We start from the raw sequence: 57,671 nt of genomic DNA on the forward strand, positions 1-57,671 counted from the left end.
ACAGGAATTACACAATCGTTTTTTAGATTGTAAAATTGTACTTCTTGAGTATTTGCTTCAATAAATGGTTTAGAAACAAACAAAGGTTTAGCTTCAATGTTGATTTTACTCGGAAATATTGCAGATGCTATTTCTACATTTTCAGAAAATGGCATATTTAGGATTGTTCTAGTTCCGTCAGGATTAACTCTTTTTAAAGTTAGCTTTTCATTTACTGAAAAATTATCCTGTTCAATTATGCTTGGACTTTGAAAAGTTCCAAATGCTTGTTCTAATGTAGCAGGTTTAATGATGGTTTGTGTGTCCATTTGTTGAGAAATTTTGAGGGTTAGTAAGTTTGAGTAAAAGTGATTTTTTAACTTCAAAATCAGGTTTTAAATTTTCTTGAAATTGTGGATATTGATTATACAATGCCAATAATTCAGCCATAGTATTACAATTTTGTACTTGTTGAAATACTTCTTGCTCTGTCAAAACAATTGGTTTATCAGTAGCATTGCCACTGTTGCACCAATCTAAAATCTTTTTGCCTGTATTTGATGTAATTTTAAACTCAGGTTTATCCATAAACAAGCCTGTTCTATCCTTGCTTGAAACTGCAAAATGCTTGATATCTACATCAAATACTATAGTAAATTCATAATCTAAATCATTTCTTTGAACTGCTTTAAGTCCAACTTTTTCAGGTGTAAACTTGCCATCTTTTTGATTCAAAACATAATCTTGTTTGGTTCTCATTGTAGCAATTACGTGAGCATCACATTGAAGTATTTTATCAATAAAAGCATTTTGTCTTGGTGTTACTTTAGCCCAATTAGTAAATGAATTACCTGCTAATGAACTATGATAATCCAATAATTCTTCCCAAGATTGAGAAATTGAATCCAAAACAATTACTTCCATACCCGCTTTTTCACATACTTCAATTGCCTTGATGTAGTTTTCTGGTGTAAATGGTGGTGCTAATGTGAGTACATTGTACTGTCCTAAATGAGCATACAAATCTGCACTTCCATTTTCTGTATCTATAACAGCAACTTTGCTAAAGTCTCCATTAGTTAAACCTTGTGCCAATAGTAAACTTGAATAAGTTTTACCACTGCCAGCACTTCCTTGTAAAGCAAGTTTTATCTTAGCTTTTTTCCTTTCTGATTGTCTTAATTGCATAAAATTTATTTTTAAAATGGTTAATATTAAAATGAAAAAACAATCATCACAGTGATAAAGTGACAATTGTTTTGAAAACTAAAGGGCAAAAAAATAAGCCATTCACATAAATATGAATGACTTTAAATGATAATCTGAATTGGCTTGAATTCAGAATCAACTTTGTGAAAATTTAATCACTTTGTCACTTTTTGAAGTAAAACTTCCATTGCATCGTCTATAACATCATTTTCCAATTCTTTCAAATAGGCTTGAGTAATTGATACATTTTGATGTCCCATTGCCTCTGAAATCAAATCTGTTGCGACTCCGCTTTGTTTTAAATTGGTTGCAAAACTATGACGAGCAACATAACTTGTAATTTTGTCCTCGATACCGCAAATTGTTGCTAATAATTTTAAATCCTTGTTGAATTTCTTCAAAGTCTTTTCTTTTCTGTTTTCCAATTGCATTGGTGTTGAATCTATTCTTAAAATTATAGGAAAAACATATTTTGTAGCTCTTTTTTGATTCTTATAATAACTTAAAATTTCAGTTATAGGTTCCAGTATTTTTATAACAAATCGACCTTTTGTTTTACCTCTAACGTAAGTAATCTTATCTTCTACAATATTGTCCCAAGTAAGCTTCATCATGTCATTAAAATTCATTCCACGGGTATAATAACTAAACACAAAATAATTTCTTGTATTAATTAAATGCGGATATTCTGCTAAGTTAAGATTAATTATTTTGTGCACGTTTTCGATGCTCAAAGCTCGTTTATTTGTAGTTCCTTTAAGTTTTGAAACTTTATAAATTATAAATGGATAGTACTCTTTACTTGCAGAACCTTTTTTGATTGCATCATTATATAAAGCACGAATTGCTCTCATTTTTACAGCAATTCCACTATCACTATTGCTATTTGAACGAAGAAAAACCTCATATTTATCAAGCAAAAGAGGAGTTATATCTTTAAAGTATATAGTCTTATTTCCTAAAAATTTAAAAAAACTATTTTTGGAATCTTTAAAGAATCGGGCATTTCCAGTTCTTCCTGATTTGTTCAAATCGCTTATGTGCTCAGTCCAAAATTCATTTACTGATATTTTTTTATCGAGTTTAAAATTTAAAAACAAAGCTTCAAATTCATCAAGCGTTATATCCTCACCCTTGCTAAGATAATCAGTAATTATGCTTTCTGCTCGATTTCTAATGTCAATCAATGCAGCATTTATTTGCTTATAGTTTGTGTAACTTTTTCTAAATTCTGACTTAATTTCATTCCATTGTGAAATTTCACATGATAATTTTAAAGATATAAACTTAGATTTTCTATCTTTGGTTGCTCGTAAAAAAATTGGGTATTCCCCATTTGATAGGGCTTTAGTTCTTTGAGTGATTTTTATAGTTGCCATATATAGTAAATTAGTTTGGGTACAACATAGGTACAACAAATGTATTGAAAATAGGTTAAAATATGAAAACAAATGAAAATGTAAATTCTGTTAGGCTACATTAATAAAGGGTTTACAAAGTATATGAAACAATATGAAAGTAATATTACTCTGACTGTTAATCAGAGGGTCCTTGGTTCGAGCCCAAGAGAGGGAGCTTTTTAAAAGTCTAACAGAAATGTTAGACTTTTTTTTGTTTAAAAAATTCCTATAATCTTTTCAGTATCTATTTTATTAAACTCAACACACTTTATAAAGGTTTTACCAAAATTTCTATTTAAGATTGTATTTCAATTTTATTCAGAAATCAGAAATTTTATAAATTATGTGACTCATAGACGCTCTTCGAAAAAATTGATTATGGCATAAGAAGTAGGTATTCTTGAAGGAAAGCATTCAAGAAAGGCAACATAAATTCATATTTAAAATCTATTGATAAAGCTTAAATTATTAGAATCATTATCTAGCATGCACAAAACTATTAATCAATGTTTTAAAAAAATTAGCATTGATTAGAACAAAATGTAATAATGAGTAAATAAATTTATTTGTTAAATACTTCAACTTTTATTTCTTTTAATTAAAGGCATTACTAGCTAATCTAATTTTATAATTTCACTTAGAGTCCAAAACCATTATTATTGAAAGCCACAATTTGAAAACAACATCTATCAACGACATCCATACTTGTTAAAAACATCATTTTTACTTTAAATCTTAATACTTCGGTAGAGTTTGCTCGCGTTGCGCCAAAATAAATAACACAGCTGTATAATGTCCTATTTTGAACCCATTTTATACACAAACTTCCTTGATCAACATACTTACTTGCTGGCATATAAAACAACTAAATTTTCAGCTTTTTTAGGATAGTCACCCATTCTATTTCGGAAAATTCAAAAATCCGTTTAAAGCAATCTTATCTGTGAGTGATTTTAGATTTTGAATTTTTAATTATCTAGCATCAATTGAAGGCATCAATTCGATAAAATCACATAAAGCATCTTTTTTATTTAAACTTAGTTCTACAAAAGTTAATGTTTTTTAGATCTGTAAATTAAAAATTTTACATTGATTTATAAAAAAACAATTGTATTTAAAAACAACAATTACAAAATTGGAAATTGGTCAATTTTAGTACTGCAAATTAATGATTTAAGAATTATAATTACCTTCTAATGACTTTAAAATTAGCCTCTTTATTATCTTCAAATTTTAATTTAAAGAAATATGTACCATTAGCGAATGATGAAATATCTACATTTGTATTTATATTTTTTATTTCATTATCAAGTAACAATTGACCTGTTATGTTGTAAACCTCAACTTTATTGATAATAGTTTTAGAGGTTATAGCAACTTTGCCACTCGTAGGATTGGGGAAATAACTAAAATCTATAAAACCATTATAATTATTAACGCTTAAATTAGGCACACAAGAAATATTAGCAATAAATCCTGGCGCTACAACGCCTTGATCCGAATAGAACTTAACAGTCAAAGAACCATCTGTTGCAGAGGAAGTAAAAGGACCAGGAATATCTGTTCCTGTAGAACCTCCAGGATTTAATAATGGCGCAGTTGTTGAATTTCCATTATAGACATACAAATAATCATAGTCTAATTCTAAAGAAAATGCACTGAATGATATGGCTATATTATTGCTAGCAACATTAGGTACAATTGTTCTAATTACCGTTTCTAAATTGGTATAATTTCCTGAGACACCACCAGAATCTGCAAATGTTATTCCGTCACAGAAACTAGTAGCAGTTACAAACATTAATTTTCTACCTATAATTTCTAAACCCATTGAACAATTTGGGCTAACATCAACAACATAATAAGTATTTGGTGTTAATCCAGAAACCGCATAACTGTTTGTAGTAACAACATTCCAATTTCCTGGAGTTGACCCAAAAGCAAATACGCGTACCTTCCATTCGGTAAAAAGCCCAGATTCTACCCAGTTTATTGTAGCAGAAGTAGTAGAAATAGCACTTACAGAAATTGAAGCAATGGTGTTAATGCAAGTTGCGATACAATCTGTACTCAAACAATTACTTGCGCTTATTCTACTCAGAATTAAATTAGCTGGTTGAGGACCGAATCCATTACTTAAGTTTATCCCAATTCCAGAAATTAAATGGCAATAACTCATTATTGTTCCTTTATCTGTAGTTGAAGGAATTGGACCAGTGGCACATGTTCCTTCATTATAGCCTGCTTGTTGGCCGCAACCATCAATTGATGTATTATTACCATTCCAAATGCAAGCGTGGGTATGAGGCGAACCAAGCAAGTGTCCTAGTTCATGAGTTATAACATTTATTGTCCAGGAATAAGTTGGAACTGTATTATAATCAAAAAAAACATCAGAATAACTAAAATTATTTTGAGAACACAGACCATTTATTCCAACCGCAACACCACCTAAACCGCCTGGATCTATACCTACTAATTGTCCTAAATCACCATCGAAAACAGGTCTTACTTCATTAAATTTATATAAATAATTTCCAGATGTAGTTCCTATTCCTTCATATGGATCTTGAGAAGTCCAGATGTAGAGTGACTTTAAACTTGTTGTTATTCCGTCATTTGTGAAAATTGTTTGTACATTATTAAATACAGATGTCATCCAGTTGGTAGTATCAATAGTACTATTATTATTGGCCATGTACAAATCATAATCAACTTCAAAATACATGGTGACGCACTTTACGCTTGAAGGACTTTTATTAGAACCATCCATTGTTGCGGTTTCGTCTACTTTTAAAGAACATTTGTAATCGTTTAATACTTTAAGTTTTGCATCAGAATAAATAATATAGTCGTCAGTATTATTAGTAAACTTTAATTTACCTACAACCAAATTATTTAATTCGGCACAAGAAATAACACCATTCATTTCTCCATTAAAAAAATTCATAGCAACAACAGAAGTATAATTTCCTTTAATGATTCCTCTGTAATAAACTCCTTTTTCATATATTACATTCTTACCTTTATCAGTATCAACATGAAAACCTTCAGAAAAAATAGTAACTTTATATAAATCTAAAACTACTGTTTTATTGTTGTAGGGAATTTCAATTTCTAAATATTCGGGCTTATTTTTTATCAACAGATTAACAGACTCCACATTTATCTTTGCAAAAGTAGCGTCGTCAACAGTCTTGAGAACAGCTTCATTTGTAGTTTTATTTGAAACGTTCAATACTTTATAAGAATTGAAAGTTACTGGTAATCGCTCTAGTTCTTGCATTTTTTTTGCCACTTCATGCTGAGCAAATAAAACTGCAAAACTAAAAAAAGAGACAATTGTTAAGAGTTTTTTCATGATATATTTGGAATTTTATTGGTAAAGTTAATCAAAATCAAACAGATAAATTAATTTTTAAAAATAGTAAAAAGCTTCTTCAATGTGCTCAATATTAAAAATTTTAGCATCTTTATGTATTGCAATTATATCAAATCTAACTTCGACATCCAATTCATTAGATACTACATATTCATTTACGGCTTTGAGCAAAAGCTGGATTTTCTTGGGTTTTACAAATTCTTGTGGCAAACCAAAATCAATTGATGAACGCGTTTTAACCTCAACAACAGCAAGAATAGTTCCTTTTTGTGCAATTATATCAATCTCGGCTTTTTGAAAAGTCCAGTTTTTTTCTAGAATTTCATAGCCATTTTGTTGCAGAAAATCTACAGCCAATTCTTCTCCTTGTTTGCCTAAATCGTTGTGCTCCGCCATGGAATTTTAGATTGTTGATTAACGATTGTTGATTTTAGAACTACTTCAAATAATCAACAATCGTTAATCTTAATTCGTTAATCAAATACAACTTTACTTTCAACATCATTCACCTCAATAGAAACTTGTTTTCCCATAATTAACGAATGATTGTCTGCCATGTGTCCAGCTGGAAAATTATAAATTATTGGAATGTTGTATTTTTTGGTGACATCATCTATAATTTCTAATACATTTTTTCCCCAAGGAATTTCATTATCATGCATTTTGGTCATACCGCCAACGATGATTCCTTTCAAACTTTCTAGACAACCATTGCGTTTTAAATTCATCATCATTCTGTCAATATGATATAAATATTCGTCTAAATCTTCTATAAAAAGAATTTTATCATGACAATCAATGGCAGATTCTGAACCTAACAAACTATATAAAATAGAAAGATTTCCTCCCACCAATTCTCCTTTAGCCGAACCAAATCTATTCATCTGATCGCAAGGAACGGTATATTCTAAATGTTCTCCAAACAATGCTTTGCGCAAACTCTCTTTGGCTTCTTCAGTTGCTTTAGAACTCACAGGCATAATTCCGTGAATAGATGCATATCCCATAGTATTTAAATGACTGTGTAAAACCGTTACATCACTAAAACCAATAACCCATTTTGGCGATTGTTTAAATTTTGTAAAATCTAAAAAATCTATCATTCGCACCGTTCCATATCCGCCACGAACACACCAAATTGCTTTAATATTTGGATTGTCAAGTTGCGTTTGAAAATCGGCTGCGCGTTGTTCATCTGTTCCTGCAAGTTGATTATTGTCTAATCCAATGGTGTTGCCAATAACTACCTCTAAACCCCAGTTTTTTAACCAAGAAATCGCTGGTTTTAAATTGTCATCAATGTTTTTACGTGCCGTTGCAACTATAGCAATCGTATCACCTTTTTTTAAATAAGGAGGAATTATCATCTTTTTTTGAGCTTGAATGTTTGAAACAAAAACTGTTGTAACTATACTTATAAGAATTATTTTCTTCATTTGATTGTTTAAAATCTAGTCACAAATCTAATAATTTTTATGCCAGCCTAAACCAAAAGTTATACCTAAACCAACAAAAGTTGTTTTGGAAATATCTCCATAGAATTTAAAACCAAGACTGTTTGCAAAACTTATAGGTTTACCAATAGGAAATAATTCATAAATACGATAACGTTCTTTTTCAGAATTGAACCATTTAATATTTAATTCGAACGGAAAACCAATACTTTGGGTACTATCGTATTTTAAAGTACCATTGGTATTATCTACTAAAAATTCTCTGTCAACATAAGCAATTCCTGCCGAATAACTGTAAGATGTAGTACCTTCGATAATTCTTTTGCCATACATCAATGCTTGTTCTCTTACATTTTCTACTTCGATATAAACTGGTAAAAAGAAAAAAGAACCTTCCTTTCTATTTTCGGATAACTCAAGATAACGATACGTAAACAAGTTATTTTTACTTTGATAATTCAATGTTGCGCCACCAGTAATTCCTTTAGAACTTCCGTTAGAATATCCCAAAACCATTTCTGCAAAAACTATTGGATTAGATTTATTTTGTGCATTGCAAATGTTGATTGAAAATAAAAATAAAACTAAAAATGTTGTAATTTTTCTCATTGTTATTTTTTATCAAATATAAATAAAAAGTTCTTTAGAATACGGTTGCTCTAAACCAGATTACTTCACATTGAGTTTATTAATATTTGAGTTCCTTGAACTTCGTTTGCAGCAGCATCCTTTTTATATCTGTCAGATTTTTTAGAAACGGGACAGGTATAAAAAAATATAGCGTGAAGCTGAAAAAGCTTCAAATAAAAAACTTATAAACTATAGATTCTATTGCTTATTTTTGCAAAATATATATACAGAATTTACAATGTTAGAAAATCCAAAAAGATATACAATTACTGCTGCGTTGCCTTACACAAATGGTCCAATTCACATTGGGCATTTGGCTGGCGTATATGTTCCAAGTGATATTTATGCGCGCTATTTGCGTTTGCAAGGAAAAGATGTTGCGTTTATGTGCGGAAGCGATGAACACGGTGTTGCCATATCGATGAAAGCCAAAAAAGAAGGCATTACGCCGCAAGAAGTGATTGATAAATACGATGCAATTATTAGAAAATCATTCATTGATTTCGGAATTTCGTTTGATAATTACTCACGAACTTCATCTAAAATTCATCACGATACAGCACAAGAATTTTTCAGGAAATTGTATGACAATAATGATTTTATTGAAGAAGTTACCGAACAATTATATGATGCCAAAGCTGATCAGTTTCTGGCAGATAGATTTGTGGTTGGAACTTGCCCAAAATGCGGAAACGAAGAAGCGTATGGCGATCAATGTGAAAAATGTGGTTCAACATTAAACGCTACCGATTTAATAAACCCAAAATCGACAATTACTGGTGAAACACCAATTTTGAAATCTACAAAACATTGGTTTTTACCTTTGGATAGATACCAAGATTTCTTGAAAGAATGGATTTTAGTTGGACACGCAAAAGATTGGAAAACTAATGTTTTAGGTCAAGTAAAATCGTGGTTGGACGACGGATTGAAACCTCGTGCAGTAACGCGTGACTTGGATTGGGGAATTGATGTTCCGGTTGATGGTGCTGAAGGAAAAAAACTTTACGTGTGGTTTGACGCACCAATTGGATACATTTCTGCAACCAAAGAATGGGCTGCAAGAGAAGGAAAAAACTGGGAAGATTACTGGAAAAAAGACGATTCACCAAATGGCGGAACAAGTACTAAACTGGTTCACTTTATAGGAAAAGATAATATTGTTTTTCATTGCATCATTTTTCCTGCGATGTTGAAAGCCGAAGGAACTTACATTTTACCAGATAATGTTCCAGCAAATGAATTTTTGAATTTGGAAGGAAATAAACTTTCGACTTCTAAAAACTGGGCAGTTTGGTTACACGAATATTTACAAGATTTTCCAGATAAGCAAGATTCTTTGCGTTACGCATTGACATCTAACGCTCCAGAAACTAAAGATAACGATTTTACTTGGAAGGATTTTCAGGCGAGAAACAATAACGAATTGGCTTCTATTTTTGGGAATTTCATTAATAGAGTGGTTGTTTTGACCAATAAATATTACGATGGAATTGTTCCTAGTTCAAATGATTTTAGTGTAGTTGACGAACAAACGTTGGCTGAATTAAAAGCATATCCAGCAGTTATTTCATCATCAATTGAGCGTTACAGATTTAGAGAAGCGCAAGGCGAAATGATGAATGTGGCTCGTTTAGGAAATAAATATTTAGCCGACGAAGAACCATGGAAAATGATAAAAACGGATCATGGTAGAGTTCAAACTCAAATGTATGTTGCCTTGCAAATTGCAGCTGCTTTACAAATTTTGTGTGAACCATTTTTGCCTTTTACATCAAATAAATTAGCTACAATTTTAAATTTAAAAGATTTAAAATGGAATACGGTTTCTGAAACTTTTGAGTTACTAAAACCTGGACACAAAATTGGACAAGCCGAAATATTGTTTTCTCAAATAGAAGATGCAGAAATTCAAAAACAAATAGACAAACTGGAAGCTACAAAAGCAGCCAATAAAGCAGAAAACGCCGTGATTGAACCACAAAAAGAAACGTCAACATTTGAAGATTTTTCAAAATTAGATTTACGTGTTGGAACTATTATTGAAGCTGAAAAAATGCCAAAAGCTAACAAACTTTTAGTTTTGAAAGTTGATACTGGAATGGATGTAAGAACTATAGTTTCCGGAATTGCAGAGCATTTTTCACCCGAAGAAGTGGTTGGAAAACGCGTTACGGTTTTAGTGAATTTGGCACCAAGAGCATTGCGCGGTGTTGAAAGTCAAGGAATGATTTTAATGACAAATTTACCTGATGGAAAATTGGTTTTTGTAAATCCAGATGCTGATGGAGTTTCAAATGGTGCTTTGATTAGTTAATTTTATCGAAAAAATCGTTGATTTTGTTTGATATAAAGAATTTAGTGCGTTTATTTGTTCTGTAATTTTATTTTTAACGAAAAAATCGCAAAATCATGTTAATTCGTTTTGTTGTTAGTAATTTCATGTCTTTTAAGGAAGAAACTGAATTCAATATGCTTAAAAGCAAAGGAAATGGCTCTAGGCAATTACCAAATCACATCATAAAAACAAATTCCGGAGTTGAAGTTTTAAAAACTGCTGCTATCTATGGAGCTAATGCTGCAGGAAAAAGCAATCTAATTAATGCAATATCATATTTAAAAGATATAGTTTTTGGAGAAGAAACACTTTTAATTCCTCAAAGTAAAAGATTTAGATTAGATGAATCTTACAAAAATAAATCGTCAATTTTTAGAATCGAATACGAGTTTGAAAAATTACATTTTGATTATGCTGTAGAAATTTACAAAGGTAAAATCAAAGAAGAATGGCTGTATTTGGTAAAATCCGTTTCTAAAGAAAAGGAAGAGTTGCTTTTCAAAAGAGAAGGCAAAGAAGTTATTTTTGGAGATTATTTTAAAAAATCTGGAGATTTAAATTACGTCGAAAAGTTCTTAAAAAAAGAACTAAAAGACACCCAAACAGTCTTAAATACTTGTTATAAAGTTTTCGATGAAAATGATATTCTAGATAAAGCACTTTTATCATTCGAAAAAATTAAAATTTTTAATCCAGACACAATTGATTCAGATTACACTTCAGACATATTAATGAATCAAAAGTCAAAATTATTTACAAAAGAATTATTATTAAATAGCAAAACAGGAATTGAAGATATTGTTTCAGAAAAGACTAAAGCAGAATTATTTTTTGGATATGATGATAATGATTTAAAAAATGAGTTAATAGATTTTCTAGAAAATAATGATACTGAAGATATTGACCCAGACAAAACTCCTGTAGTTCACTTTGTAAGAAAAGGAAGTTATAATGCATTTATAAAAGAAAATAATGAATATTATGTTGTGGTTTTAAAAACAAAACACTTTAATTCAGATAGTTTATTTAATTTCGATGAAGAATCAGACGGAACTAATCGCTTATTTGAACTTTCACCAGCATTTGAACAATTAATGTCAGATACAGAAATTGTATATATAATTGATGAATTAGAGAGAAGTATGCATCCTCTATTAGCTAGAGAACTTCTAAAAATGTATTCTTATAATTCAACTTCTAAAAGTCAATTAATTTTTACAACTCACGAAAGCCATTTACTTGATGATGATTTACTTAGAAGAGATGAAATTTGGTTTACAGAAAAAAAAGCTGATGGAAGTACGGAATTTTATCCATTGAGTAACTTTAATCCTAGAGGTGATAAAGTTTTAGAAAGAGGATATTTGCAAGGTAGATATGGAGGCATTCCTTTTTTAGGAGATTTTTCAAAACTAATTAAAGAAGAGACTCTTAAATAATGCTAAGGAGAAAATTTAAAATAGATGATTACAATAAGCAAGATCCTTTCGACGACTCTTGTATAAAGTTTTTTATTGTATATGAAGGTTCTGATAGAGAACCAAATTATTTTGAAGCTTTCAAAAACGTATTTTTAGAAGAGAAAAAAGCTTACATACATCATGTTTTAGAAGACAGCTCTTCAATCAAGGGTAATATGCCAAAAAATTTGATTAATAGAGCAAAAGAATTTATAAAAAACCCACCGAAAAATCTAAAATTTACTCCTTCAGAAGAAGATAAATTCAGGTTTGTGATTGATGTAGATAAACATCCAAAAGAGCAAATAATAGATTTGAAAGAATATAGCGACACGCTTTTGGATTCTAATATTTTTATTAGTAATTTTTGCTTTGAAATATGGTTATGGTTTCATTTAGATGAACAAGAAAATATTTCAGCCAAGAAATCAAAAGAAATCAAAACTCAATTAGGCGACAAACAAAATGAATTAAAATTTGCTGCATTTCCTCATAATTACATGGTAATGAATTTAATTTTAAAAGCAATTGAAAGAGCAGAAAACACAGATAAAGACAAGAATAATTATTTTCCGGTTGAAAAATCTACTAAAGTATATTTATTAATTAAAGAACTATTAGAATATTCTATATTAAACATAGATGTAGAAGAAAACAATTAAAATGAAAAACTTCATACAAAAACTTCCAAAAGCTGAACTTCATTTACATATTGAAGGTTCGTTTGAACCCGAATTGATGTTTGCTTTAGCGCAACGCAATCAAATTGATATTCCATACAAAACTATTGAAGAAGTCAAGGAAGCTTACAAGTTTTCGTGTTTACAAGATTTCTTAAATATCTATTATGCAGGCGCAAGTGTGCTTATAAACGAACAAGATTTCTACGAGTTGACAATGGCGTACTTGACCAAAAGTCACGAAGAAAATATCGTTCACACCGAAATCATGTTTGATCCGCAAACGCATACTCAACGCGGAGTTGCCTTTGAAACCATAATGAACGGAATTCAACGTGCTCGAAATGAAGCGCAAGAAAAATGGAATATTTCTTCGTTATTAATCATGAGTTATTTGCGTCATTTGTCTGAAGAAGAGGCTTTTGAAACTTTGAAACAATCGTTGCCGTATAAACATTTAATTAAAGCTGTTGGTTTGGATTCGTCTGAAAACGGAAATCCACCATCCAAATTCTATAAAGTTTTTGAAGCCTCTGCAAAAGAAGGTTATGTTTTATTGGCGCATGCTGGCGAAGAAGGTCCAGCAGAATATGTTTGGGAAGCTATCGACGGATTAAAAATTGTACGCATCGACCACGGAAATAATAGTTTAACAGATGATAAATTGGTAGACGAAATCATTAAAAGAGACATCGCTTTAACGGTTTGTCCTTTGTCTAATTTAGAATTAAAAGTAGTTACCGATTTAAAACAGCATCCATTAAAAACAATGTTGAATAAAGGAATTAAAGCAACTGTAAACTCTGATGATCCAGCGTATTTTGGTGGTTATTTGAATCAGAATTTTATTGCTGTTCAAGAAGCGTTAGATTTGTCTAAAGACGATTTAGTGGTTTTGGCTAAAAATTCATTTCAATATTCGTTATTGGATGACAAAAGAAAAACCGAATTATTGCGTTTAGTTGATGAATATGCTTTAAATAATTAAGAAAAATGAATCTAAAAGTAATTGCATTCGACGCCGACGATACTTTATTTGTAAACGAACCTTATTTTCAAGAAACAGAACATAAATTTTGTGCATTAATGAGTGACTATCTATCACAACAAGGTTTGTCACAGGAATTATTTCGTGTTGAAATTCAGAATTTAGACCTATATGGCTATGGAATTAAAGGCTACATTCTGTCTATGATTGAAGCCGCAATGAGAATTTCTAACAATACTATTTCAATAGAAATTGTTGCAAAAATTATAGAATACGGAAAAGAATTACTTCAAAAACCAATTGAATTACTTGATGGTGTTGAAGAAACTCTAACAGCTTTACAAGGAAAATATAAATTAATTGTGGCTACAAAAGGTGACCTAAAAGACCAACAAAGTAAGTTACATCGTTCAGGTTTAGGACATTATTTTCATCATATAGAAGTAATGGCCGACAAGCAAGAACTCAATTATGAAAAATTGTTAAAGCGATTAGAAATCAATGCAGATGAATTTTTTATGATTGGAAATTCGCTTAAATCAGATGTATTACCTGTTTTAGAAATTGGCGGTTATGCGGTTCACATTCCTTTTCACACTACTTGGGAGCACGAAAAAATAAGCCATACTGTAGAGCATCCAAATTTTAAAACATTAGAAAAAATTACTGAAGTTTTACCTCTTTTACTATAATAATTCGTGTCTTTTAAAAATGAAACAAAAACTAAACCTAGAAACCTGGAACCGAAAAGAGCATTTCCTTTTCTTTAAACAAATGGAAGAACCTTTTTTTGGAATCACAGTTACTATAGATTGCACAAATGCTTATGCAAAATCTAAAGAATTAGGTGTTTCCTTTTTTACTTATTACCTTCATAAAACATTAGTTGCAATCAATGCAATTGAACCTTTTCGATATAGAATACTTGAAAACGAAATCTATATTTTTGATAGAATTGATGCTTCTGCAACAATCTTGCGTGATGACAAAACGTTTGGTTTTTCTCAAATTGAATTTGCAGAAGATATTTTACAATTTGCAGAAAATACCAAAAATGAAATTGCAAGAATTCAAACTACAACCGGACTTTTAACAAGAGAATTTTCAGAAAATTTAATTCATTTCTCGGCTATTCCTTGGGTGAATTTTACTTCATTCACACATGCGCGAAGTTTTTCTTGGCCAGACAGTTGTCCTAAAATATCCTTCGGAAAAATGATGGATGAAAACGGAAAAAAAACCATGTCAATGGCTATTAATGTGCATCACGGATTAATGGATGGCTATCATTTGGGAGAATTTGTCACTTTGTTTCAAGAAATTATGAATTCTTAATTGATGTAAGTCCAGTTTGACCCATCACTAATAACGGTTATTGTTCTTAAATTGCCTTCATACATATAAATATCTATTGTACCTACAGTAGAGTTTTTAGGAAATAACATTCCGCCAGCCGAAGTTAATTTGGCAGTATTTGTATTATTAATATTTCTAATTATATAAACTCTTCCCGGAAATAAAATAGCACTTGGCAGTTTAAACTCTTGATCTGTAGCTTGCGGATTTATCGAAATATAAACGCCATCATCAATTATAGTTGCACTACCACTTCCTATTAATACAACAGTTTTTAGAGACAAATTTCCATTAATATCCAAGGTACTCATTGGAGTTGTTGTGTTAATTCCAACTTGAGAAAATCCACTTTGAGAAAAGCAGAAAAACACCAGTAATAAAAATATTTGTTTAAAGTTATTCATTAAAATTAATTTCGTCATTATAGAATACATAATAAAGATATTAAAATATTCAAGAGTTACTAATTTAATGGTAAACGAAAACGTTTTCGTGTTAAGAACTTATTTATTATCGTGGCTTTACTTCTACTTTTACAAGAAAAAAAGCGACAAGAAATTAACCTTGCCGCTTAAAAAATTGTAATCCATCGACTTTAAAAAGCGTTTAATAAAGCAATAATGTCAACTCCATATTTATCAGACTTTACTTCTCCAAAACCTTTTATTTTTCTCAATTGGTTGATTGATTCTGGCTTGTGAATGGCTACGTTGATCAACTCCGAATTGTGGCAAATCATAAAACTCTTAAATCCTAGTTCTGAAGCTTTTTCTGCACGCCATTTCTTTAGATTTTGAAATATCATTTGTTCCTGTTCTGACAACTCAATTTCTTGTTTTAAATCTTCATTTTTAACTTCTGAAGTTTCTTCATAATGAACAATTACAGACCAAAAACTTTCTTTTTCTGATTCTACAAACTGCGTGCTAGATTTTTTGAATGTTACCATTTCTAAAAAATCATTTAAACTATTTTGATCTATTTCTAGTTCGTTTTCGGTCAATCTTATGGTAAATACTTTAACTTTCATCTTTCTTAGTTTTAGAAAAAGATGCAATTGCCACGATGGGACTTTTCATTATTCGCTTGCATAAATCGTGGCAATTACAACTTTTTAAGAATTACTTTCCAATTAATAAAATTTCGTTAGCAACAACCTCAGTAACATAACGTTTGTTGCCGTCTTTATCGTCGTAACTTCTGTGAGTAAGCTTACCTTCAACAGCGATTTCTTTTCCTTTTACTACATATTTCTCGATGATTTCGGCAGTTTTTCCCCAAGCAGTAATTCTGTGCCATTCGGTATTTTCTACTTTGTCACCGTTTTCTTTGTAATAAACTTCGTTAGTTGCGATTGTTAAGTTTGCAAGTTTTTTTCCTCCTTCAAGATTTTTGATTTCTGGTTCTTGTCCTACGTGTCCAATTAATTGTACTTTGTTTCTTAATGCATTCATGGCGTTTAAATTTAAATTGTTATTAATATGTGTTTATAAATTTGTCAGTTGTAAGATATTCGTTTCTCATTTCCGACGATGCAAAGTTGTAACGACTGGCAAACTTTATTCGGTTGATTACCATTTAAAATCGGTTGTAATTATTTGTAAACGTTTGTAAACGGAAATTTTTTATTATATTTGGTTGATTTTAAAAGAATTGTGATGAAATATTTAAAATTTGTTTTTTTCGTAGTTATTATCACTTTTTTTACGAGTTGTATCAAAAAGCCTAAGGAATATATACCAACTAATAAGCTTGAAAAACTTAAAAAAAATGATTCTTTAATGAATTCTATTATTGATTTAAGGATACATTTTGACAAAATGTATAAAGATTTTGACTCAAGCAAAGAGTTTCAAAAGTTTATAAGTGTTGCAACAATTGATGATTTAATTTATTTAACTGATTGTGACATACCATTGGTAAGATGTTTTGCATTTAAAGGTTTATTGGTCAAAGAGTATCCAAAAATTAAAGAAATTGTCTTAAAACATAGTAATGATGTTGAAATAATAAAAAGACAGTATTATGATATTGAAATAACAACAAATGTTTTTGATTATATGTTAAATGAACTACATCCGATGGCAAAAACTAAATTTAAACTTAGTAGAAAGGAATATGATAATTATTTATTATGCAAGAAAAAGTAATTAGAAAAAATCCGCTTTTTGAATTATATGTAGAAGATCATCATGTAATAGTTACTAATGATGATTATGTAAAGGACAATTGTATTATCAATATGAATACTATTTCTAGTTTAGAACTAATTAGAAGTTTGTCTTTTTTTAATAAAATTATTGAAGTTTCAATTGGTTTATGGATGCAATCAAAATCGGATGTTTTAAGAATACATTTAAAAAATGGTTTTAAAGATATTGTTCTTACCAATTGTGATATAAAGAAAACAGAGTTAATTATTTATGAAATAAATCATTTATTACTAAAACAAGAAAACATTACAAAACCAATTTAGCCCTGATTGCAGTGGAAATCCTTTTCTTTTTTCCTTTAAAAAAGAAAAGATTGAAACGTAAAGCAGGAATAGGGAAACCTAATAAAACCCGAGCCATTCGCTCTAAGAAAACATGGACATAGAAAAATTGAAATTTCCAATTGGAACGTTTGAAAAGCCTGAAATGATTTCGGAAAAGGATTTGCACCTTTGGATAGAAACCATTGCATTATTTCCTGAAAAATTGAGTTCTAGAACATTTTCTATTGAAGAATTAAATTATAAATACCGTCTGCAAGGTTGGACAATTAAACAAGTTATTCATCATTGCGCCGATAGTCACAGTACTAGTTTTACAAGATTTAAACTAGCGTTAACCGAAGATTTGCCAACCATAAAGCCGTATGATGAAGCAAAATGGTCCGAACTTGTTGATGGAATTGACAACGATATTTTGAGTTCATTAAAGATTATTGAAGGTGTTCATTACAAATGGGTTTTACTTTTAAAAAGTTTAGATAAAGTGCAGTTAAAAAAACAATTTATGCATCCAGAGAGTAAGAAAATTTATACTTTGGACGAAGTTATTGGTTTGTACGCTTGGCATTGCAACCATCATTTTGCGCATATTGAACAAGCCATTTTACATAAAAATAAGTTTTAAAACAACAAATTATGGAACATAAAGCAAAATCTATTCGCGCTTTTATTGGTGCTAAAAACTTTGAAATTTCTAGAAGTTTTTACCGTGATTTGGGTTTTACAGAAAATGTAATTTCACATAATATGAGCTACTTTGAAACCAACAATATGGGTTTTTACTTGCAAGATGCTTATGTAGAAGATTGGATAAATAACACGATGGTTTTTATGGAGGTTGATGATGTAAATCGCTTTTGGAACGAATTAATTCAATTAGAACTTACATTAAAATATGATGCTGTAAAACTTGTGCCTGTTCGTGAACTTGATTGGGGAAAAGAATGTTTTGTGCATGATCCATCGGGCGTTTTGTGGCATTTTGGCGAATTTAATACGCACTAACTTATGAATAAAAACTGTTTAGAATGCAACGAAAAAATTGTAGGTCGCGAGGATAAAAAATTCTGTAGTGATGGTTGTAGAAATGCCTACAATAACAAAATAAATAAAGACAGCAATAATTACATGCGCAATGTAAACAATAAATTGCGTAAAAATTATAGAATCTTATCGGATGCAAATCCTGATGGAAAATCGAAAATTACTAAAACAAAATTGCTAAGCAAAGGTTTTGACTTTGAGTATTTTACCAATATTTTAAACACCAATACAGGAAATACTTATTATTTTGTTTACGATCAAGGATATCGTTTTCTAGAAAATGATTTTTATATGTTAGTGAAGAAAGAATATTAGAAGGTGTGTACGAGGTACGAAATATGAGGCACGAGGTTAGAAATATGAGTTACAAAATATAGAAATTATGGTAATTGCTTTTAGCTTAATTTTTCTTAATTTCTTAATGGTTTAAAAAAATAATGTATCTTAAACGATATTGAAATAATTTTAGAATAAATGAAAAAAAATTACTCTTCTCTATATATAATGTTAGTGCTTGTGGCACTTTTATTTGGCATTTTTTATGTTATGATGCCTCAAAGTTATGACACAACAGAAGCACCACTTTCGGAATTTTCGACCAAACGTGCTTTAGTAAAAGTGAAAGAAATGACGACCAAACCGCATTATGTTGGTTCGCAAAATCATGAAGTTATTGCGCAATACTTGGTTAAGGAATTGCAAAATTTAGGATTGGAAACTTCGCTTCAAGAAGGATTTACGATGACCGAAAAAGGTACTTTGGTAAAATCTAAAAATATCTTGGCACGAATTAAAAGCACCTCGACTGCGCTCGGCGTGACAAATAATACCAAAGCTTTGTTGCTGCTTTCACATTATGATTCGGCGCCACATTCGTTTTCAAAAGGTGCAAGCGATGATGCATCAGGAGTGGCAACAATTCTAGAAAGTGTTCGTGCTTTTTTGCATACAAAATCCAAACACAAAAACGATATTATCATTCTTTTTTCTGATGCTGAAGAATTAGGATTGAACGGTGCAGCACTTTTTGTAACGCAACATAAATGGGCAAAAGAAGTTGGATTGGTGCTAAATTTTGAAGCTCGTGGATCGTCTGGACCAAGTTATATGTTGATGGAAACCAACCAAGGAAATGCTAAAATGGTTGATGGTTTTAAAGCCGGAAACACTACTTATCCGGTTTCTAATTCGTTAATGTACAGCATTTATAAAATGTTACCCAACGATACTGATTTGACCGTTTTTAGAGAAAGCGGAAAAATTCAAGGTTATAATTTTGCATTTATTGACAGTCATTTTAACTATCATACCGTTCAAGATAGTTACGAACATTTAGATCCAAAAACCTTGGCACATCAAGGTGCTTATTTATTTCCGTTACTAACACATTTTTCGAATGCCGATTTAACCAACTTAAATTCTACCTCCGATAAAGTCTATTTCAACATTCCTTTCTTGTTTGTGAATTATCCTTTCGATTGTATTTTGCCAATGCTAATTATTGCTTTTGGATTGGTTTTAATCTTTATTTTCATCGGGTTAGGAAAACAACTTTTACGATTGGATGAAATTATTAAAGGTTTTATTCCGTTTTTGGGTTCGTTATTTGTTTCTGGAATTGTGACCTTTTTGGGATGGAAAACGATTCTTGCAATTTATCCACAATACAACGATATTCTTCACGGATTTACCTACAACGGTCACGATTACATTTACGGATTTGTATGTTTGTCATTGGCAATTTGCTTTTTATTTTACAGAAGAGATTCCAAAAGAAATTCAGAAATGAACCAAACGATTGCGCCATTATTTATTTGGTTGCTATTAAATATCGGAATATTTTTTAAACTTCAAGGCGCAGGATTTTTAATTATTCCAGTAATTTCTAGTTCGTTAATGTTGGGTTATTTTGTGCTTACGCAAAAGTCGAATGTCTTTATAAACATTATTTTATCGTTGCCAACTTTAATTATTTTGGTGCCATTTATCCAGATGTTTCCTGTTGGTTTGGGATTAAAAATTTTGGTTGGAAGTGCGGTTTTAACAGTTTTAAGTTTTGTATTGTTGTTACCTATTTTTGGTTCGTTTACACAAAAGAGACTCTGGTCAATTTTGTTTTTTATTGTAGCCATCGGATTTTTCATAAAAGCACATCAATCTAGTGGTTATGTTTATGGAAAAGCTAAACCTAATAGTTTGGTTTACATTTTAAATGGAGATACGAACAAAGCCAATTGGGCAACGTATGATCAAAATTTAGACGAATGGACAAAAGCCTATTTGGGTGAAAATCCAAAAGACGCAAAGCCATTAAACACCAATAAATTATACAGTAAATATGGTTCTGAATTTACTTTTATGGCAGCTGCACCACTAAAAAATATTGCAAAACCAACGATAGAATTTTTAAAAGATTCAGTGATTGGAACGAAACGATATCTGAAAATCATCATTACACCTAACCGAAAAGTGAATCGATACGATATTTTTTCAAATACAAAAATTAGTGCTTTAAAAGCCAATGGAGTACAATCGATTGAATTAAAAAGTAATATTATAAGCAAAAACTCTAATAAAATTTTGAGTTATTATGTTGTAGATAACATTCCTTTGGAATTAGAATTTATTATTTCAAAAACTGATAAACTGGATATGAATTTAGTTGAAAGTTCGTTTGATTTAATGACCAATTCGCAATTCAGTATGGCAAAAAGAAAAGATTGGATGATTGCTACGCCATTTGTTTTAAATGATGCGATTGTGATTAAAGAGAAAATAAAACCGAGCGAAAAACTTCAAATTATGCCAGGATATTTACCTCCAAAAAACACTTTAAATATTGCAATTGATAGTTTAAAACAAGCAGCCAAAGAATAAACGGATTTAACAAATTTATACAATAAAAAACTTTGAGCCTTTGCGGCTTTGTGGCAAAAATTTGAATCTTCATTATGAAACAAATAAGCATTTTAGGTTGTGGTTGGTTGGGGTTGCCATTAGCAAAATCATTGTTGGAAAAAGGATTTTCAGTAAATGGCTCTACAACTTCATTAGAGAAAATCTCGATTTTAGAAAAAACTGGAATTACTCCATTTATTGTCTCACTGAGCGCAGTCGAAATGTCTGCTGAAACGAAAATTTCAATAGAACAATTTTTAAATAATTCCGAATTATTAATTGTTGATATTCCTCCTAAATTACGTGGTGATTCTAAAGAAAATTTTGTTGGGAAAATTCAAAGTTTAATTCCTTTTATAGAAAAGTCTTCTATTGAAAAATTAATTTTTGTCAGTTCAACTTCAGTTTATGCAGACGACGCTTCAACTGCAATGGGTGTGACAGAATTAGATAAACCAGAACCAAATACCGAAAGCGGAAAACAATTACTAGAATCGGAACAACTTGTGCAAAGCAATAAAAATTTTAAAACTACAATTATAAGATTTGGCGGATTAATTGGCGAAGACAGACATCCAATTAAATTTTTAGCCGGTAGAAAAAATATAGAAAATCCTGAAGCACCAATAAATTTAATTCATCAAATAGATTGTATCGGAATTATAAAAACAATAATAGAAGAAAATTGTTTTGATGAAATTTTTAATGCTGTAACACCATTTCATCCAACAAGAAAAGAATATTACATACAAAAAGCAACCGAACTAAATTTGTCAATACCCGAATTTGACGAGAGTAAAATTTCTATTGGAAAAACTATTTTGAGTGATAAAATTACATCAGTTTTAAATTATGCCTTTAAAAATAAAACACTATGAATTTCAATGATTTAATAGGAACAATTGGTGTTGGAATAATTCTTATTGCCTACTTTTTAAACATGTTTTCGTTTATTGCTAACAACGGAAAGTTATTTTATTTACTCAATATAATTGGTGCGAGTATAGCTTGTTTTGCTTCTTATCTTATTGATTACATTCCGTTTGTATTGCTCGAAGCGACTTGGGCAATTGTTAGTGTTATTGGATTGATTAAAAATTATAAAATCAATCCTTAAAACTAGGAAGCCCTTTTTCTTCTCCTATTCTATTCATTTCTTTTAAGAATTGCTCGTCTGTAACTATTTTTCCTTTAGTAGGTTTTTCAAGAATATAAATTGGCGTTTTTTCTGGAGAGAGAATTTCAGTACAATAATATTTTCTTTTTTTATCAGTTAATTCTAAAATTAATCCGTCTAATCCACCAAAATCTTGTGGTCCAATCTTATATTTTAATGCTGGTGCATACCAAGCAATTGTATAAAATGTTTTTTCTTCGCCTTTAATTATTATAATCTCTTTGGAAACTGCTTTATAACAAGTATAACCTAATATTTGTTTGGTTTCATTAACTAATTCCCAGTTAAACTCTTTTTGTAATTTGTTTATTATGAAATAATTATCCATAAATATTCTCTGTTCAATATAATTTTTAGAAGCATAATCAAAAAAAAAGCTACTGTCTCCACCTAAAATCCTTCCCATGTGTGTTGGAGAATAGGACATTTTATCATGTAAAAACCATAATGATTCCTTTCCATTAATTCGCAATGAAAAGGTTAGATCTTCCAACTCTTGCTCCATTTTTAGAATATATTCTTTAATCAATTTCGAATTTTCGTCTGTTGAATTGTACATCGATTCATCACTTGTAACTTTATAAATTAACTCCATTTTTTCCTGAGAAAATCCTATGAAATTTGACAATAAAACAAACAATATTAACTTCTTCATTCTTTACATTTCTTTATTTAGAACAAAAAAAAGACGCAATAAATAAATTGCGCCTTTTTTATAATTAATTTTTCTACCAAATTTTCACTCGTTTCTCTGGAGCAACATACATTCCGTCACCTTCTTTAATATTAAATGCTTGCACAAATGTATCTAAGTTTAACAATGGTATATAAGCACGATAATTTGCTGGCGAATGTGGATCGGTTTTTACTTGATTTTTCAAAGCCTCATCACGAATTTTCCCTCTCCAAACGGTTGCCCAAGAAATAAACAAACGTTGTTCTGGTGTATAACCATCTATCAATCCTGGATTTCCATTTTCTTTTAAGTACAATTGCAATCCGTCATAAGCTGCATTAATTCCGCCTAAATCTCCAATGTTTTCACCTAATGTAAATTTACCATCAACGTGAATTCCTGGCAATGGTTCTAAAGCCGAATATTGATCTGCCAAGGAAGTTCCAAGTGCTGTAAATTGTTTTAAGTCTTCTGCTGTCCACCAATCAATAAGATTTCCGTCTGCGTTGTAACTTGCACCTTGATCGTCAAATCCGTGAGAGATTTCATGACCAATTACAGCTCCAATTCCGCCATAATTTACTGCTTCATCAGCTTTATAATCGTAAAATGGTGGTTGTAAAATTGCTGCTGGAAACACAATCTCATTATAAGAAGGATTGTAATAGGCATTAACCGTTTGTGGTGACATTCCCCAAGTTGTTTTATCAACTGGTTTATATAATTTGTCTAAATCTTTTTGCCATCCCCATCTTGAAACATTTTTTATGTTATCAAAATAACTTCCGCCTTCTTCTGGACTTTTTATAACCAACGCCGAATAGTCTTCCCACTTGTCTGGATATCCTATTTTTATAGTTAATTTATTCAATTTTTCTATCGCTTTCAATTTTGTTTCTGGCGACATCCAAGTCAAATTATTTATTCTAATTTCATAAGCGCGAATTACATTCTTAATCATTTTAGACGCTTTATCTTTTGCCTCAGCAGGAAACATTTTTTCTACATATAATTTTCCTAATGCTTCACCAACAGTTCCATTAACAACTTGAAGTGCTTTTTCATGACGTGGTCTTTGTTTTAAAGCTCCAGTCAATGTTTTTCCATAAAATTCCCAATTGGCCGTTTCAATATTTGTAGACAATTGACCCGCAGAACTTCTCAATAACATCCAACGCATGTAGGCTTTCCAATCTTCTACTTTATTTTCTTTAAAAATTGTTTGCAATGCAGCCATATATCTTGGTTGACCTACAATAATTGTATCTACTTTAGCAAATCCAACTCCTTTTAAATAGGTATTCCAGTCAACAACAGGAAGCATTTTTTGTAAATCTGCAATTGAAGTAGGATTGTACTGTTTTTTACTATCTCTTCTTTCTACTCTGTCTAATTTTGGTGTAGACATTTGAATTTCTAGTGCTAAAACTCTATCGGCATCCAATTTGGCTTGAGCTGGTTTTTCACCCAAAAATTGTAACATTTTTGCTACATGAAGTACATATTTTTCACGTTTTTCTTTAGAATCTTTATCCTCAGAAACATAATAATCTCTATCTGGTAAACCCAATGGTCCAGGTCCAAGACTCACTATATTTCTTGTGCTGTTTTTTTCGTCAGATCCAACTCCAACACCAAAGAAACCAACTCCACCGCCTTTGGCCTCTTCATTCATCATTAATTTTTGCAAATCCTGAATGTTTTTAACCGCATTAATTTTGGCTAAATACGGTTTTAGAGGTGCAATTCCTTGTTTGTTTCTAGCCACAGTATCCATAGCGGCTTTGTACATATTAATTGCTTTTCCTTGATCGGTATTGGATTTGTATTTTGGATTTTTAGTTGCTTCGTTTAAAATTGCCAAAGCATCTTTATCTGTATTTTGACGTAATTCGTCAAAGCTACCCCAACGTGTTTTGTCGGCAGGAATTTCGGTATTTTTTAACCACGTTCCATTTACAAATTTGAAAAAATCGTCATTTGGTCTAATTGATTTGTCCATTAAATCAATGCCTAAACCAGGTTTTTTTTGCTGAGCATTTCCTTGGTGAATCGCAAATAAACTTGCTGCCAAGAAGCTAAACTTAATTGTAGTTTGAAGTTTCATATTATTTTTTTGATTGTTTCTACAAATCTATTAATTTTTAACTAACAAAATGTTAAAAAACCCTTAATGAAGATTAGGTTTAAGATTTGAAATTTAAAAATACAGAAGTTGTTTTGTAACTTTGCAAAAAAAATGCTTTCTCAACTCAAAAAATATAAGATATTTATTGGTTTTTTTGTGATTTTTTCGATTGTTACAATTAGTGCTTTTTACACTGTTTTAAAACCTAAACCGCATCTTGCTATATTCAATCCAAGTGATGTAAACCCAGAATTAGTTGATTCTACAATTCAATATGTTGCTATCGATCATACCATTGCCAATTTTTCTTTTACCAATCAAAACGGAAAAACAATTACTCAAAAAGATTATGAAGGTAAAATTTATGTAGCCGATTTTTTCTTTACGTCTTGCCAATCAATTTGTCCAAAAATGACTAATAATATGGTTTGGCTTCAAAATAAAATAAAGAACAATCCCAAAGTTTTATTGCTATCACATAGTGTAACTCCTGATATAGATAGCGTTCCGGTTTTAAAAAAATATGCGCTTGAAAAAGGTGTAATTGATAGTAAATGGAACTTGGTTACAGGAAATAAAAAAGACATTTATTACATAGCAAGAAAATCATACTTGGCTGTAAAAACTGGGAAACCATCAGAAATGTATGATATGGTGCATACTGAAAATTTTGTTTTGGTAGATTCTAAAAGAAGAGTTCGCGGTTTTTATGACGGTACTAATCTTGATGGTCCAACCGAACCCGGAATTAAAAATGTAAAACAGCTTTTAGAAGACATAACTATATTGTGTGAAGAAGAAAAGTAGTCTTGTTTTTAAAACTAAACCCTTAATTTTATCGTAAACATCTTTAAATAAAAACTTAAAACTTGATAATTATCATAGTTTTTACATTGCAAATTCGTACTTTTGTATTTTAATTCAATCTAAATAAAGCCGTGCAAACTACAATTGCTCAACTAAAAATTGGCCAAAAAGGAATTATTTCCGATTTTAATATCGATGAAATCCCTATGAAACTTCTCGAAATGGGTTGTCTTCCTGGCAATTCTGTAGAATTAATTCAAATTGCACCTTTTGGTTGTCCGTTGTATTTTAATGTTAATGATTCTCATGTGGCAATTAGGTTGGAAACTGCTAAAGAAATAACGGTGGTCATTGAACCTAAAAATTAATGGCGCAAGAAAATATCAAAGTAGCTTTAATTGGAAATCCAAACACTGGGAAAACTTCGGTTTTTAATCAGCTTACTGGCTTGCACCAACAAGTTGGAAATTATCCTGGAATTACTGTTGAAAAGAAAATTGGAACCTCCAAGCTTTCTGAAAACACAAGAGCTACTATTCTAGATCTACCTGGAACATACAGTTTAAACGCAAGTTCAATTGATGAAAATGTCGTGATTGAATTGTTGATGAATAAAAAAGATGAAAATTTTCCGGATGTTGTTGTTGTAGTTACCGAAGTTGAAAACTTGAAACGAAATTTATTGCTGTTTACTCAAATTAAAGACTTAGAAATTCCAACTATTTTGGTCATTAACATGAGTGATCGAATGAAATTAAAAGGAATTGAACTAGACATTCCGCATCTAGAACAAGAATTAAAGACGAAAATTGCGCTTGTTAGCTCAAGAAAAAATATAGGAATTGAAAGAATTAAAGAATTAATTTTAAACTACAAATCACTTTCTACACAACCTTGCTTAAATGCTTCTTCAATTGATCAAGAATATTTTGACAAATTAAGAAAAGCATTTCCAAACCAGTTGGTTTATAAACTTTGGCTGGTGATTACCCAAGACGTAAATTTCTTAAACTTAGAACGTAACGAAATGAAAAGTTCGTTTACTAAATCGCATGCCGACTTAAAACGTTTACAACAAAAAGAAACCATAAAACGTTACCAATTTATAAACGACACTTTAAAAATTGGACAAACTATTGACAACTCAAAAGCATCGGATATTAGAGCAAAATTAGACCGCGTTTTAACCCACAGAGTTTTTGGTTATTTTATATTTTTCTTTATTTTATTTGCCATTTTTCAATCTATTTTTGTATGGTCAAGTTATCCCATGGACTTGATTGATAGTTCGTTTGCAAATTTAGCCTCATATGCTAAAACCCATCTTCCGTCTGGAGAATTCACTAATTTAATTAGCGAAGGAATCATTCCTGGCATTGGCGGAATCTTAATATTTATTCCACAAATTGCATTTTTATTTCTCTTTATTTCTGTTCTTGAAGAAAGCGGTTACATGAGTCGTGTAGTTTTTTTAATGGACAAAGTAATGCGTCGTTATGGCCTTTCTGGAAAAAGCGTTGTGCCTTTAATTTCTGGAACCGCTTGTGCAATTCCTGCAATAATGGGTGCGCGAAATATAGAAAATTGGAAAGAAAGATTAATCACAATTCTAGTTACACCTTTCATAACTTGTTCTGCAAGATTACCAGTTTATGCCATTTTAATTGCGCTAATAATTCCGCAAAAGAAAGTTTTAGGGTTTGTTAGTTTACAAGGATTGACCTTGATGGTTTTGTATCTCTTGGGATTTACAGTAGCCATTTTTTCAGCATACCTTCTTAATAAAGTTTTAAGAATACGTTCCAAATCCTATTTTGTAGTAGAAATGCCAAGTTACAAAGTTCCGTTACTAAAAAATGTTGGAATTAATGTTCTTGAAAAAACAAAAGCATTCGTTTTTGGAGCTGGAAAAATCATTTTAGCTATTTCAATTATTCTGTGGTTTTTGGGCTCACATGGTCCGAGTAAGGATTTTGAAAATGCTCAGAAAATAGTTGAAAATGATGTATATACAAGTAAACTAAAAATAAATCCTTCGGTAATTCCAGACAAAGTTTCCGAATATAAACTAGAACATTCCTATATTGGGATTATTGGAAAATCAATAGAACCAGTTATAAAACCTTTAGGATATGACTGGAAAATCGGAATTGCCGTAGTAACATCGTTTGCGGCTCGCGAAGTTTTTGTGGGAACTTTAGCCACAATTTATAGCGTAGGAAGTCATAGCGACGAAGAGGACACCATAAAAAACCGAATGGCTGCAGAAATAAATGCTGATGGTAGCAAAGTTTTTAATTTTCCAACAGGAATTTCTTTATTGTTATTTTACGCTTTTGCAATGCAATGTGTGAGCACTTTAGCTATTGTAAAAAAAGAAACCAATTCATGGAAATGGCCTATAATTCAACTAGTTTTCATGAGTGGATTTGCCTATATAACAGCACTTTTAGCCTATCAATTCTTAAAATAATTTGGTTCAATTTTTGATGCAATCGTAGAAAGTTATTTTTTATGAAAAAAATAGTAGTCTTATTTTTTGTTCTAATTTCTGTAACACTTTTAGGGCAAAATAAATTAGATAGATCTAAAAAAGAACTCAATTCAAGTTCTACAAAGAGTCAAACTAATTCGCAATCTAATTCGTCAAAATCATCTTCAAATGGTGAACCAAATTTGTTTGTCTCACTTTTTTTAAACATTACTTTGGGCATCTTTAAATATGGATTTATTGGCGATTATAAAAACGAAGATCATCTGTATAGCAACCTAACTTCTTATCCTTTTTACAACAAAAAATCAGGTAATTTTGAAACTTCAGACTCAGCTTTAGTAATTAAAAACAAAGCACGATTTGATCTAGAAAACAGTTTTGTTTACAGCGATAACAATCTATATGGCAATCATTTGAAAGCTAAAATTCGTCCGTTTCAGTATTTTTATTTACAATCTGATTTTCATCAATTGTTCGAGTTTAATGAAATTGACAAAACAAATAATCGTCTTTCCTTATTTCAATTTAACTTAAATTATGATAGAATTCGATTTGAAAAATTTAACTTTGGTTGGAATCTAGGCGCAACTTATGTTGGAAATGAGGTAAAAAAAGCAGGATTATCCTATGGATTAAATGCAGAGTATTTTATGGGAAATCAAATTAGCTTTTTAGCTTCAACAAAATGGAGCAACATAAATGGTTATCCAGTAAATGCATTTGAAATTCAAAGTAAGTTTCACAGAAAAAATTATTTTTTTGCATTAGGATTTGAACATTTAAAAATTGCAACTCCAACCTATAATTTTATCGCTATTGGAGGCGGAATTTATTTTTAATAGTTACAATTATGAACATTCAAGAAATATTAGTTTACATAGTTTTGGTTATCGCACTAGCCTTTTTGTACCAAAAGTTTTTTGGTAAAAAGAAACCTAAAAAAAACTGTGGCGATGACGATTGCGGTTGTCATTAAACAAATCACAAAGTTTTATAATCAATCATCTTTGCCAGAATTAAAATAAAAAATCGTCTAATTTTATAGAAAATTAAACGATGACTACCAAAGGCAAAACTTCTCTAAATTGACAGACGCAACTTGGTTGCAACGCTTAAAATCTGGCGATAAACTGGCTTTTAACGAACTTGTAATGCTATACAAACATGGCGTTATCAATACCTGCTACCGTTTTTTGTTAGACAAAGAAGACGCCGAAGATGTATCGCAAGATGTTTTTATAGAAGTTTTTCAATCCATTCACTCTTTTCGTGGCGAATCTAAAATTTCGACCTGGATTTATAGAATTGCAGTTACCAAAAGCCTTGACGCAATTAAAAAACGCAACCGCAAAAAAAGAATTTCATCTCTAGGTAAAATCCTTCATATTGATGATGTTGCCAATTGGATTGCTGGCGGAAAACAACCCGATGAAGATCTAGAAACTTCCGATACTTTTTCGATAATTAACAAAATACTAAATCAATTGCCAGATAATCAACGAATTGCTTTTACATTAAGTAAAATTGATGGTTTTACCAATCAAGAAATTTCCGAAATTATGAAAACCACAACTATTGCCGTTGAAAGCTTGATTTATCGTGCCAAAAAGAAAGTTACAACTGATTTAAATGTGATTTTGAAAAAATAATTCACACAAATGCCAGAACTTAAACTAACAATCGTCTAAATAAAATATCCTAATATGAACACACAAGATATGAAAAACGTAATGCAAAATTTTGATACTATAGAAAACATAGAACCATCAGAAAATTGGGAAGTAAATTTCCAAAATAAATTGGATAATGCCCGATTATCTAAATCGAATTCGGTTTCTAAATTCAATTTAGTGGTTTTGGTTTTGATAGTAATAAACGCAGGTTTTGTCTGGAATTCATTAAAAACAGTTGACACAAAATCGGAAGATAAAGGAACAAAATACAAAACTATTGCCAACGAATTATTGATAACTTCAAACAACTAACCGATGGATATTTTTGCAAAACAAAAAATATTTATTAGAACAATTATCCTTTTAGTTGTGCTAAATATCGCCTTGATTGGTTTTTTCATTTTTAAAGAAATGAAGCCACATCACGAACCGTTACTTTTTCCGAAAAATGAAGAATACAACGACGTTTCTGGAATTTTAAAAAAAGAACTGAATCTAACCGACAATCAAGTAGCTCAATTTGATGCAATTAGAAAGCAAAATTTTGAAAAACAAACTGCTCTAAAAGAAATCATTCGAGTAGATAAAGATGCAATGAACCAAGAAATGTTCAATAAAAATTCGGATGAAACTAAAATAATTCAGCTTGCCAAAAAAGTTTCTCAAAATGAATATCTAATCGAATTATTACATTTTGAACAAGCCAAAAAATTAAAAGCCGTTTGTAATGAAGAACAACTCGATAAATTTGAAGATTTAGTACTAGAAATTCGAGATTATTTTAGACCAGACAACCAACCAATGAGAAGATGATTTTCAATGTCAATTTCAAAAATCAATATCAATTTGCCAAAAACCAATTTAAAAATGAAAAAAAACTTTAACCTACTCTTAATTTTTAGTTTATTATTGCTTGCAAATAGTGGATTTTCGCAATACAATGCGCTAAATATTCCCGAAGCTTATTATGGAGTTTCTAGCTCTGGCGGAAAAACATTTACATTAAATATTGATGATAATGTAAAACAATTTAGAACCGGTCAAGCTACTGTAACTGGTGCGATAAATGTAGATCCAGCAACGACCAATAACTTTTGGGGACCAACTTTAATCGTTAATAAAGATGATATCGTTCACATGAATGTCACCAATAATCTCAACGAAAGCACCACAATTCATTGGCACGGAATGCATTTACCAGCCATTATGGACGGTGGACCACACCAAATAATTCCTGCAGGAACACTTTGGCAACCTTATTGGACAGTGAAAAATCAAGCCGCAACTTTATGGTATCATCCGCATTTGCACACCACTACGCAAGCGCATGTAACCAAAGGAATTGGAGGTTTTGTAATTGTAAAAGACGCCACCGAAGCCTTGTTGCCATTACCAAGAACGTATGGCACGGACGATATTCCACTAGCCATTTCTAGCCGTAGATTTTTATCAACAAGCAATGCCATGGCAACTCAAGTTATTGATAATTATGGCGATTATTCGATGATAAATGGAACTCTAAATCCGCAAGCAACATTGCCAAAACAAGTTGTTCGTTTGCGAATTCTAAATGCAGAAATACAACGCGGATTAAATATTGGTTTCAGCGATAACCGAACTTTTTATGTAATTGGAAACGACGGCGGATTGCTAACAGCGCCAGTTGCAGTAACACGATTGGCGGTTCAAACTGGCGAACGCTACGAAATTTTGGTCAATTTAACAAACGATGTTGTTGGTTCCGAAACACTTTTCTTGAAAGCCTACAACACAACAGCCGAAATTCAACTTTTAACAGGAACAGGCACAAACACTTTTGGATGGCCAGGATTAGAAGGAAATTCTTCTACACCAACAGGAAATAACGGCCCAATAAATGGCGGATTACTCAACAATTCGACCTACAATTTAATGAACATAAAAATCGCTGCTGCAACAACTTCGGTTACTCCAATTACTTCAATTCCAACAACATTAGTCAGCCAAACCTATTGGACAACAGCCAATGTTACCAACTCTCGAACCATAAATATTGGTGGCGGAAATGGTGGAAGCGCATTCACGCTCGACGGTTCGTTATACAGCACAACAATGGCTCCAAAAACCATAAATCTAAACGCAATAGAGCAATGGACAATCGTAAACAATAACATTTTCGGACACACTTTTCACTTGCACGATGTGTTTTTCAAAATCATTTCACGCTCTGGCGGAAACATCGGAACAACCGTTAGAAGTTACGAACAAGGCTGGAAAGATTCCGTTTGGTTGCCCATTGGTGGCACAGTAACTTTTATAGCAAAATTCGACGATTATGCCGATTCTACTTGGCCTTACATGTACCATTGCCACGCTTTAACCCACGAAGACGAAGGAATGATGGGACAATTTACTGTAAATTCTTCACTTGCAACTTATGAAAATGTAGCACCAACCGCATTCAAATTATACCCGAATCCAGTCGCTGACAAATTGTTTATCAATCTAGAAAATTTAGAAAACGAAATTTATTATATCACCATAACAACACTCGAAGGTCGCGTAGCCATGATGCTGCCAAAACCCGAATGGCAAAACGGAATCGACGTAACCTCATTAGCAACAGGAACTTACATTTTAAAATTAACCGACGAAAAAACCAAAAGCATCACTACCAAAAAGTTTATTAAGTTGTAAATAATTTGGGCGTTACCCAGTCTCGTTAAAAAAACGAGACTGGGTCAGGCTGTACGTTCCAATCTTTTTTGTTTTGTCATCCCGAGCGCAGTCGAGGGAATTTCTTTAAAACAAAAAAGGATTTCCACTGCCATCCTTAACGCATCACGTAAAACTAGAAAAATGAAAAAAATAACAACACTTTTAGTAATTCTGTTTTTGGCATCGAGCTTTTCATTCAGAGAAATAATAACTGAAAAAAACATCAAAAATTTCAGTTTAAAAAGCACCGATAACAAAGTCATTTCATTAGAAAAATATAAAAACGCCAAAGGATTTATAATTGTTTTTACGTGCAACAAATGTCCAATGGCAAAATTATATTCCGAACGTTTGAACAAATTATACGATAAATATAAATCCAAAGAAGTGTATCTAATGGCAATAAACGCAATGGATACGGTCGCTTACAAAGAAGAAAACTTCAAGTTAATGCAGAAAAAAGTAGCAAAAGAAAAACTACTTTTTCCGTATTTACAAGATAAATCTCAAATAGTAGCCAAACAATTTGGAGCAACACACACGCCACAATCCTTCGTAATCTGGAAAAACAACACCGGAAAATGGATCATAAAATACGAAGGCTCGATAGACGACAGCGCACTCGAACCAACAAGAGCCAACAATTATCTAGAAACCGCAGTTGACGAGTTACTGCAAAACAAAACCGTAAGCAATCCAAACACAAAATCCGTAGGTTGCCGTATTTTCTATCGTGGCGAAGTTGCCAAAATGGATTAATTAACCCGCAAACAATAATTGAAAAAATCTGTGAAAATCTGCCCAATCCGTTAAATCTGTGGCAAAAAAATAAAACCCCAAAACCATGAAAAACCTACAATTATTTCTATTGTTTCTATGTTGCAACACCATTTTTGCACACACCATCAACTACGAAAATCAAGTTTTAAGACATTGGAACATCCAAAAAGAAAATAAATTTATAGATGGTTCCTTCTCCATGCTAAAAAACGGAAAAGTATATATTGAAGATGCGAATAACAACATTATCAATTTTGCATTAACTGACTTATCCAAAGAAGATCAACAATATACTTTGCAACGAGAATCCAAAATAGAAGCCATTAACACCGCTTTTTCAAATCAAAACAGCGTTGAAAATCAAACAATAGTATATTATAAAATGTTGTTTATTGGTTTAGCACTTTTATTATTTACATTTTTACTATTCAAATATTCCGATAAAAATAAAAGAAAATATTTAGTACCAATTGTTTTTTGCGGAGCGATAATGACGTTATTTAGTTTTGCTAAAAAAACACTTTCAACCACAGATCCACTATTTGTAGCATCGGCATTTGCTCCATTTGCATCAACAGTTAGCACCACTTATGACGCCAATTATTTTTATGTAAACTCAACAGGAATAGCCAATCACACCATGATGGTTGGGATTTCCAATCACGGTTGGCAACAGCAAGTTCCCATTTCTAAATGCTACATCAATACCAGTCATTGGACAATTCCGTTGAATCCAGTTTTGGCAACAACTCCAGTTCCAGTTTCGGCAACGCATTTTACAAAAGGTGCGATTGCGATGGCAGCAAATGGTGTTCCAATTTTTAATTACCATACCAATACCGGTGTAGATTCGTTCCTTGACGGACAACTCGATAATTATGGCGGACATTGTGGTCGTGGCGACGATTATCACTACCATACGGCTCCTTTGCATTTGATAACTTTAGGACAAACCACTTACGATTTACCCATTGCTTTTGGTCTTGACGGTTATGCCGTTTACGGAACTTTAGAACCAACTGGAGCAACAATGGCGACACTTGACGCCAATCACGGTCATTATTTTAACGGCGTTTATCACTATCACGGAACAGCAACTGCGCCTTATATGATTGGAAATATGGTGGGTCAAGTTACCGAAGATGCGACTTTACAAATTGTTCCGCAACCACAAGGAAATCCTGTACGAACTGAAAATTGGACACCTTTAAACGGTGCGTTAATTACTTCTTGCGTGGCAAATGCAAATAATGGGTACAATACTTTGTATTCCTTAAACGGCGTTTCGGGTTATGCAACCAATTACACGGCAACAACAGCAGGACTTTATACTTTTCAATATGTAACGCCAACAGGAATAACATCAACGAATTATAATGGTTCAGCGCAATGTACCGTTCCCAATTTAGGTTCGGCTTATTATATTGCTGTCGAAAAAAACATTACTATTTCACCAAATCCAGCCACCGATATTTTACAAATCCATTTAGGAAATCCATTTTTAGAAAATGATGTTCAAGCTATTACGGTTTATGATTTAAAAGGAAGTTTGGTTTCTAAAACGCCAAAATTCGTTCCCACTTTAGACATCAAACAACTATCAAAAGGGACTTATTTTGTAAAAATTCAGTTTTCAAATTCGGTTGTAACCAAAAAATTGATCGTAAAATAAAGATGAAAAAATCAATAATTTTTATTCTAATAACTACTTTTTCATTTGCGCAAAGCGTTACCAAAACGATGAATTTGCTTCCAGATTCGGGTCAAAATATAAGTTACACAAGCACTTTTGGTGAAGATAATGACTACACAATCAACGCTCCATCGTTTACCAATAATAGCAACGGAACTATTACCGATACTGTTACAGGATTGATGTGGCAACAAGTTGATGGCGGCGAAATGACCATAGAAAATGCTTTTATTTATGCTGATAATTTAGTGCTTGGAGGATTTTCAGATTGGAGATTGCCGAGTCCAATGGAGAGTTTTAGTATTTTGAATCATCAGAATAATAATCCAGCGATGAACACTACTTTTTTCACGGCAAGTACAGCAGAATATTGGTGGACAAACACGTATCAAACTGGCGATAATACCAAAGTTTGGTGCACCAATGCTGGTGGCGGAATAGGAAATCATCCAAAATCGGAAACAATTAGCGCTGGCGGAATTAAGAAATTTCACGTTCGTGTGGTTCGGAATAATTCAATTCCAACAACAATTCCCAATCATTTTACAGATAACGGCAACGGAACAATTACCGATAATTTGACGCAATTAATTTGGCAAAAAGCTCCAAATATTGCTGTTTTAACTTGGGAAAATGCTTTGGCATACGCCGAAAATCTTTCGTTGGCAAGTGCAACCGATTGGCGTTTGCCCAACATCAAAGAATTGCAATCGCTCAATGACGAAAGCGTTACAAATCCATCAGCAAATACGACTTTTTTTCCAACAATTGGAGTTCATAATTATTGGAGTTCAACAAGTTTGCCCAATCAAACAACAAAATCTTGGTACTGGAATACCCAATTCGGGATTACAACTTACGACACCAAAACCAACAGTAATTATGTGCTTTGCGTTCGAGGAAATCCTGCAACATTGGCTTTGAATAGTTTAGATTTAAAACCTAAAAAACAACGTTTATCCCAATCCATTTTCATCAAAAATAACGATTGAAAATACTTCTGGAAATGAAACGTATCAATTGTATAATGAGATTGGTCAAAAAATATTTACTGGAAAAAGTATCGAGAACCAAGATTTTTCTGGATTGCAAAAAGGCATTTATTTTCTGGAAATTAATGGCGAAACGACTTTTAAAATCAAATTAATAAAGCAATAAATCTGCCTTTTGGAAAATATAACAAACTATTTACAACTCGGTTTTACGCACGTAATTCCGATGGGTTTTGACCATATTCTATTTATTTTATGTTTGTTTTTTTACAGTTCCAAACTAAAAACGGTTTTGCTGCAATGCACAATCTTTACCATTGCACACAGTTTGGCATTAGGATTATCGGCTTCTGGAATTGTGATTTATAATTCTAAAATTATTGAGCCATTAATAGCATTGACAATACTTTACACGGCAATTGAAAATATTTTTTTTACCGAAAAAAGTAAAATTCGTTATCTACTTATTTTTATTTTTGGATTAATTCACGGATTGGGATTTGCCACAGCTTTAAAAGAAATTGGAATCCCAAAAGCACAATTTTATACTTCGTTACTTTCTTTTAATATTGGTGTAGAATTGGGACAAATTACTATTATTCTTACCGCTTATTTCCTGATAAGCAAATGGTTTTCGGACAAGATTTGGTACAAAGAACGCATTGTTTATCCCATATCAAGTGCAGTTGGTTGCGTGGCTTTGTATTGGGTTATTGAGCGGGTTTTGATTTAATTACTCAACAAAAACAATCCTCAAAAACAGCTTTTTAGGTCTGATAACAACACCTTCTTTTGGGTATGGCAACACTCCAATAGATTTAATTTGACCAGAATAATATTTAGAAAACCACAAGTTGTTTTCCTCACGATTTTTAGAATTAAAAGTCAACGTTTTTTCTTCAATAAATTTCTTGTCTTTGTATACATTTACTGTAACCGAAACCTCACCTGCCCAAATACACTGAACATTTTCAGGACAACGTGAATCATCAAAAACATTCGCTAATTGCAAATAATATCCTTTTTTAGAAATACATTTTTTGGTTGTAATTTTAATTTCCGATTGCGCAAAACACGAAATACAACATAAAATTGTCAAGTATAAAAATAGCTTTTTCATAAATTTAATTTTTAACGATAAACAAAGGTATCGAAATTTTATGTCGCAATTTATCCACTGTTGTTCCAAATAAAATATCTTTAAATCCAGTGTGCCCATGGGTTCCCATTACTAAAATATCAAAATTGCCTTCGTTTACAATTTTCGGAATGGCTTTGTTTGGTTTTCCAAATCCGAGTTGGGTTGCAATTGTAAATCCTTTTTCGGTTAAAATTTCTTTGTATTCTAACAATAATTTTTCGTCTATTGTGGTTTCGTGATCTTCAATATTTTCGCCATAAAAAATAGCACCAATCGTTTCTACAACATGAATTAATGTATAATTTGCTTCCTTTCCACCCAATTCAAATGCAGAGTTTATAGCAATTTGATCGGCATCCGAAAAATCTACAGAAATTGCAATATTCTTTTTATTATAAGTGGCAACTTTATTAAAATTCAATTCAAAATTATGAGGCAAATGACTTGCAATTTCATGATTGGCTTTGGTGATAAATGGTCGCAAAACAATATAAAGTAGCAAAATCAAAAATCCAAATGCCAGCGGAACAACGGTCAACCAAAGAACAATTGGATTATCTGATGTTTGTAACCAACCATTTATTTCGTCAAAAACCAATTTGGCGTTCAACGAAACTATAATTAAAGCTACAATCCAAGAAGCAATTTGTGTAAGTTTACTAATTTCAAAACCTCTCATTTTAGATTTATCCGAAACAAAATGTATCAACGGAATTATGGCAAATCCCAACTGCAAACTCAAAATTACCTGACTAAAAATCAGCATTTTTCCGGTTACGCCTTCGCCAAAAACCGAAATCACAATCACAGCTGGAACTATTGCAATTAATCGAGTAATAATTCGTCTAACCCAAGGCTGAATTCGTAAATTTAGATAACCTTCCATTATAATTTGTCCAGCCAAAGTTCCTGTAATTGTAGAACTTTGTCCAGCTGCAATCAAGGCAACTGCAAATAAAATTGGCGCCCATTTGTTGCCCAACATTGGCGAAAGTAACTTGTAGGCATCCTGAATTTCGGCAACTTGAAACAATCCAGCTTTGTAAAATGTGGCTGCTGCCAAAATCAAAATCGCTGCATTTACAAAAAAAGCAAGGTTCAATGCAATGGTCGAATCAATTAAATTATATTTCAATGCTTGCTTGATTCCAGCTTTACTTCTATCAAATTTTCGGGTTTGCACCAACGACGAATGAAGATACAAATTGTGTGGCATTACCGTTGCTCCAATAATTCCGATTGCTATGTATAATGCAGCTTGCGAAGGTAAAGTTGGAATTAATCCTGTCAATACTTTTCCCATTTCGGGTTGTGCAAAAATCATTTCAAATACAAATGAAAAACCAATAATTGCAACTAATGCAATGATAAACGCTTCCATTTTTCGCATGCCTTTATTGATTAAAAACAGTAATAAAAAAGTATCTAAAACCGTAATCATCACACCTTGAATTAAGGAAATATCGAACAATAAATTCAATCCAATTGCCATTCCGAGAACTTCTGCCAAATCGCAAGCGGCGATAGCAATTTCTGCTAAAAAATAAAGCATATAATTGATAAATGGCGAATACGTTTCGCGAGAAGCTTGCGCCAAATCTCGTTGCGTAACAATTCCTAATCGCGCACTCAAACTTTGCAAAAGCAACGCCATCAAGTTACTCATCAACAAAACCCAAAGTAGCGAATAGCCAAACTGACTTCCGCCAGCCAAATCAGTTGCCCAATTTCCAGGATCCATATAGCCAACAGAAATTAAATAGGCTGGACCAAAAAAAGCTAGAATCTTTCTGAATTTAGTCGTTTTTCCTTGTGTTGTTATACTTTCGTGAACTTCTTCTAATGATTTACCCATAATTTATTGTGCTTTTATAAATAAATTTTCTGCTATTTTATTGGAAATTGAAATGGTATTTGAATTCAAAATTATGGTTAACGACGAATCAAATTCTTCGCAAGAAATGACTTTTATCGTCGAACCTAAAGAGATGTTTTGTTTGTCTAAATATTGCAGAAATTCTACCGACGAATTTTTTACTCCAACGCACACAAAATCAGTATTTAAAGTTGCTTCGGATAATAAAAATTTATCGATTTTAACCAATTCACCTTTGGCATTCGGAATTGGATCACCGTGCGGATCAAATGTAGGAAAACCTAGAAATTCGTCCAATTTATTGATTAATTTTTCCGATTTTATATGCTCTAATTCTTCCGCAATTTCGTGCACTTCATCCCATGAAAAATTTAATTTATCTACCAGAAAAACTTCCCACAAACGGTGTTTTCTTACAATCATTTTGGCAGAAAGTAATCCTTTTTCGGTTAATGTTACACCTTGGTATTTTTGATAAGAAACCAACTCTTTTTCAGATAATTTCTTTAACATATCCGTTACTGAAGATGCTTTTGTATCTAACATTCCAGCAATGGCGTTTGTGTTTACGCCTTTTGGAGAAACCAATGATAAATGATAAATAACTTTGATATAATTTTCTTCTGAAATGGTCATTTTGAATCAATATTTTGACAAATATAATAATTATTTCGATTTATTATAAAATAATTTTTAGTTTTGTCTAAAAATTATTTTATGAAAACAAAAATTTTATCTTTGTTAGTATTCGTCTCAACTTCAATTTATTCTCAAACCACAGAACCAATTGAAGCTGATAGACCAGACCAAACTGAAACTCCAGCAATAGTTCCAAAAGGAATGTTTCAGGTGGAAAGTGGATTAACTTTTCAGAAAAATGATGCGGCATAGTGCTACTTTTAGTTTGCCATCAACGTTGTGGAAATATGGTGTAAATGACAATTTTGAATTGCGATTAATAACCGAATTTCTACTGGAAGAAATAAACAATAAAAAATTCAATGGATTGACTCCGATATTTATTGGTTTCAAAGTAAAATTAGCAGAAGAAAAAGGCATCGTCCCTAAAACTTCTTTTATTGCGCATATTGGTTTGCCAAATGCAGCATCAACCTATTATAAAATTGATTATTTTGCGCCAGAATTTCGATTTACCATGCAACATACTTTATCTGACAAGTTAAATTTAGGATATAATCTTGGTGCAGAATGGGACGGTTTTTCGGCAGAACCAACTTTTGTTTACACGCTAACGACTGGATATTCTATTACCGAAAAATTGGGTTCGTATATTGAATTGTTTGGGTTTTTACCTCAAATAGATAAGGCAAATCACAATCTTGATGGCGGAATTACCTATTTGATAAACAACAATTTTATGTTAGATTTGTCTTCAAGTATTGGAATTACAAACAATGCGCCAAAACACTATTTCGCTTTTGGATTTTCGTTTAGAATATAACACATGAAACATTACGATTACATTTTTACAGGTTCGGGATTATCGGCTTTGATGACCGTTTATGAAATGATTTTATCAGGAAAATTTGATGATAAAACAATTTTGTTATTGGATGAAAATCCTAAGAAAAGCAACGATAGAACTTGGTGTTTTTGGGATAATGCTGCGCTTTTTGACGAAATAGTTTCTAAAAATTGGGATGTTGCGCTTTTTGCAGATGAAAACTTTCAAAGGAATTTAGATTTGAAACCCTATCAATATAAAATGGTTCGCGGATTGGATTTTTATAATTTGGTTTTCGATTTAATTTCAAAGCAAAAAAATATTCATTTTGTCAATCAAAAAGTTTTAGAATTTGAAGATTTGGGAAATGAATGTATTGTTAAAACTAGTTCAGAAAATTATACTTGCAACAAGATTTTTAATTCTATTTACAACCCAGATTTGGTAAAAAACCAATCGAAATATCCATTATTGCAACAACATTTTATTGGTTGGTTTATAAAATCGAAAGAAGCAATTTTTGATAAAAACACAGCCACTTTCATGGATTTCTCTGTTGAACAAAGAGGAAATACTCGTTTTATGTATGTTCTTCCTACTTCTTCAACCGAAGCATTATTGGAATATACTTTGTTTTCCAAAGACTTACTTTCTAAAGAAGAATATGAAAATGAAATTCAGATTTACATCAAAAGATTAGGGATTTCAGAATACGAAATCATCGAGAAAGAGCAAGGAAATATCCCAATGACATCGTATAATTTTTGGAAACACAACACCAAAAATATCCTAAATATTGGTTCTGTTGGCGGTTGGACAAAAGCAAGTACAGGTTATACATTTAAAAATACAACTAAAATATCGAAAGCATTAATTCAGTTTTTAGAAAAAGACACTTCGACTGCGCTCAGTGTGACAGATTTAAGAAAATTTCATAAAACGGATAAATTTTGGTTTTATGATTTATTATTTTTAGATGTTTTGTATCGACGAAATGATTTGGGTTCTAAAGTATTTTCTGCTTTATTCAAAAAAGGAAATCCAACTTTAATTTTCAAATTTCTTGATGAAGAAACATCGTTTTGGGAAGATTTACAAGTGATTTGGAAATGCCCAAAAGGTTTGTTTGTTAGAGCTTTATTTGGAAGAGTTTTCTAGTTTTAATTTTCTATCAAACTATAACAAAACTTTATACTCTAATCTCAATAAAAAAATTAATTCTCATTATCTTTGCGGTAGATTTTTGATGCTTAAAATAATTCAAAAATCGTTAATCTTAAATCATAAATAATTATGTATCCAGAAGAAATGGTAAAACCAATGAGAGCAGAACTTTCTGACGCTGGTTTTCAAGATTTATATAATGCAGAAGATGTAAAAAATGCTATTAAAGCAGAAGGGACGACACTAGTAGTTGTGAATTCAGTTTGTGGATGCGCTGCAAGAAATGCTCGCCCAGGAGCAAAAATGAGTTTGGACGGAGCAAAAAAACCAGATCATTTGATAACGGTTTTTGCCGGAGTCGACAAAGATGCAGTTGATGCTGCTAGAGAAGAAATGTTTCCTTTTCCTCCATCATCACCAAGTATGGCTTTATTTAAAAATGGCGAATTGGTTCACATGTTAGAACGTCACCACATAGAAGGTCGTCCTGCCGAAATGATTGCCGAAAACTTGAAAGATGCTTACGCAGAATTCTGTTAAGAAGAATAATTATGTTCCCACTAAGCAGAAATAGAAGATTGCGCACCAACGAAAGTATTCGTTCGATAGTTCGTGAAACATCATTAAGTACTAGCGATTTTATGTTTCCAATGTTTATAGCAGAAGGCAGTAATTTTATTGCAGAGATACCTTCTATGCCTGGAATTTATCGTAGATCATTAGATTTAACAATAAAAGAGGTTAAAGAACTTTGGAGCATAGGAATTAAAGCCATAAATATATATGTTAAAGTTTCTGATAGTTTAAAAGACAATACAGGAAAAGAAGCATGGAATAAAGATGGATTGATGCAAAAAAGCATTCGTGCTATCAAAGATGCAGTTCCAGGTATGATAATTATGCCCGATGTAGCCTTAGATCCGTACTCAATATATGGCCACGACGGAATTATTCATAAAGGACAAATTGTAAACGATGCAACAAACGATGCTTTAACATTAATGAGTTTAAGTCATGCAGATGCTGGAGCCGATTTCGTAGCTCCAAGCGATATGATGGACGGTAGAGTTTTAGCAATACGAAGAGCACTTGAGCAAAATGGACATCATAATGTTGGCATAATGAGTTATTCTGCAAAATATGCTTCCTCTTTCTACGGACCTTTTAGAGATGCACTTGATAGTGCGCCAGTAGATTTACAAGATGTTCCTAAAGATAAAAAAACATACCAGATGGACTATGCCAATCGTATTGAAGCAATTAAAGAAGCATTAGATGATGTAGAAGAAGGTGCTGATATTGTTATGGTAAAGCCCGGAATTGCATATCTAGATATAGTTCGTGAAGTAAAAAATGCAGTAAATGTTCCTGTTGCAGTTTTTCAAGTTTCTGGAGAATATGCTATGGTAAAAGCAGCTTCAGAAAGAGGATGGCTTGACCATGACAAAATAATGATGGAACAATTGATGTGTATAAAACGTGCAGGTGCAAATTTAATTTCTACCTATTTTGCAAAAGAGGCTGCAATTTTAATGAACAAATAAATAGTCAATGGCTCACTTTTATAAAGCGAGCCATTTTTTTGACCGTTCTAAATATTGCGTCAAAAAAAAAGATTTTGAGCTAAGAGCTGCACAATCAAAATTTGACTTTCATTTATTATACTCTTATGGTTTTAAAAAAATGGAAAAATCACACATTGTCTATATAAATTCTCCTTTAGGAATTACTAAAATTGTTGGTGATATAAGTGGTATTTCTATAATTTCTATTTTATCAGAAGGAGAACCGTCGGCAACAATTCCTGATGAATTACAAAATGCTGTTTCACAATTACAAGAATATTTTTCTGGAAAAAGAAATGATTTTAGCTTTAAATTAAACCCGAAAGGCACAGAATTTCAACTCCGCGTATGGCAAGAATTAAGAACTATTCCTTTTGGCAAAACTATTTCATATTTAGACTTGGCTAAAAAACTTGGCGATTATAAAGTTATTCGAGCAGCGGCATCGGCTAATGGCAAAAATCCACTTTGGATAGTTGTTCCGTGCCATCGTGTTATAGGAACAGATGGCTCACTCACAGGTTATGCTGGCGGGTTGTGGCGTAAAAAGTGGTTATTAGAACATGAAAACCCAACAAATCAGCAAAGTTTGTTTTAATTTTAGTCTACATAGAACATTAGATTTATTAGATTTGTAGAAAGTCTTAACCTCTAATGAGTCTAAAAATCTAAATTATGATAGAAAAAATCCGCCTAGATAACATACTATTTCTTGATATAGAAACCGTTCCAGAGGAAGAAAACTTCAATTCTCTAGACGAAGAAATGAAAAATCTTTGGGAACAAAAAACGCAATACCAAAGGAAAGAAGAATTTACACCTATGGAGTTTTATGATAGAGCAGGAATATGGGCAGAGTTTGGAAAAATTGTATGTATATCTGTTGGCTATTTTATCACAAAAGAAGACATTCGCAACTTTAGAGTAACTTCTTTTTTTGGTGAAGAGAAAAAATTATTATTGGAATTTAATAATTTACTCAATAACCATTTTAATAATTCTCAAAATATTTTATGTGGTCATAATGCTAAAGAATTTGACATACCATTTCTAGCCAGACGAATGATTATAAATCAAATTTCTATTCCTGCGAAATTAAACCTTTTTGGAAAAAAACCATGGGAGATTGCTCACCTAGACACTTTGGAATTATGGAAGTTTGGCGATTATAAACATTTTACATCTTTAAAATTACTTACAAAGATTCTTGGAATTCCTTCTCCTAAAGGTGATATTGATGGAAGTCAGGTTGGTCACGTTTTCTATGTTGAAAAAGATATTGATAGAATTGTAACTTATTGTGAAAAAGATGTGATAGCAGTAGCGCAAGTTTTTCTTCGATTTAGAAAAGAGGATTTATTAATAGAAGATGAAATAACTCATGTATAAAAAAAGGGTGTCAAACTACTAATTTGACACCCTTTTTTTTACAGACCATTATATATTTAACGTCTCAATATTATTTTTTTGGTAATTGACCCCAAAGTATTTTCTATTGTAACTAGATATATTCCGTCTTGAAGATTTTCTATATTAAAACTAGAATTAACTTCGGAAGTCTCTTTTGTTAGAATTTGTCTTCCTTGAAGATCAAAAAGAGCTATTGTTGATTTTTCAGAAATATTAGGAATTGTAATAGAAACCAATCCTTTAGTTGGATTAGGGTAAATACTAGTCTCTAACAAGGCATTTTGTGAAACAGATAAAGCAGGAATTACTCTACATAAATCTATGCTAAATAAATTAACAATACCACCATCACCATTGTATGGGTCATCTACTATAAGAGTCCATTCACCATCGGCAGGCAAAGCATTTAAAGAGCTCAAACTATCTAACGGAGCAATACTTCCAGAAATTGAAGGATTTCCTGAACAAGCAGGAGCAATTCCAGAATCATCTAGTATACAAGCAATATTGTCATTATCGCCACATGCTTCTTGAAAAAGTCTAATTACTGGACTGCCTATTGAAGCTGGACCGACTAATGAGATTGTCATGTCTTGAACATATGTATGGGTAATATTTAAATTAACATTTATATCGCCAATTGTATAACCTCCAGTTATGGTTAAAGGCACACTTGCTCCTGAGTTTGCTACAGAAGCAATTGTTGCATTAGAGTAATCTTGAGCAGCAAATGATTGATCGCAAGCTAGTGTTCCAGTATCGAATGAAAATATAGTTGAAGAAGCAGAATTTCCATTGCCACATCTGTTAGTTGGAGTAACTCTCCAATAGTAACGTGTTGCTTGACTTAATCCGTTTACAAAATATTGATTAGTAGTAACATTTGTCGCAACTAGTGGATTTGCAAAAGAAGTAGATGTTGCTACTTGAATATCATACGACTCTGCATTAAATTGATTGTTCCATTTTAATATTGCAGAAGTTGAAAGACCAGATTGTCCATTACTAGGATTTGTTAATACTACATTTTGAAAAGTACCATTGTAAACTTTCAATGATTTCATTCTAGTTTCTGTCTCCGACCCATTGTTTCCAGTTATTCCTACAAAATATTCTCCAGGAACAATATTAGACAATCCTGATAATGTCATTGTAACATTTCCGTTCGCATTTAATGATACTGGAGTAAAAGTTGCTACCGCACCAGATGGTAATCCTGTAGCAGAAAATGTAGTTGTAGCAGTTCCTGTTTGTTTATAATTGAATGTATAAACTGCATTTTGACTAGAACAAACTTCCAAATTTGCAGAAGTTGAATTAATTGCAAATGCTGAATTAATTCCTGTTATCACTAAAGAATAATTTTGATTATTATTAACCAATACTCCTTTGTGAGTAACTGTTATTGTATAATTTCCAGAAGTAGGACTATCAATTTTAACTTGCTCAACGTTATCTACATTGTTATCTCCAGTTCTAACTGCAGGACTGTTTGGATCAAACTGAAGTTTCCAAGGAAAAAAAGTAGTTGTGTTTTTTGTAATTCTTATATCTAAATCGTTAACCAACGCTCTTGATCCTTCATTGGCAAGATCGCCACCATATGGAGTTCCTGGAACATCTGTCCAAGTTATTGATGCAATTAAAGGTGTAGTTCCATTAGAGTTTACATTCATAGTAAATGTTTGTCCCTGACTTAAATTTTCTTCTGAAACCCAAGAACTCAATCCATTATTAGAAATTGCTTGAGCAGCGCTTTTTGCGTTAAGTAATCCCCAACCAAAAACAGGATCTGGACCAATCTCTCCTGCATCGTCGGCAGTATGACAAGCAATTCCTTTTAATGTTGCAGATCGCATAAAACTATTTGTTATATTTTTATAATGTTGTTGCAACAAAATTAATGTTCCAGCAACATTAGGAGACGACATTGAAGTTCCAGTATATGAAATAGTAGATGTATTACTTGTACTATTTGTAGAGGTTACATTTGTTCCATTTCCTGTAATGTCTGGTTTTATTCTATAATCATCTGTTGGACCTTGACTACTAGAAGAGTTTATACTTACACTAGTTAAAACTCCATTAGCTCCAATTATAGCATCTTGAGCATTTGCTACAACTAAATTATTTTTACTTGTTTTATTTGTTGTTAGTTTATCAAAACCAGCGGCTAAAGGTTCAGCATTAGCATTACTCTGTCCGTCATTTCCTGCAGAAGCTACTTGTAAATAATATGGTGAAAGATAGGCTATTTCATCCCAAGAGAAAGAATTGTAGGTGTAGGCACCAATAATCCAAGCTGCCAATGGTCCGTTTGTTCCAGTTATTGGCACACCATAAGAGTGATTGGAAACTAACATTCCCAATTGAATTTCTGATAACGCTTCAGATTCGTCGTCTGTCCAGTTGAAAGTTCTTGCAGTAGCTTGCGATGCCATACCTTTAATATTTGCTGGAGACGCAGCAACCATTGTACCAGTAACGTGTGTTGAATGACTGCTTAAAGTTCCTGTTGGATCATCAATAACTGTAACTCTTCCGCCAAATGCGTTGTGCGTAGTTCTAACGGCATCGCCATCCCAAACCCTAACAGTCATTCCTTGTCCATCAAGATTTAGTCCAAGTGCGCCACCAGTATTTAAAAAATTTGTTCTAGTAGAGATTGCAGCATTTGCATTATCTGTAGTATAATAAATAGGATATCCATCATCTGTTAATCGCATTAATTCCGACTTAGATCCATCTTCATTTTCAACAACTATTGGCCAATTATTTATTTTAGCAACAGCAATAGCTTTAGTTTTTTCATTCTCTGCTTTTTTTCTGTAAAAAATTTCTTTCTCTTTTAATTTTGCTAAATCATAATTTGCAATTATTTGCTTTACATCGCTAGGAGATTGGCTTTGTACAAATAGGCAAAACAGAAAGAATAAGAGAGATAATAGGTATTTATTTTTCATTTAGTTTGTGGTTTTTCTTTTTTTTGTAAACAAATATATACATCACAATTTAATATTTTAAAATTTTAACAAATATTCTATCTGATGTTACTAATTGTTTAAGAACTATAGTAAGGATGCTATTAAAATTTAAGCTAAATAACGTTACTACTTAAAAATATTTCATTACAATTTCAATATACATTATATTTACGAAAAAAAACAAATCATGGTATTAAGTAGATTTTGGCTCGCTATTTTTATTTCATCAATAACTTTTGTAATTATAAGTTTATTTACAGGAAATAGCTATACCATTGACTTTGTTTTAAACGGAAAAAAAGACGACCCAATTCTTATTTCTGAAAAATATATTCAAGATTTACCAATTTTTATAAAAGATAGTATTGAAAAGGCGCCCAATAAGACAATGGTTATCAATCGCGATACTTTAAATCTTGATACTACCTATGTTTACTCTAGCAAAACGGTAAAAATCTTTAGCGGTAAACAAAAAAGTGATGGGTTATTACCAACCTGTAAAGTCAGTTTATTTGATATTGTTTTACCATTAATGGCGTATTTGGCCTTCTTTTGCGGATTGATGGAATTGCTAATTATTTCTGGAGCTTCAGAAAAATTGGCTCGAAAATTAAGTCCTGTTTTTTCTCAAATTTTTCCATCGGTTCCTAAAAATCATGAGTCTATTTCCTACATGACATTAAATTTTGCAGCCAATTTTCTAGGATTAGATTCAGCTGCAACACCATTTGGATTAAAAGCCATGGAGAGTTTGCAAGAATTAAATCCAGAAAAAGATAAAGCTAGTGATGCACAAATCATGTTTATGTGTCTTCATGCCGCAGGATTAACTTTAATTCCAACATCTATTATTGGTTATCGTGCTGCTGCAAATGCTGCAAACCCTGCCGATGTAATGCTTCCTTGTATTATCACATCATTCATTGGAACCATTGCAGCAATGATTATTGTGGGAATTCGACAAAAAATTAACTTCAAAAGCGCTACTTTATTAGTTGCATTAATGACCATTGTATCTGCTATAGTTGGTTTATTATTTTATATCAATACCTTAGATTTAATTGGTAAAAACTTTTTTACATCCAATCTATCAGGACTTATGTTAATCTTAATCATTGGATTTACTTTGGTATTTTCATTTATTTATGAAAAGAAATTTATAGAAAAAAATACCACAATTTTCGACACTTTTGTAAATGGAGCTAGAAATGGTTTAACAACAGGTGTTACTATTTTTCCTTATGTAATGGGAATGTTGGTTGCCATTTCTTTCTTTAGAAACAGCGGTTTGTTTGAAATTATGAGTAATGGAATTTCGTTTGCTTTTTCAAATATTGGAGTAAGTAAAGAGATTACAGATTCACTTCCAGTTGCCATGCTTCGCCCATTTAGTTCAAGTGGTTCACGAGGTTTTATGATTGACTCTATGAATACTTATGGAGTAGATTCACTTACTGGAAGATTGAGTTCTATTTTTCAATGCAGTGCCGAAACTACGTTTTATGTAATTGCGGTTTATTTTGGCTCTGTAAAAATTAAAAACACTCGATACACACTTGGAACGATGCTTTTAGTAGATTTGATTTGTGTTATTACTGCGATTTTTGTGGCTAGTTGGTTTTTTGTAAAATAGTAATATGTACGATTTCTTCCATCTAGTTTGTCATTTTGTTGATAATGTCTTGATTTGAATAATTAATTTAGGAACAAAATCATTTGATGAAGTTATTCAAAAAGATAATTTTTGGATAGGCTTTGTATTTCTTGTTTTTGTTTTTTTGCACTTTATTCTACAACTTAATTTTCTTCAATCCACCAACTTTCCGTAACTTTACACTTCAAAAACATTTCAAAATGGACTTTATATATCAAGATCCGTATCCGATATTAAAAGACGATACACAATACAAGAAACTTACTTCTGACTTCGTAAAAGTTGAGCAATTTGGCGATAGAGAAATTCTAACTGTTGATCCAAAAGCATTAGAATTAATGGCACAAGAAGCCATGAACGACGTTTCATTTATGTTACGAACAGCACATTTACAAAAGCTAAATAACATTTTAACCGATCCAGAAGCGACCGATAATGATCGGTTTGTAGCTTATAATTTATTACAAAATGCATCTGTAGCCGTTGAAGGTCAGTTGCCATCTTGTCAAGATACAGGAACTGCAATTGTAATGGCAAAGAAAGGCGAAAGTGTTTTTACAGGAGTTGATGATGCCGAATGGTTGTCGAAAGGAATTTTCAATACGTTTCAAAATAAGAATCTTCGTTACTCACAAATTGTACCGATTTCGATGTTTGAAGAGAAAAATTCAGGTTCGAATTTGCCAGCTCAAATTGATATTTATGCTAAAAAAGGAGCTTCTTATGAGTTTTTATTTTTAACAAAAGGTGGCGGTTCTGCGAACAAAACATTCTTATATCAAAAAACAAAATCGTTGTTGAATGACAAATCAATGGAAGAATTTGTTCGCGATAAAATTAAAGATTTAGGAACTTCTGCTTGTCCGCCCTACCATTTAGCTTTGGTAATTGGCGGAACTTCTGCTGAAGCTAATTTATCGGCGGTAAAAAAAGCATCGGCAGGATATTTTGACCATCTTCCAACAACAGGAAATATGTCTGGTCAAGCATTTCGTGATTTAGAATGGGAGAAAAAAGTATTATTATATTGTCAAGAAAGCGCTATTGGAGCACAATTTGGAGGAAAATATTTTGCGCATGATGTTCGTGTCATTCGTTTGCCACGTCATGCTGCCTCTTGTCCTGTTGGATTAGGAGTTTCATGTTCTGCCGATAGAAATATCAAAGGAAAAATAACTAAAGACGGAGTTTTCTTAGAACAATTGGAAGTAAATCCACAGCAATTTTTACCTGCCGTTCCGCCACATTTGGAAGCAGCAGTTGATGTAGATTTAAATCGTCCAATGGCAGAAATTTTGGCTGAGTTATCTAAATATCCAATTAAAACCCGATTAAAATTAAACGGAACTTTAATTGTGGCTCGTGATATTGCTCATGCAAAAATTAAAGAAATGTTAGATGCAGGAAAACCAATGCCAGAGTATTTCAAAAACCATCCTGTGTATTACGCCGGACCAGCAAAAACTCCAGACGGAATGCCATCAGGAAGTTTCGGGCCAACAACTGCAGGACGAATGGATGTTTATGTAGAGGAATTTCAAAAAGCTGGTGGAAGTATGATTATGCTTGCCAAAGGAAATAGAACCAAAGAAGTGATGGAAGCGTGCAAGAAATATGGCGGATTCTATTTAGGCTCGATTGGTGGACCAGCAGCAATTTTAGCTCAAGATAATATTTTAAAAGTTGAAGTTGTAGATTTCGAAGAACTTGGAATGGAAGCTGTAAGAAAAATTACGGTAAAAGATTTTCCAGCGTTTATTATTACAGATGATAAAGGAAATGATTTCTTTGCTAATTTATAAAATTGAGGTTGTACTTTAAATGCAATTGTAAAAGAGAAAGCATTAAACAAAATGAATCTTCCGCCATACACTACTTTTCCAACTCTTAAAGATGAAAAAATTTCTTTAAGAGATGTTACTGAAACTGATATTGAAGCGCTTGTAGCAATTTCATTTTATAATGCTATTAAAGCCACATCGGTTAAGAATGCAGCAGAAATGCAAGCAAAAATTGATAAAGATTATGTTGATGGCAACTCTATTCATTGGTGTATTATAGACAAACAGACTAATAAAATTGTAGGAACTTGTGGCTATTATAGAGGACTCGATAAAGCAGAAGGTGAACTTGGCTGTATTTTATTGCCTCAATATAGAGGAAAAGGTTACATGAGTTGTGCGATGTTACTAGCAATCGAATTTGGACTAAACACTATTGGACTAAAACGCATTTTAGCAATTACAAACCAGAAAAATGACAAAGCAATTAAACTTCTTGAGCGACTTAACTTTATAAAAAAAGCTGCTTTAGAAGATAATGAAATTGAATATGAATTGAGAACCAATAATACTGCAATTACCACATAATATAATAAATGATATTTTTGGTTTTGGTCTTTTTGTTACTAAACTAACATCTTAAACCAGAAAATCATTTTATACAATAAAACCACAAACAAAAAACTATGCCTTTTAAAGAAACATTTTCTGAATTTTACACAAAAGTTAAAATTAGTCTAGAGGAAGGAACTTTTGCTAAATTGACTCTGGCTAAAACTATCGGAAATACTGAATTGATGAATATTTACGTTCGTCCAATAAAGGATGAGGATGTATTAAAATTGGAATTAAAATTTAAATTTCAGCAAGAAGAATTATTTGAAATTCATACGATAGAAAATGCTTTTCCAAGATTATTAGAGTTTATAAATAATCCTTTCTTAAGTGCAATTTTGTTTACTACCGAATTTGATTTGACTTATAAATTGAATAAAAAACGAGCTATAAGTATTGTCGAGCAATTTCCTAGTTTTACTCACGCATCACCTGTGATTATTGAATATTTGCAAAGTAAGAAATAATATAATTGTCATTACAACGAAGGAAAAATAACACAATTTGAATAACTTGGTGATATTCCTCTTTCGTTGGAATGATAAAAACTAATCAATAACCATTTCTGGAATTTCACCTTCAATAATTAATGTTGCTTCGGTTGATGCAATGATGTGATCTACAGAAACTCCCGGCGCACGTTCTAATAATTTAAAACCTTGTGGTGTGATTTCTAAGACAGCTAATTCTGTAACTACTTTTTTTACACATCCTACGCCTGTTAATGGTAGGCTACATGTTTTAAGAATTTTACTTTCGCCAGCTTTGTTAACGTGCATCATTGCTACAATAATATTTTCGGCAGAAGCTACTAAATCCATTGCGCCGCCCATTCCTTTTACCATTTTTCCTGGAATTTTCCAGTTGGCGATGTCTCCGTTTTGAGAAACTTCCATTGCGCCTAGAATGGTTAAATCTACTTTTTGAGAGCGAATCATTCCGAAACTGAAGGCAGAATCAAAGAAACTTGCTCCAGGTAAAGTGGTTATGGTTTGTTTTCCTGCATTGATTATATCAGCATCTTCTTCGCCTTCAAATGGAAATGGTCCCATTCCGAGTACACCATTTTCGCTTTGAAATTCGACTGAAATATCGGTGCGAACATAATTGGCAACCAAAGTTGGAATACCAATTCCTAAGTTTACATAATAGCCATCTTTTACTTCTTTAGCTATTCGTTTTGCTATATCGTTTTTGTCTAATGCCATTGCTATTCTCTTTTGCGAGTGGTACGTTGCTCAATTCTTTTTTCAAATTTTTCACCTTGGAAGATCCTTTGAATCATAATTCCAGGAATATGAATTTCGTTAGGATTTAAGCTTCCTGCTGGCAGCAATTCTTCAACTTCGGCGATGTTTATTTTTGCAGCGCCAGCCATAACAGCATTAAAATTTCTTGCGGTTCCTTTAAAAATTAGGTTTCCAGCTTCGTCACCTTTCCATGCTTTTACTATAGAAAAATCAGCTTTATATGCTAACTCCATGATGTGCATTTTTCCGTTGAATTCGCGTGTTTCTTTGCCAATTGCTACTTCAGTTCCAAATCCTGCTGGTGTGAAGAATGCTGGAATTCCTGCTTGCGCTGCACGACATTTTTCGGCTAAAGTTCCTTGTGGTGTAAGTTCAACATCAAGTTCTTCTGAAAGCATTTGACGTTCAAATTCAGCGTTTTCTCCAACGTAGGAAGAAATCATTTTTTTGATTTGCTTTTTTTGAAGTAATAAACCCAATCCAAAATCATCTACGCCAGCATTATTGGAAATGCACGTTAAATTGGTTGTTTCCTTTTTTACTAATTCGGCAATTGAGTTTTCTGGAATACCGCAAAGTCCAAAACCACCTAACATTATAGTCATGTTATCTTCAATTCCTTGAAGTGCGTGTTGAACTGATTTTACTTTTTTATTAATCATAATCTTAGCTAAGAATTTTACTGATTTTCTATAACTTATATTTTGTTTCCAAGCCGTTCTGTTATTTTAGCCCTGATAGGAACGGCATCCTTTCTTGTCTTGAACTTGTTTCAGGATCTTGAAACAAGTTCAAGACAAGAAAGATATAGTGTAGAGCAGGATTAGCTTCTAGAAACTACAATCCAAATTCTTCTGGATTTTGTTCTTCTACATCTGTTGAGTCATGTACTACGCGTTTTGGTGGAGTGTAACAATCTACTTTTATGGCGAAGTTTTCGGGTTTTTCAAATTCTTCTTTAGAGATTTGAAGGTCTTTATCTTCATAACATTTTTTCATAAAATATCCCCAAATTGGTAGTGCGGCTGTTGCTCCTTGACCATAAGTAATGCTTTTAAAACGAGCCGAACGATCTTCGCATCCTACCCAAATACCAGTTACAAGATTGGGAACCATACCGATAAACCAACCATCGGATTGATTTTGGGTTGTTCCTGTTTTTCCTGCAATTGGGTTTTTGAACATGTATGGATATCCTGTCCAACGGTTATCGCCACTTCCGCCACCTTCTGTTCTTAGTCTTTCTCCAGAACCGCCTTCGGTTACTCCTTCTAATAATTTTATTACTGCAAAAGCTACGTCTTTGTTTAAAACATCGTGAGATTCTGGAACTGGTTCATAGATTACTGCTCCGTTTTTATCTTCAATTTTTGAAATAAATTGGGGTTTTATGTAAACACCTTGGTTGGCAAATGTGCTGTAAGCGGCAACCATATCTTGAACGGTAATATCAACGGCGCCAAGTGCAATGGATGGTTGGACAGGAATTTCGGAAGTTACGCCAAGTTTATGTGTAAGTTCTACAACGGCTTCTGGACCAGTTTTGTCAATTAATTTGGCAGAAATTGTATTGATGGAATTGGCTAATGCTTTTTTCAAAGTTACCATTCCGCGGTATTTTTGATCAGAATTTCTTGGTTCCCAATCTTCGGTTACGTGATGGCGACCTTTTCTAATTATAAACGGACCATCAATTATGGTATCGCAAGGCGACATTCCTAATTGGTCTATTGCTGTGGCATAAACAAAAGGTTTGAAGGTTGAACCTACTTGTCGTGCGCCTTGACCTACGTGATCGTATTGGAAATATTTATAATTGATTCCGCCAACCCAAGCTTTTACTTGACCCGTTTGAGGTTCCATTGACATTAAACCAGCTTGAAGAAAATGTTTGTAATAGCGGATTGAATCCATTGGTGTCATTGTAGTATCGCGCTCGCCATTCCATGTAAAAATGGTCATTTTGGTTTTTACTTTGAATGATGCAATAATTTCTTCATCGGTTTTATCATCGGCTTTTAAAATTCTCCATCGTTCGGAGTTTTTCATAGCTTGTTTAAAGATTTTATCTGTTTCGGCTTCGGTAATGTTTACAAAAGGCGCAGTTTTATTGCCTTTTTGCTGAATCCAGAATTCTTCTTGTAGGTTTTTTATATGTGCCAAAACAGCTTCTTCGGCATGTTCTTGAATTTTAGAGTCAATAGTTGTATAGATTTTTAATCCGTCACCATAAATATCATATTCTTCACCATTAGGTTTTTTATTTTCTTTCACCCAATTTTTCATGTAATCGCGAAGGTATTCTCTAAAGTAAGTTGCAGTTCCATCAAGATGACTTTCGGGATGAAAGTTCAAGACGATTGGTTTTTTCTCTAGCATTTTTTTGGCCGATTCTTCAAGATGGTTGTTTCTAACCAATTGACCAAGAACGATGTTTCTTCTTTTAATAGCTTTTTCTGGACGACGAACCGGATTGAATAATGAAGGATTGGTTAACATTCCTACTAAAAGAGCACTTTCTTCTACATTCAAATCGCGTGGTTCTTTGTTGAAATATACTTTAGCAGCAGAGCGAATTCCTACTGCACCATTTACAAAATCTACTTGATTGAAGTATAATGCAATGATTTCATTTTTTGTATATTGTCTTTCAAGACGTACTGCAATAATCCATTCTTTTGCTTTTTGAATCATTCTAAAAGGAAGAAATTTAGAACCTTCACCGTGAAATAATAATTTGGCTAATTGTTGAGTAATGGTACTTGCTCCACCATTAGAACCAAGTCTTACAGCAGCACCAATAGTTCTTTTACCATCAATTCCTGAATGTTCATAAAAACGTTCATCTTCAGTTGACACTAATGCATCTACTAGTGATTTCGGCAAATCTTTATATTTTATTGCGGTTCTATTTTCATTGTAAAATTTACCTAAAACAACGCCATCCGATGATATTATTTCTGTAGCTAAATTAGATTCTGGATTTTCTAAATCTTCAAATGAAGGCATTGCACCAAAAAGTCCCCATGATGCAAATAGAAAAAACAATAAAAAACCACCAAGTCCATAAAAAAACACTTTCCAAAATTTCTTAGAATAATATTTTATATCTTTTACTTGAGCTTTATTTGAAGTACTATTTTTTTGAGCCATAATTTTTTAGTCTAAAGTTTCTACTCTAAAACCTATTTCTGTAATTCCTTTTAAATTTTCCATTCCGGCAACTTTCCCAGTTTGACGAACTGCTTGCTGAATGTGAACTTTGTATTCGCCTTTCATAGTAAACTCTTTTTCTTTATAAAAAAGCTTACTTTCTTTAATATCTGAAAACCCATCGCCCATTAACGTTCCGTCTGGATTTGCCATCTTATACTCTAAAGTATCTACAATTACTTTTTTGTTTGGTTGTTCTAAAGAGACAATTAGAAACAAATTATCAAAAGGATAATCGTTGTTGTCTCTAACATTTACATATAAATTGTACTTTTTTGTAGCATCTAGTTTTGGCAACTTAAAGTTTATGATACTGTCGCGATGCCAAGAATTTCCTACGGTTTTATATTCGTCAAAAACTCTTTTTTTATCACAAGAAATGATTGAAAGAGCAACTAAAATAAAGAGGATACTATTTTTTATCTTCATTTTTTTTAATAATTATAGGTCTTTTATTTTGAGGCTTTTGATTTGGATTCTGGTTAGGATTCTGATTTGGATTGGGTTTGGCATTTGGATTAGGCTTAGCGTTTGGATTTATTTTTGCACCAGTATTTTGGGCCTGATTCGGATTTGGATTCGAATTTTGTCCTTGAGTTGTAACTTTATTTTTGTTTTTATTATTGTTGTTGTTGTTTTTCTTCTTTTTAGGCTGATCGAAACGCGTTAAACTTTCTTGTCCCATAGCGTTATTGAAGTTTGCCTCTTGTTCAACTACAATTTCAATAGCAAAATCTTCTAGTGAAGAAACTCGTTTTTTCTCTTTATTTTGTGCAACTATTTCCCTTACTTGTTCAATTTTTAACACATGCCAATTTGCAAAATTATCGGTATAGGCAAACCACATTAATCCTTTAAAAATATCTTGTTTTTGACAAATTGCATCTCCTTTTTCGGTATGTAATTTTGTTTCAAAATCTGGAAAATCTTTTAAAGCGTCCAGATAGGTATCCAATTCATAGTTTAAACAACATTTTAACTTACCACATTGTCCTGCTAATTTTTGAGGATTTAACGACAATTGTTGGTAACGTGCTGCCGATGTATTTACACTTCTAAAATCAGTTAGCCATGTAGAACAACACAATTCTCTTCCACAAGATCCAATTCCGCCAAGGCGAGCT

Annotated in this window: 59 protein-coding genes and 1 pseudogene (1 of these 60 running past the window's edge); 38 read left to right on the top strand and 22 right to left on the bottom strand. The window is 32.1% G+C overall.

The genetic code is table 11. The annotated features are described in order from the left end of the window. The 8 genes and pseudogenes from ACH2CG_RS02285 to ACH2CG_RS02320 all read right to left on the bottom strand — a co-directional run. Positions 1-308, bottom strand: a pseudogene (locus ACH2CG_RS02285) (hypothetical protein); the annotation flags it as partial. Then, positions 286-1,167: an AAA family ATPase gene (locus ACH2CG_RS02290; RefSeq protein ID WP_395061786.1), complete on the bottom strand. Its 882-nt coding sequence runs from the start codon at positions 1,165-1,167 to the stop codon at positions 286-288. The gene ACH2CG_RS02290 and the pseudogene ACH2CG_RS02285, both read right to left, overlap by 23 nt. 176 nt (positions 1,168-1,343) lie before the next feature. Continuing rightward, on the bottom strand, positions 1,344-2,567 hold the full coding sequence (locus ACH2CG_RS02295) for a tyrosine-type recombinase/integrase (RefSeq protein WP_395061788.1): 1,224 nt from the start codon (positions 2,565-2,567) through the stop codon (positions 1,344-1,346). A gap of 658 nt (positions 2,568-3,225) precedes the next feature. After that, positions 3,226-3,444, bottom strand: a complete 219-nt coding sequence (locus ACH2CG_RS02300; RefSeq protein ID WP_395061790.1) for a hypothetical protein — start codon at positions 3,442-3,444, stop codon at positions 3,226-3,228. Positions 3,445-3,774: 330 nt separating this feature from the next. Further along, on the bottom strand, positions 3,775-5,949 hold the full coding sequence (locus tag ACH2CG_RS02305) for a M12 family metallo-peptidase (protein ID WP_395061792.1): 2,175 nt from the start codon (positions 5,947-5,949) through the stop codon (positions 3,775-3,777). A gap of 57 nt (positions 5,950-6,006) precedes the next feature. Further along, positions 6,007-6,366 (bottom strand): YraN family protein, encoded by a 360-nt coding sequence (locus ACH2CG_RS02310; RefSeq protein WP_395061794.1) that lies wholly within the window; start codon positions 6,364-6,366, stop codon positions 6,007-6,009. 77 nt (positions 6,367-6,443) lie between these two features. Continuing rightward, a complete protein-coding gene (locus ACH2CG_RS02315) occupies positions 6,444-7,406 on the bottom strand; it encodes an LD-carboxypeptidase (protein WP_395061796.1) in 963 nt (320 codons plus the stop codon). Between the two features lie 27 nt (positions 7,407-7,433). Then, positions 7,434-8,033: a hypothetical protein gene (locus ACH2CG_RS02320; RefSeq protein WP_395061798.1), complete on the bottom strand. Its 600-nt coding sequence runs from the start codon at positions 8,031-8,033 to the stop codon at positions 7,434-7,436. A 241-nt stretch (positions 8,034-8,274) separates the two neighbouring features. Here ACH2CG_RS02320 and metG point away from each other — a divergent pair, with 241 nt between their 5' ends. The 6 genes from metG to ACH2CG_RS02350 all read left to right on the top strand — a co-directional run bounded on the left by metG (position 8,275) and on the right by ACH2CG_RS02350 (position 14,855). Continuing rightward, on the top strand, positions 8,275-10,371 hold the full coding sequence (gene metG, locus ACH2CG_RS02325; RefSeq protein WP_395061899.1) for a methionine--tRNA ligase: 2,097 nt from the start codon (positions 8,275-8,277) through the stop codon (positions 10,369-10,371). A gap of 95 nt (positions 10,372-10,466) precedes the next feature. Next, complete coding sequence (locus ACH2CG_RS02330) at positions 10,467-11,831, top strand: ATP/GTP-binding protein (RefSeq protein WP_395061800.1); 1,365 nt, start codon at positions 10,467-10,469, stop codon at positions 11,829-11,831. Beyond that, positions 11,831-12,514 (top strand): RloB family protein, encoded by a 684-nt coding sequence (locus ACH2CG_RS02335; protein ID WP_395061802.1) that lies wholly within the window; start codon positions 11,831-11,833, stop codon positions 12,512-12,514. The genes ACH2CG_RS02330 and ACH2CG_RS02335 overlap by 1 nt, the downstream gene beginning before the upstream one ends. Before the next feature lies 1 nt (position 12,515). Further along, a complete protein-coding gene (locus ACH2CG_RS02340) occupies positions 12,516-13,520 on the top strand; it encodes an adenosine deaminase (protein WP_395061804.1) in 1,005 nt (334 codons plus the stop codon). Between the two features lie 5 nt (positions 13,521-13,525). Then, positions 13,526-14,212 carry an HAD family hydrolase gene (locus ACH2CG_RS02345; protein ID WP_395061806.1) on the top strand — a complete coding sequence of 229 codons (687 nt, stop codon included), beginning with the start codon at positions 13,526-13,528 and terminating at the stop codon, positions 14,210-14,212. 19 nt (positions 14,213-14,231) lie between these two features. After that, on the top strand, positions 14,232-14,855 hold the full coding sequence (locus ACH2CG_RS02350) for a CatA-like O-acetyltransferase (protein WP_395061808.1): 624 nt from the start codon (positions 14,232-14,234) through the stop codon (positions 14,853-14,855). Here ACH2CG_RS02350 and ACH2CG_RS02355 read toward each other — a convergent pair. The 3 genes from ACH2CG_RS02355 to ACH2CG_RS02365 all read right to left on the bottom strand — a co-directional run bounded on the left by ACH2CG_RS02355 (position 14,852) and on the right by ACH2CG_RS02365 (position 16,330). Continuing rightward, positions 14,852-15,280, bottom strand: a complete 429-nt coding sequence (locus tag ACH2CG_RS02355) for a hypothetical protein (protein WP_395061810.1) — start codon at positions 15,278-15,280, stop codon at positions 14,852-14,854. The genes ACH2CG_RS02350 and ACH2CG_RS02355 overlap by 4 nt on opposite strands. Before the next feature lie 191 nt (positions 15,281-15,471). Continuing rightward, the gene (locus tag ACH2CG_RS02360) at positions 15,472-15,906 is read right to left on the bottom strand and encodes an HRDC domain-containing protein (protein WP_395061812.1); all 435 of its coding nucleotides are present in this window, start codon (positions 15,904-15,906) and stop codon (positions 15,472-15,474) included. A gap of 91 nt (positions 15,907-15,997) precedes the next feature. Next, complete coding sequence (locus tag ACH2CG_RS02365) at positions 15,998-16,330, bottom strand: single-stranded DNA-binding protein (protein WP_395061814.1); 333 nt, start codon at positions 16,328-16,330, stop codon at positions 15,998-16,000. A 204-nt stretch (positions 16,331-16,534) separates the two neighbouring features. Here ACH2CG_RS02365 and ACH2CG_RS02370 point away from each other — a divergent pair, with 204 nt between their 5' ends. The 8 genes from ACH2CG_RS02370 to ACH2CG_RS02405 all read left to right on the top strand — a co-directional run bounded on the left by ACH2CG_RS02370 (position 16,535) and on the right by ACH2CG_RS02405 (position 22,429). Then, positions 16,535-17,026, top strand: a complete 492-nt coding sequence (locus ACH2CG_RS02370) for a hypothetical protein (RefSeq protein ID WP_395061816.1) — start codon at positions 16,535-16,537, stop codon at positions 17,024-17,026. Continuing rightward, positions 17,011-17,352, top strand: coding sequence for a hypothetical protein (locus ACH2CG_RS02375; RefSeq protein WP_395061818.1), 342 nt, complete (start codon positions 17,011-17,013; stop codon positions 17,350-17,352). The genes ACH2CG_RS02370 and ACH2CG_RS02375 overlap by 16 nt, the downstream gene beginning before the upstream one ends. A 112-nt stretch (positions 17,353-17,464) precedes the next feature. Then, entirely contained in the window at positions 17,465-17,995 is a 531-nt protein-coding gene (locus tag ACH2CG_RS02380) for a YfiT family bacillithiol transferase (protein ID WP_395061820.1), read from the top strand. 11 nt (positions 17,996-18,006) lie between these two features. Then, positions 18,007-18,375 carry a glyoxalase gene (locus ACH2CG_RS02385; protein ID WP_395061822.1) on the top strand — a complete coding sequence of 123 codons (369 nt, stop codon included), beginning with the start codon at positions 18,007-18,009 and terminating at the stop codon, positions 18,373-18,375. A gap of 3 nt (positions 18,376-18,378) precedes the next feature. After that, positions 18,379-18,729 (top strand): hypothetical protein, encoded by a 351-nt coding sequence (locus ACH2CG_RS02390; protein ID WP_395061824.1) that lies wholly within the window; start codon positions 18,379-18,381, stop codon positions 18,727-18,729. Between the two features lie 159 nt (positions 18,730-18,888). Next, on the top strand, positions 18,889-21,291 hold the full coding sequence (locus ACH2CG_RS02395; RefSeq protein WP_395061826.1) for a M28 family peptidase: 2,403 nt from the start codon (positions 18,889-18,891) through the stop codon (positions 21,289-21,291). 74 nt (positions 21,292-21,365) lie between these two features. Beyond that, positions 21,366-22,190, top strand: a complete 825-nt coding sequence (locus ACH2CG_RS02400) for an SDR family NAD(P)-dependent oxidoreductase (protein WP_395061828.1) — start codon at positions 21,366-21,368, stop codon at positions 22,188-22,190. Beyond that, a complete protein-coding gene (locus ACH2CG_RS02405; protein ID WP_395061830.1) occupies positions 22,187-22,429 on the top strand; it encodes a hypothetical protein in 243 nt (80 codons plus the stop codon). The genes ACH2CG_RS02400 and ACH2CG_RS02405 overlap by 4 nt, the downstream gene beginning before the upstream one ends. Here ACH2CG_RS02405 and ACH2CG_RS02410 read toward each other — a convergent pair. Further along, positions 22,419-23,144 carry a GLPGLI family protein gene (locus tag ACH2CG_RS02410; RefSeq protein ID WP_395061832.1) on the bottom strand — a complete coding sequence of 242 codons (726 nt, stop codon included), beginning with the start codon at positions 23,142-23,144 and terminating at the stop codon, positions 22,419-22,421. The two genes, ACH2CG_RS02405 and ACH2CG_RS02410, sit on opposite strands and share 11 nt — an antisense overlap. 73 nt (positions 23,145-23,217) lie before the next feature. Next, a complete protein-coding gene (locus ACH2CG_RS02415; RefSeq protein ID WP_395061834.1) occupies positions 23,218-25,272 on the bottom strand; it encodes a M13 family metallopeptidase in 2,055 nt (684 codons plus the stop codon). A 132-nt stretch (positions 25,273-25,404) separates the two neighbouring features. Here ACH2CG_RS02415 and ACH2CG_RS02420 point away from each other — a divergent pair, with 132 nt between their 5' ends. The 13 genes from ACH2CG_RS02420 (at position 25,405) to ACH2CG_RS02480 (ending at position 37,162) form a co-directional block, all read left to right on the top strand. After that, positions 25,405-26,100: an SCO family protein gene (locus ACH2CG_RS02420; protein WP_395061836.1), complete on the top strand. Its 696-nt coding sequence runs from the start codon at positions 25,405-25,407 to the stop codon at positions 26,098-26,100. 131 nt (positions 26,101-26,231) lie between these two features. After that, the gene (locus ACH2CG_RS02425; RefSeq protein ID WP_395061838.1) at positions 26,232-26,468 is read left to right on the top strand and encodes a ferrous iron transport protein A; all 237 of its coding nucleotides are present in this window, start codon (positions 26,232-26,234) and stop codon (positions 26,466-26,468) included. Next, positions 26,468-28,573, top strand: coding sequence for a ferrous iron transport protein B (gene feoB, locus ACH2CG_RS02430; protein WP_395061840.1), 2,106 nt, complete (start codon positions 26,468-26,470; stop codon positions 28,571-28,573). The genes ACH2CG_RS02425 and feoB overlap by 1 nt, the downstream gene beginning before the upstream one ends. Positions 28,574-28,614: 41 nt before the next feature. Then, entirely contained in the window at positions 28,615-29,433 is an 819-nt protein-coding gene (locus ACH2CG_RS02435; RefSeq protein WP_395061842.1) for a hypothetical protein, read from the top strand. A 246-nt stretch (positions 29,434-29,679) separates the two neighbouring features. Next, positions 29,680-30,243, top strand: coding sequence for an RNA polymerase sigma factor (locus ACH2CG_RS02440; protein WP_395061844.1), 564 nt, complete (start codon positions 29,680-29,682; stop codon positions 30,241-30,243). A 54-nt stretch (positions 30,244-30,297) separates the two neighbouring features. Continuing rightward, positions 30,298-30,579 carry a hypothetical protein gene (locus tag ACH2CG_RS02445; protein WP_395061846.1) on the top strand — a complete coding sequence of 94 codons (282 nt, stop codon included), beginning with the start codon at positions 30,298-30,300 and terminating at the stop codon, positions 30,577-30,579. A gap of 3 nt (positions 30,580-30,582) precedes the next feature. Then, positions 30,583-31,080 (top strand): Spy/CpxP family protein refolding chaperone, encoded by a 498-nt coding sequence (locus ACH2CG_RS02450; RefSeq protein ID WP_395061848.1) that lies wholly within the window; start codon positions 30,583-30,585, stop codon positions 31,078-31,080. Between the two features lie 54 nt (positions 31,081-31,134). Continuing rightward, on the top strand, positions 31,135-32,943 hold the full coding sequence (locus tag ACH2CG_RS02455; protein ID WP_395061850.1) for a multicopper oxidase domain-containing protein: 1,809 nt from the start codon (positions 31,135-31,137) through the stop codon (positions 32,941-32,943). A gap of 162 nt (positions 32,944-33,105) precedes the next feature. Continuing rightward, positions 33,106-33,723 (top strand): thioredoxin family protein, encoded by a 618-nt coding sequence (locus tag ACH2CG_RS02460; protein WP_395061852.1) that lies wholly within the window; start codon positions 33,106-33,108, stop codon positions 33,721-33,723. Positions 33,724-33,808: 85 nt separating this feature from the next. After that, complete coding sequence (locus ACH2CG_RS02465; protein WP_395061854.1) at positions 33,809-35,416, top strand: T9SS type A sorting domain-containing protein; 1,608 nt, start codon at positions 33,809-33,811, stop codon at positions 35,414-35,416. Between the two features lie 2 nt (positions 35,417-35,418). After that, positions 35,419-36,429 (top strand): DUF1566 domain-containing protein, encoded by a 1,011-nt coding sequence (locus tag ACH2CG_RS02470; protein ID WP_395061856.1) that lies wholly within the window; start codon positions 35,419-35,421, stop codon positions 36,427-36,429. Continuing rightward, positions 36,425-36,595, top strand: coding sequence for a T9SS type A sorting domain-containing protein (locus ACH2CG_RS02475; protein ID WP_395061901.1), 171 nt, complete (start codon positions 36,425-36,427; stop codon positions 36,593-36,595). The genes ACH2CG_RS02470 and ACH2CG_RS02475 overlap by 5 nt, the downstream gene beginning before the upstream one ends. Before the next feature lie 9 nt (positions 36,596-36,604). Then, a complete protein-coding gene (locus ACH2CG_RS02480; RefSeq protein WP_395061858.1) occupies positions 36,605-37,162 on the top strand; it encodes a HupE/UreJ family protein in 558 nt (185 codons plus the stop codon). On the opposite strand, the gene ACH2CG_RS02485 is transcribed toward ACH2CG_RS02480, so the two are convergent. From ACH2CG_RS02485 to ACH2CG_RS02495, 3 genes are read right to left on the bottom strand one after another with little or no spacing between them, the layout of a single operon-like run. Continuing rightward, positions 37,163-37,549: a hypothetical protein gene (locus tag ACH2CG_RS02485; protein ID WP_395061860.1), complete on the bottom strand. Its 387-nt coding sequence runs from the start codon at positions 37,547-37,549 to the stop codon at positions 37,163-37,165. 4 nt (positions 37,550-37,553) lie between these two features. Continuing rightward, on the bottom strand, positions 37,554-39,425 hold the full coding sequence (locus ACH2CG_RS02490) for an Nramp family divalent metal transporter (protein WP_395061862.1): 1,872 nt from the start codon (positions 39,423-39,425) through the stop codon (positions 37,554-37,556). A gap of 3 nt (positions 39,426-39,428) precedes the next feature. Next, a complete protein-coding gene (locus tag ACH2CG_RS02495) occupies positions 39,429-40,082 on the bottom strand; it encodes a metal-dependent transcriptional regulator (RefSeq protein ID WP_395061864.1) in 654 nt (217 codons plus the stop codon). Positions 40,083-40,163: 81 nt separating this feature from the next. On the opposite strand from ACH2CG_RS02495, the gene ACH2CG_RS02500 reads away from it, so the two are divergent. The 7 genes from ACH2CG_RS02500 to ACH2CG_RS02530 all read left to right on the top strand — a co-directional run bounded on the left by ACH2CG_RS02500 (position 40,164) and on the right by ACH2CG_RS02530 (position 45,029). Beyond that, positions 40,164-40,337 (top strand): hypothetical protein, encoded by a 174-nt coding sequence (locus ACH2CG_RS02500; protein WP_395061866.1) that lies wholly within the window; start codon positions 40,164-40,166, stop codon positions 40,335-40,337. Then, positions 40,324-40,908 (top strand): transporter, encoded by a 585-nt coding sequence (locus tag ACH2CG_RS02505; protein ID WP_395061868.1) that lies wholly within the window; start codon positions 40,324-40,326, stop codon positions 40,906-40,908. The genes ACH2CG_RS02500 and ACH2CG_RS02505 overlap by 14 nt, the downstream gene beginning before the upstream one ends. A 3-nt stretch (positions 40,909-40,911) precedes the next feature. Then, positions 40,912-42,069 carry a lycopene cyclase family protein gene (locus ACH2CG_RS02510; RefSeq protein ID WP_395061870.1) on the top strand — a complete coding sequence of 386 codons (1,158 nt, stop codon included), beginning with the start codon at positions 40,912-40,914 and terminating at the stop codon, positions 42,067-42,069. A 135-nt stretch (positions 42,070-42,204) separates the two neighbouring features. Next, positions 42,205-42,615 carry a BrxA/BrxB family bacilliredoxin gene (locus ACH2CG_RS02515; RefSeq protein WP_395061872.1) on the top strand — a complete coding sequence of 137 codons (411 nt, stop codon included), beginning with the start codon at positions 42,205-42,207 and terminating at the stop codon, positions 42,613-42,615. Positions 42,616-42,626: 11 nt separating this feature from the next. Next, complete coding sequence (gene hemB / locus ACH2CG_RS02520; RefSeq protein ID WP_395061874.1) at positions 42,627-43,619, top strand: porphobilinogen synthase; 993 nt, start codon at positions 42,627-42,629, stop codon at positions 43,617-43,619. A gap of 139 nt (positions 43,620-43,758) precedes the next feature. Next, positions 43,759-44,238 carry a methylated-DNA--[protein]-cysteine S-methyltransferase gene (locus ACH2CG_RS02525; RefSeq protein ID WP_395061876.1) on the top strand — a complete coding sequence of 160 codons (480 nt, stop codon included), beginning with the start codon at positions 43,759-43,761 and terminating at the stop codon, positions 44,236-44,238. A gap of 77 nt (positions 44,239-44,315) precedes the next feature. Further along, a complete protein-coding gene (locus tag ACH2CG_RS02530) occupies positions 44,316-45,029 on the top strand; it encodes a 3'-5' exonuclease (protein ID WP_395061878.1) in 714 nt (237 codons plus the stop codon). A 56-nt stretch (positions 45,030-45,085) separates the two neighbouring features. On the opposite strand, the gene ACH2CG_RS02535 is transcribed toward ACH2CG_RS02530, so the two are convergent. Then, positions 45,086-48,013, bottom strand: a complete 2,928-nt coding sequence (locus tag ACH2CG_RS02535) for a S8 family serine peptidase (RefSeq protein WP_395061880.1) — start codon at positions 48,011-48,013, stop codon at positions 45,086-45,088. A 208-nt stretch (positions 48,014-48,221) separates the two neighbouring features. Here ACH2CG_RS02535 and ACH2CG_RS02540 point away from each other — a divergent pair, with 208 nt between their 5' ends. From ACH2CG_RS02540 to ACH2CG_RS02555, 4 genes are all read left to right on the top strand, one after another. Further along, positions 48,222-49,667: a nucleoside recognition domain-containing protein gene (locus ACH2CG_RS02540; RefSeq protein WP_395061882.1), complete on the top strand. Its 1,446-nt coding sequence runs from the start codon at positions 48,222-48,224 to the stop codon at positions 49,665-49,667. Positions 49,668-49,888: 221 nt separating this feature from the next. Beyond that, positions 49,889-51,490: a fumarate hydratase gene (locus tag ACH2CG_RS02545; RefSeq protein WP_395061884.1), complete on the top strand. Its 1,602-nt coding sequence runs from the start codon at positions 49,889-49,891 to the stop codon at positions 51,488-51,490. A gap of 51 nt (positions 51,491-51,541) precedes the next feature. Next, positions 51,542-52,057, top strand: coding sequence for a GNAT family N-acetyltransferase (locus ACH2CG_RS02550; RefSeq protein WP_395061886.1), 516 nt, complete (start codon positions 51,542-51,544; stop codon positions 52,055-52,057). 98 nt (positions 52,058-52,155) lie between these two features. Continuing rightward, a complete protein-coding gene (locus ACH2CG_RS02555; protein WP_395061888.1) occupies positions 52,156-52,551 on the top strand; it encodes a hypothetical protein in 396 nt (131 codons plus the stop codon). A gap of 81 nt (positions 52,552-52,632) precedes the next feature. On the opposite strand, the gene ACH2CG_RS02560 is transcribed toward ACH2CG_RS02555, so the two are convergent. From ACH2CG_RS02560 to ACH2CG_RS02580, 5 genes are all read right to left on the bottom strand, one after another. Further along, positions 52,633-53,292, bottom strand: a complete 660-nt coding sequence (locus ACH2CG_RS02560) for a 3-oxoacid CoA-transferase subunit B (RefSeq protein WP_395061890.1) — start codon at positions 53,290-53,292, stop codon at positions 52,633-52,635. Positions 53,293-53,294: 2 nt separating this feature from the next. Further along, entirely contained in the window at positions 53,295-53,996 is a 702-nt protein-coding gene (locus ACH2CG_RS02565; RefSeq protein ID WP_395061892.1) for a CoA transferase subunit A, read from the bottom strand. A gap of 175 nt (positions 53,997-54,171) precedes the next feature. Further along, positions 54,172-56,487 (bottom strand): penicillin-binding protein 1A, encoded by a 2,316-nt coding sequence (locus ACH2CG_RS02570; protein WP_395061894.1) that lies wholly within the window; start codon positions 56,485-56,487, stop codon positions 54,172-54,174. Positions 56,488-56,493: 6 nt separating this feature from the next. Then, positions 56,494-56,976 carry a gliding motility lipoprotein GldH gene (locus ACH2CG_RS02575; RefSeq protein ID WP_395061896.1) on the bottom strand — a complete coding sequence of 161 codons (483 nt, stop codon included), beginning with the start codon at positions 56,974-56,976 and terminating at the stop codon, positions 56,494-56,496. After that, on the bottom strand, positions 56,960-57,671 hold part of the coding region annotated (locus ACH2CG_RS02580; RefSeq protein ID WP_395061897.1) for a stage 0 sporulation family protein (this coding region is incomplete at its 5' end). The annotated region continues 31 nt past the right edge of the window; 712 of 743 annotated nt are visible. The genes ACH2CG_RS02575 and ACH2CG_RS02580, both read right to left, overlap by 17 nt.

It is taken from the genome of Flavobacterium sp., assembly GCF_043778725.1.
Classification (GTDB): domain Bacteria; phylum Bacteroidota; class Bacteroidia; order Flavobacteriales; family Flavobacteriaceae; genus Flavobacterium.

Coding starts and splice junctions, on each gene's coding strand:
- ACH2CG_RS02290 (WP_395061786.1), bottom strand. CDS start 1,167: ATGCAATTAAGACAATCAGAAAGGAAAAAAGCTAAGATAAAACTTGCT.
- ACH2CG_RS02295 (WP_395061788.1), bottom strand. CDS start 2,567: ATGGCAACTATAAAAATCACTCAAAGAACTAAAGCCCTATCAAATGGG.
- ACH2CG_RS02300 (WP_395061790.1), bottom strand. CDS start 3,444: ATGCCAGCAAGTAAGTATGTTGATCAAGGAAGTTTGTGTATAAAATGG.
- ACH2CG_RS02305 (WP_395061792.1), bottom strand. CDS start 5,949: ATGAAAAAACTCTTAACAATTGTCTCTTTTTTTAGTTTTGCAGTTTTA.
- ACH2CG_RS02310 (WP_395061794.1), bottom strand. CDS start 6,366: ATGGCGGAGCACAACGATTTAGGCAAACAAGGAGAAGAATTGGCTGTA.
- ACH2CG_RS02315 (WP_395061796.1), bottom strand. CDS start 7,406: ATGAAGAAAATAATTCTTATAAGTATAGTTACAACAGTTTTTGTTTCA.
- ACH2CG_RS02320 (WP_395061798.1), bottom strand. CDS start 8,033: ATGAGAAAAATTACAACATTTTTAGTTTTATTTTTATTTTCAATCAAC.
- ACH2CG_RS02330 (WP_395061800.1), top strand. CDS start 10,467: ATGTTAATTCGTTTTGTTGTTAGTAATTTCATGTCTTTTAAGGAAGAA.
- ACH2CG_RS02335 (WP_395061802.1), top strand. CDS start 11,831: ATGCTAAGGAGAAAATTTAAAATAGATGATTACAATAAGCAAGATCCT.
- ACH2CG_RS02340 (WP_395061804.1), top strand. CDS start 12,516: ATGAAAAACTTCATACAAAAACTTCCAAAAGCTGAACTTCATTTACAT.
- ACH2CG_RS02345 (WP_395061806.1), top strand. CDS start 13,526: ATGAATCTAAAAGTAATTGCATTCGACGCCGACGATACTTTATTTGTA.
- ACH2CG_RS02350 (WP_395061808.1), top strand. CDS start 14,232: ATGAAACAAAAACTAAACCTAGAAACCTGGAACCGAAAAGAGCATTTC.
- ACH2CG_RS02355 (WP_395061810.1), bottom strand. CDS start 15,280: ATGAATAACTTTAAACAAATATTTTTATTACTGGTGTTTTTCTGCTTT.
- ACH2CG_RS02360 (WP_395061812.1), bottom strand. CDS start 15,906: ATGAAAGTTAAAGTATTTACCATAAGATTGACCGAAAACGAACTAGAA.
- ACH2CG_RS02365 (WP_395061814.1), bottom strand. CDS start 16,330: ATGAATGCATTAAGAAACAAAGTACAATTAATTGGACACGTAGGACAA.
- ACH2CG_RS02370 (WP_395061816.1), top strand. CDS start 16,535: ATGAAATATTTAAAATTTGTTTTTTTCGTAGTTATTATCACTTTTTTT.
- ACH2CG_RS02375 (WP_395061818.1), top strand. CDS start 17,011: ATGCAAGAAAAAGTAATTAGAAAAAATCCGCTTTTTGAATTATATGTA.
- ACH2CG_RS02380 (WP_395061820.1), top strand. CDS start 17,465: ATGGACATAGAAAAATTGAAATTTCCAATTGGAACGTTTGAAAAGCCT.
- ACH2CG_RS02385 (WP_395061822.1), top strand. CDS start 18,007: ATGGAACATAAAGCAAAATCTATTCGCGCTTTTATTGGTGCTAAAAAC.
- ACH2CG_RS02390 (WP_395061824.1), top strand. CDS start 18,379: ATGAATAAAAACTGTTTAGAATGCAACGAAAAAATTGTAGGTCGCGAG.
- ACH2CG_RS02395 (WP_395061826.1), top strand. CDS start 18,889: ATGAAAAAAAATTACTCTTCTCTATATATAATGTTAGTGCTTGTGGCA.
- ACH2CG_RS02400 (WP_395061828.1), top strand. CDS start 21,366: ATGAAACAAATAAGCATTTTAGGTTGTGGTTGGTTGGGGTTGCCATTA.
- ACH2CG_RS02405 (WP_395061830.1), top strand. CDS start 22,187: ATGAATTTCAATGATTTAATAGGAACAATTGGTGTTGGAATAATTCTT.
- ACH2CG_RS02410 (WP_395061832.1), bottom strand. CDS start 23,144: ATGAAGAAGTTAATATTGTTTGTTTTATTGTCAAATTTCATAGGATTT.
- ACH2CG_RS02415 (WP_395061834.1), bottom strand. CDS start 25,272: ATGAAACTTCAAACTACAATTAAGTTTAGCTTCTTGGCAGCAAGTTTA.
- ACH2CG_RS02420 (WP_395061836.1), top strand. CDS start 25,405: ATGCTTTCTCAACTCAAAAAATATAAGATATTTATTGGTTTTTTTGTG.
- feoB (WP_395061840.1), top strand. CDS start 26,468: ATGGCGCAAGAAAATATCAAAGTAGCTTTAATTGGAAATCCAAACACT.
- ACH2CG_RS02435 (WP_395061842.1), top strand. CDS start 28,615: ATGAAAAAAATAGTAGTCTTATTTTTTGTTCTAATTTCTGTAACACTT.
- ACH2CG_RS02445 (WP_395061846.1), top strand. CDS start 30,298: ATGAACACACAAGATATGAAAAACGTAATGCAAAATTTTGATACTATA.
- ACH2CG_RS02450 (WP_395061848.1), top strand. CDS start 30,583: ATGGATATTTTTGCAAAACAAAAAATATTTATTAGAACAATTATCCTT.
- ACH2CG_RS02455 (WP_395061850.1), top strand. CDS start 31,135: ATGAAAAAAAACTTTAACCTACTCTTAATTTTTAGTTTATTATTGCTT.
- ACH2CG_RS02460 (WP_395061852.1), top strand. CDS start 33,106: ATGAAAAAAATAACAACACTTTTAGTAATTCTGTTTTTGGCATCGAGC.
- ACH2CG_RS02465 (WP_395061854.1), top strand. CDS start 33,809: ATGAAAAACCTACAATTATTTCTATTGTTTCTATGTTGCAACACCATT.
- ACH2CG_RS02470 (WP_395061856.1), top strand. CDS start 35,419: ATGAAAAAATCAATAATTTTTATTCTAATAACTACTTTTTCATTTGCG.
- ACH2CG_RS02485 (WP_395061860.1), bottom strand. CDS start 37,549: ATGAAAAAGCTATTTTTATACTTGACAATTTTATGTTGTATTTCGTGT.
- ACH2CG_RS02490 (WP_395061862.1), bottom strand. CDS start 39,425: ATGGGTAAATCATTAGAAGAAGTTCACGAAAGTATAACAACACAAGGA.
- ACH2CG_RS02495 (WP_395061864.1), bottom strand. CDS start 40,082: ATGACCATTTCAGAAGAAAATTATATCAAAGTTATTTATCATTTATCA.
- ACH2CG_RS02500 (WP_395061866.1), top strand. CDS start 40,164: ATGAAAACAAAAATTTTATCTTTGTTAGTATTCGTCTCAACTTCAATT.
- ACH2CG_RS02505 (WP_395061868.1), top strand. CDS start 40,324: ATGATGCGGCATAGTGCTACTTTTAGTTTGCCATCAACGTTGTGGAAA.
- ACH2CG_RS02510 (WP_395061870.1), top strand. CDS start 40,912: ATGAAACATTACGATTACATTTTTACAGGTTCGGGATTATCGGCTTTG.
- ACH2CG_RS02515 (WP_395061872.1), top strand. CDS start 42,205: ATGTATCCAGAAGAAATGGTAAAACCAATGAGAGCAGAACTTTCTGAC.
- hemB (WP_395061874.1), top strand. CDS start 42,627: ATGTTCCCACTAAGCAGAAATAGAAGATTGCGCACCAACGAAAGTATT.
- ACH2CG_RS02525 (WP_395061876.1), top strand. CDS start 43,759: ATGGAAAAATCACACATTGTCTATATAAATTCTCCTTTAGGAATTACT.
- ACH2CG_RS02530 (WP_395061878.1), top strand. CDS start 44,316: ATGATAGAAAAAATCCGCCTAGATAACATACTATTTCTTGATATAGAA.
- ACH2CG_RS02535 (WP_395061880.1), bottom strand. CDS start 48,013: ATGAAAAATAAATACCTATTATCTCTCTTATTCTTTCTGTTTTGCCTA.
- ACH2CG_RS02540 (WP_395061882.1), top strand. CDS start 48,222: ATGGTATTAAGTAGATTTTGGCTCGCTATTTTTATTTCATCAATAACT.
- ACH2CG_RS02545 (WP_395061884.1), top strand. CDS start 49,889: ATGGACTTTATATATCAAGATCCGTATCCGATATTAAAAGACGATACA.
- ACH2CG_RS02550 (WP_395061886.1), top strand. CDS start 51,542: ATGAATCTTCCGCCATACACTACTTTTCCAACTCTTAAAGATGAAAAA.
- ACH2CG_RS02555 (WP_395061888.1), top strand. CDS start 52,156: ATGCCTTTTAAAGAAACATTTTCTGAATTTTACACAAAAGTTAAAATT.
- ACH2CG_RS02560 (WP_395061890.1), bottom strand. CDS start 53,292: ATGGCATTAGACAAAAACGATATAGCAAAACGAATAGCTAAAGAAGTA.
- ACH2CG_RS02565 (WP_395061892.1), bottom strand. CDS start 53,996: ATGATTAATAAAAAAGTAAAATCAGTTCAACACGCACTTCAAGGAATT.
- ACH2CG_RS02570 (WP_395061894.1), bottom strand. CDS start 56,487: ATGGCTCAAAAAAATAGTACTTCAAATAAAGCTCAAGTAAAAGATATA.
- ACH2CG_RS02575 (WP_395061896.1), bottom strand. CDS start 56,976: ATGAAGATAAAAAATAGTATCCTCTTTATTTTAGTTGCTCTTTCAATC.